Raw genomic sequence first — 57671 nt, 5'->3', positions numbered from 1 at the left:
TATGAGGACGCATATGCTGCTTGTGCTAATTCTTCTACATTTACACCTAAACTTGGTAAAAATTCGGAAGCCATTCTATTGCCGATTGTAATGGTTCCTGTTTTATCAAGAAGTAAAACATCAATATCTCCTGAAACTTCAACCGCTTTTCCTGACATGGCAATCACATTTCGTTGCAGTACTCTATCCATCCCGGCAATACCAATTGCAGCTAAAAGTCCACCAATTGTTGTTGGAATTAAGCAAACTAATAAAGCAATTAATCCAATAAGCGATATATTTGAAGTATGAAACAATGCAATCGGCTTTAAAGTAACAACTACGATTAGAAATATTATGGTTAGACCACATAATAAAATATTTAAAGCTACTTCATTTGGAGATTTTTTTCTTTCTGCTCCTTCTACTAAAGCAATCATTTTATCTAAAAATGTTTTTCCTGGTTCAGCAGTTACTTCAACAATTATTTCATCAGATAATACAGTAGTTCCTCCTGTAACAGCTGAACGATCTCCTCCAGATTCTCGGATAACAGGTGCTGATTCACCTGTTATAGCAGACTCATCGACTGTAGCCATCCCTTCAATTACAGTTCCGTCACATGGAATAAGCTCGCCTTCAGAAACCTTCACAAGTGAGCCTTTTGTCAATTGACTTGCATTAATTTTCTGGACAGTTTTTGATTTCACATCATAAACATTTGCTACAGTTTGTTTCCTTGTTTTTTTCAGACTTTCAGCTTGTGCTTTTCCTCTTCCTTCTGCTATTGCTTCTGAAAAATTCGCAAATAAAATAGTAAACCAAAGCCAAATTGTAATTTGTAACTGAAAAGAAATATTTTCAGAGCGAGAAAAAAAGAGCGAATTTAAAAATACTATAGTTACTATTATGGAAGTTACTTCGACTACAAACATGACAGGATTATGATACAATTTAATTGGATTAAGCTTCTTAAATGAATCTTTAATTGCTGGAATTATTATTGAATAATTTAGTAATGTTGAATTTTGCATATCACTTCACTCCATGTATTAAATTTGAATGTGAAATTATTTGCAAATGTTCTAATACTGGACCTAAGGCAAAAGCAGGTAAATAAGTAAGAGCTCCCACAATTAAAATAGTTGCTGAAAGCAATATAATAAATATTCCACCAACTATTGGAAAAGGATTTAAATTATTTTCTTTCTTTTTAGATTGAATTAGTATTCCGGCAATCGCTAAAACAGGAATTACACTTAAATAACGCCCAATAAGCATTAATATAGATGTTAAATAGTTCCAATAAGTAGTATTTGCATTTAATGAACCAAAAGAACTTCCATTATTCTGTATTGTGGATGTTATAGCATAAAATATTTCAGTAAAACCATGGACACCAGGATTCCCTATTGCAGATTTTGCTACTTCAGATGTCAATGAAATAGAAACAGAAATTAATAAAACTATACTAATACCTACTATTGGTATTGTGGCAATTCTAATGATTTTTGCGTCTATTTTTTTTCCTAAATATTCTGGTGTTCTTCCTATCATTAAACCTGACAGAAATATTGTAATCACTATTAAAAGTAACATTCCATAGAGACCAGAACCAACGCCACCAAAAATAATTTCACCTAATAGCATATTAAATAATGCTATTCCACCAGCTAAAGGTGACAAACTACTTAAGGCAGAATTAACAGCTCCACACGAAGTAATTGTTGTTACTATGCTAAACAAAGTACTACCAAATAATCCAAAACGAGTTTCTTTCCCTTCCCAATTTAAATTTGAAATTGAATTAAATAAAAGAGGATTTCCAGAACGTTCTAAGAAATTAAAAATAAATGTTAAAACTGCGAAAAAAATAAACATTGTAATCCAAATTGTCCAAGCATGTTTCATATTTTTACTCATTTTTCCAAAAGTAAATACAAGAGAGCTTGGTATTAAAATGATTGAAAGAATTTGAACAAAATTAGTTAATGCATTTGGATTTAAATATGGATGAGCCATATTTGCATTAAAAAAACCTCCACCATTAGTACCAAGTAAAGTAATGGCGACTTGAGAGGCTGCTGGACCTTGTGGTATTATTTGTTTAATACCTTCTAAAGTAATAAATTCTTGTGGTGGTAAAAAATTTTGAATAACTCCTTGTGAAATATAAAAAACAGCAAAGATAAAAGAAATTGGAAGTAGAATATAAAAAACCGTTTTAAATAAATCATACCAAAAATTACCAATACCTTTTAGTTGAAATTGAGTAAATCCCCTTAATATTGCAACACACGCGGCAATTCCTGTTGCTGCTGATAAAAAATTTAGTGGTGTTAAACCAAGCATTTGCGTTAAGTAACTAACTTCTGTCTCAGCTGAATAAGCTTGCCAATTTGTATTTGTTACAAAACTAATTGCAGTATTAACTGCAAGTTCTGTTGACATATTTTTTGCTTGTAAAAAATTTAAAGGTAGATTTTCTTGAGATTTTAAGATAATAAAGGTAATAAAAAAAAGAAAAACATTAAAAAAAACTAAAACTAACGAGTATTTCTTCCAAGACATGTTTTCTTTTGGATCAATTTTACAAAATCGAAAAATAGTATTTTCTAATTTACCAAATAAACTTTTTTTAAATAAAAAATCCGCTTGAAATACATAATAAATATATTTTCCTAAAAAATAAGATGATAAAATTAAAAGAAAAAGAAAAAAAAGAAAAAACTCAAAGTCAAAATATGACATATTCTATTCCTTAGAAAAAAACATCATATAAAATAAATAAAAAAAGATAAGTGCTGAAATAAATACTAGAAAATAATCCAAATAATGAAGAAGCATTTTTTCACCTTAAAATATTATTCAGGAGTAATATTATTTTAAAATAAAAAAGGCAAGTACAGTAAATACAATTTTTATAAGATCTTCGAACTTTATAAGTAATGAATTAACAAGAAAAGAAGCAAATGGGGAAAATAAAACTTAACTTTTCATATTAACAAATTGCATTGGGATTTTGAATTCTTGTTGTTTTTCTTTTAACATTGCAATTACAAGTTGTAAATCATCAATTTTTTTTCCAGAAACACGAATTTGTTTATCTTGAATTTGGGTATCAACTTTTAATTTTGCATCTTTAATTGCTTTAGTTATTTTTTTTGCAATATCTGTCTCAATTCCTTGTTTTATTTTAATACTTTGAGACAATTGCATTCCACCAACAGGTTTTATTTTATCGACATCTAAAGAAACTAAATCTATTCCACGTTTAAGTAACTTTGAATTTACAATATCTGCCATTGCAATTACATGTGATTCGGAGTCTGCTGTTAATTTCATTTCAGCTTTTTGCTTATCCAAAACCAATTCATACTTTTTGCCTTTAAAATCATAGCGAGATGCTAATTCTTTTTGTGCTTGATTCACTGCATTATCTACTTCTTGGATACTAACTTCTGAAACAATATCAAAGCTAGGCATAAGGATTCCCCTTTTATTAATAAATTAATCTAATTTTACAAAAACAACATGGATAGAATTTTCTTCTCTTATTTCTGTTTCGTAAACGGATAAAGGAACACAGGCTGGGGGAGCCTGAACTGCTCCCCCATCTTTGATTGAAAAAATTGCTTTATGAAATGGACAGGTTATTTCAGCTTTTTCAGCATTCCATCTTCCATTTTCTAATGGCTTATCAGCATGGTTACAATTATTATCAAAAGCCCAAACTTTACCAAATTGAGAAATAGATTTGACAAATAACATCTCAATGCCATCAATTTCAAATTTTTTTGGTTTAGAATCCGATAATTCACTAAGCAAACAAACTCTAAAAAAGGACATGATGCCTAAACCTTATCAATTGTATTTACAAGCACATGTTCTAAAGTTGCTTCTGCAATAGGTAGCAATACAGAAGCTTCTGATAAATTATTTAATGTTTCTCTAGCAAAACTATGGATGATAAGCTTTTTTGCTTCAGCAGGAGAAAAACCTCGGGTAGCCATATAATATAATTGTTTTTGATCAACTTCCCCAGTAGCACTACCATGCTTACAAACCACATCATTTGGTAAGATTTCTAATCTTGGTGAAGCATCAACTCTAGCTTGTTTACTAAGCAAAAGATTTTTATTTAATTGAACAGCCTTCGTTTTTCCAGCATTTTTATCAATCTTAACTAAACCTTGAAATACACTTCTTGCTCTGGAGGCTAAAATCATTTTTAAATTTAATGTTGATTGACATTGGGGTTTTTTATGGTGCTGAATGGGCTCATAATCAAATTTTCCTTTCAGTGAAACAACTGTTCCACCAGAATTTGCTTGAGCTTTTTCGCCTTTAAAAAGAATATTTGATGTTACTCTAGAATTTCCTTCAGGCAAAAATATTTGGGCATCATTTAATGTTGCATTTTCTGATAACTTTACTAACCGTTCATATAATGAAACCGACTTATTCATTTCTATACTGGAATATTGTAACCAAAACTGATTTACAATACCATGCTCATGAATAACTAAAGTATGTCTATGATAATTAAATTGCGCTCGCCCATCAATTAATAATAAATCTGCTTTGCTTCTTTTGTCTACTTCAATTTTTATTGCTGAATAAGACTGAGAAAAATCAGGAGAAGTATTATTTTTAACGATTAATAAAGGAACTTCATTACAGCTAGTATTATTTATTGAAATACAAAATTCATGGGGAGAAGAAGCTTTCAATCGACTTGCTAAAGCGAAACCAATATCACTATTAGGAGCTATAGACTCAATTTCTGCTGGTTTAGAAGAATATTCTATTATAGATTTCAAAGAATCTGCCGAATATATTTCAACTTTACCATTAAATATTTCAACAAAAACAATTCTAGAGAGTTCATTTTTGATGGTTTCTATACTGTTAGTACCTAAAAATAATGTCAAATCATTTATTTTATCTGTTAATAAACTAGCACTTCTAAAAGCTACTTTCCAAGGAAGAAAATGATTTTGCAAATTTTCTAAAGTATTATTGCCTTCAAAATTTAAGACTTCATCCTCTGGTAAAAAGAATATTTCAGGGTTAGTTTTTCGCCAACTTTCTTCAGGGTAAGTTGGACACAAAGATAATTTTTTTCCTTCAAAATAATCTAATGTCATGATTTTTAACCTACTCCTTCGAATTCAATTTCAATCAATCGATTTAATTCAACTGCATATTCCATAGGTAGTTCCTTAACAAAAGCTTCAATAAATCCATTTACAACCATTAAAGTAGCTTGACGTTCAGAAAAACCACGGCTTGTTAAATAATAAATTTGTTCATCACTGACACGACTTACACTTGCTTCGTGCCCCACTTCTGTACCAATTTGCTCTTCAATTTCCATAGTTGGATATGTTACAGAAGAAGATTTTTCATCCATTAGCAAAGCATCACATTGCACTTTACTTTTACAACCAACAATACCTTTCGGTATTTTTACAAGTCCTCGGTAAGTTGTACATCCACCATCTTTTGAAATAGATTTTGAAGTAATTACACTTGTAGTGTTAGGCGCTGCGTGAATAATTTTTGCTCCAGCATCCTGATGCATTCCTTTACCACCAAAAGCAACAGATAAAATTTCACCTCTTGCTCGAGGTCCCATTAAGTAAACTGCAGGATATTTCATTGTTAACTTAGAACCAATATTTCCATCAACCCATTCGACCAACGCATCTTCATAAGCATAAGCTCTTTTAGTCACCAAATTAAAAATATTTTTTGACCAATTTTGTATTGTTGTATAACGAATTTTTGCACCCTTCATTGCGATTAATTCTACTACCGCGGAATGCAATGAATCAGAACGATAAACAGGAGCAGTGCAACCTTCAATATAATGCACTGAGGAACCTTCATCAGCGATTATTAAAGTTCTTTCAAACTGTCCCATATTTTCAGTATTAATTCTAAAATATGCTTGTAATGGGATATCTACATGTACCCCTTTTGGTACATAAATAAAACTACCACCACTCCAAACTGCTGAGTTTAATGCCGCAAATTTATTATCATGTGATGGAATAACAGACCCAAAATATTTCTTAACTATATCTGGATAAAGTCTGAGACCTGTATCCATATCAAAGAAAAGTACGCCTTTTTCTTCCAGTTGTTTTTGCATGCTATGATAAACAACTTCTGATTCAAACTGTGCAGAAACTCCTGCCAAAAACTTTCGTTCTGCTTCTGGAATTCCTAGACGGTCAAATGTGTCTTTAATTTCAGTAGGTACTTCATCCCAACTGGTTCCAACTCTCTCAGTAGGCCTAACGAAGTAGTGAATATTTGTAAAATCAATTTCATTCAGAGCTTTGGTGTCACCCCAAGTAGGCATTGGTTTTTCATGGAAAATATTAAGGGCATTTAATCTAAATTCTAACATCCAATCAGGTTCATTTTTAAACTTAGAAATTTCAGTTACAATTTCTTTAGTTAAGCCTTTATCTGATTTAGCACCTTTAAATACATAATTTTCTTTAACATGAAATCCATATTTGTAATCATCAAGAATATTTAACTGAGATTTAGCTTCTAAATTTGGATCTTGTTCGCTCATTTTTTTCTTCTGCATAACTATTCCTCGCAAACTTTAAGTTTATAAAGTCACTGTAGGATGATTTTGACGAATATGATCATAGCCCTTACGTTCTAATTCATCTACCAAAGACATGTCACCAGAGCGATGGATAATTCCATCTAAAACAACATGTACTTTATCAGGTTTTATAAAACTTAGAAGACGTTGATAATGTGTAACGATCAAGAAACTTGTTTTAGTTTCTTTAGCAACATGATTGATACAATTAGCCACAATTTTTTGCGCATCAACATCTACTCCAGAGTCAATTTCATCAAGAATGGCTAATTTTGGTTCTAATAATAGAAGTTGCAGCATTTCAAAACGCTTCATTTCACCGCCTGAAAAGCCATCGTTTAAATATCTTTGTAAAGTGACTCTGTCGATTTCTAAAAGTTGAAGTTTGTCTTTTAGTACTTTTCTAAACTCAGAAACGCTTAATTGTTTTTCGTGACGAATATTATATAAATTTCTGAGATATTCTGATAATCGAAGTCCAGGTACCGCAACAGGATATTGAAATGCGAGAAATACACCTTTTTTAGCTCTCTCTGCAGTGTCCAGTTGACTAATATCTTCGGAATCCAAATAAATATATCCATTGGATAATTGATATGCTTTTGATCCCATCAAAACATGTGCCAAAGTAGATTTACCTACACCATTGGGGCCCATAATGACGTGTACTTCACCTTTAGGAATATCAAGGTTTATTCCTTTAAGAATTTCTTTTTCACCTACTGATGCTTTTAAGTCTTTAATGGATAACATTTGGAACGATCTCCTAAAATAACAAATTCTAAGCTTCTGTTGTTACAATTTTTAATTTACGTTTATTATTATTAGATTTTGCGCAATTCTCGTTTTTATCACAGACACTTTTTGGCATACCTTTTTCATCAAAGCTTTCGCTTAGAAGAAGATCCAAAGTTTTCCAAGGTAACGCAGCACATTTTATTCTGACAGGAAATTTACTTACACCATTTAGGGCCTCTATATCCTCATCCAAATCATTAGAATTAATAGTTACCTTACCAGTATATATTTGCTCAGCAAATTGTATAGCTTGTTGAGCTTGAATTAAGGTAACATTTTGGAGTTTTTCACACATAATACTTGCACTGGCCTGACTAATTGAGCATCCGGAACCATCAAAACCAATAGAAAGAAGTGGTAAGGAATTTTCTTTGGCTTGAATATTGCAAAAGACCGTTATCATATCACCACACAAAGGGTTTTTCCCCTCTTGGCAAAATTGGCAAGGAAATTGTTTAGATTTAAAACGCGGTCGTTTTGAATGGTCAACAATTACTTCCTGATACAATGAATTTAATTCTATAGCCTGTGATGCTTGCAGGTTTTCCGACATACTTCCAAAACTCCAAAATTCTTATCACTTTAGGTCAAAATGCAACCTATAATAAGGGATAGCACTTCATATACATAAGATCGACAATTGCGACGCTAGATCAACATATTATAAATATTTACAATAAATCACGCTCTATTTATAAGATTTTTTTATAGCTTCGAGGGCAATTTCCACATCATCACTATCCGAATAGACAGCAAAACTACTTCTGACAAGCGCGTCTACTCCTAAACTGCGAATAAGGGGCCAGGCACAGTGATGCCCCGCACGCATGGCAACATTGCTATAGTCTAAAATAGTAGCAAGATCATGAGCATGAACTTTTTTATGGCGAAAAGGAATAATTGTTTCCCGACCAGTTAAAGGGCTAAATATCTCAATGTCTGGGATTTTTTGCAGTCCTTCTGCAAACTGCATTGCCAATTTTTGGGCATGCTCCTGAATTCTTTGCCTTCCGCATTGCTCTAGCCATTCGATAGCGGCCTTTAATCCTATTGCTTCTGTGATTGGAGGGGTGCCTGCTTCAAATTTTGCAGGACCAGTTGTCCATAAACTTTCTTCTAAAGTAACTGAAGAAATCATCCCACCACCAAACAATAAAGGAGGAATTTCAGCTATTAGTTTTTTACTCATAGCAAGAACACCAATACCTGAAGGACCGTATATTTTGTGCGGGCTAAATACGATAGCATCAGCGCCAAGAGCAAATAAATCTTCAGAATGAGTGCTCATACTTTGCGCACAATCTAGAACAACTAAGGCTCCCACCTTTTTAGCTAGCCCTATGATCTCTTCAATGGGATTGATTTGACCTAAAACATTTCCCACATACGCTAAAGAAACGACTTTCGTATTAGCTGTTATTAATTTTTTTGCTTCAAGTAGATTTAATTTCAATTTCTCAGAATTTATTCCTTCCAAAGAAATATAGGCTAATTCGCAATCTTTTCTTAATGCGGCCTGCTGCCAAGGAATTAAATTTGCATGATGTTCAATTGCTGTTGTAACAATTCTACTTTTCTCATCGAGATAAACCTCGGCTATTCCATTTGCAATAATATTTAAGCTTTCAGTTGTACTCTTAGTAAAAATGATTTGCTCTGCCCGAACTGAAGAACCTAGAAAAGATGCTACAATACTTCGTGTTTCCTCAAATTGCTGAGAAGAGCGAATGGAAACACCATATGCTCCCCTGTGAACTGAGCCATAATCAGACTCCATATGCTGAACCATTGCTTGAATAACAGCCGTTGGTTTTTGACTAGAAACAGCGGAATCAAGATAAACAAAAGGTAAAATTTGTCCATTCACTTTTTTTTCGTTATTTTTGAAAATTGGGAATTCTTTCCGAATTTGAGCGCCTAGAACTTTTGCAAACATTTCATTCCTTCCTTTGGTTGGCAGTGAAATTTCAGCCTCCAAAATTTATCTGACACAGGGGTCGCAAAATGCTTAAATGATGTCAACAATTCTATTGAAGAGGTATGACTGACTAGCACAGCCATATCCCTAATAAAGGATTCAGATAAATGCAATTTGGAAAAAACAAAAAGAAAAAACAAAAAATTGAACACAAAAAAAATAATTATAAAGAAAGCTTAGAAAAAGTAGCATCTTTAGATTATCGTTGGGTCATTCCTTTAAGTCAAAAAATAAGAATAAAATCAGTAGTAATTTCAAAATTTCTTTCATTTGTATTTGCTGAAATTGCCATAACTCCAATATCTTCTGCAAAAACACAATATGGACGTTTTAGTTTGATAAAAGGAATTACGAAAGCTCTTTTTCCTCAGAGTGATTCATTACTTACTCAAATTGAAAAGTCAATAAAAGCTCTGCAAGAAAACATTGGTGAATTATCAACAGAAATATTGACAGATACTGATGTGACTCAAGAACTTTTAGCTCCTTTTATTGAAATGGTTTGCTTAACAATTGAAAAGAATCCTCAATTAATTGCATTATTTAATCAACCACAAATTTTAAAAGCTGCTTTTGGACCTTTAGGAGAAAGAATTGCGGGAATTATTGAAATTATACCGGCATTGTCTTCTCATGCTGCAGAAAGATTTCCCAACTTGAAAGAGACTTTTTTTAATGCTCTTTTTCAATTAAAAAAAGAAGAACGTAAAGAAATTTATATTTTAGCTGAAGAGATTTTAGATTCTGTTTATCAAGAAAAAGTGTTACCTCTATTGAACAAAACTTTGTCAACTGACACCAGAGGAAAAGTATTAGCTCCTATTTTAGCAGGAGCTATTGAGGCAATTCCTGGAGAAAGCTGTATTAATGCAATTTTATCTATTGCCTGTACACCACATAATGAGTTTTCAAACGGCAGAGTTATTGCAATTGCAATTCAAGAAATGGGTGGATTATATGTAAAAATATCCCAAGTTATTTCAGAACTTTGCCCGCCAAGTTTGGCAAGAGAACTGAGAACTACTCAAGATGAAGCTGGAGGAATATTTCCAAGTATTGAAAAATCATGGGAGTTTTTAATAGAAACATTAAATCAACCTCAATTTATTGAATGGAAAGCCTATCTTCAAATTCCACAAATTCCAATTAAACATTTTGCAAGCGCTAGCGTAGGAGCACTTTATTTATTCCAATTGACTCCACTTGGTAAAGAAAAATTTAATGTTGAAAATATTTTAATTAAAATTCAAAGACCGAATTTAAAAGAAATATTTGCAACTCAATGCGAACATATTTTAAAATTAACAGATGAAGCTAATAAACTAATTTTAACAGACAATTCTATTAATAAAGACACAGCTTCAGAATTACTAGGAATTGTTTCTACATTACGCAGATCTGTTCTTAATTACCATAAGCAAAGTCAAGAGGAACTTGATTTCACCAAAGAAGAACAAAATGCAGAAAAAGTTCGAAATGCTTTAGACAGCCTTGATTTCATAAAGGTACCAAGATATTTTTTATCATCTCAAAATATAGTTTTTATGGAAAAAATGCCAGGAATTAAAGTAACTAAAATTGTTCAAGCAAAATACCTTGAGCGGAGAGAAATTGCAGACTCTATTGCTTCATCATATATAGATCTTGTATTTACTAAAGGAGTTGTTTGGGCAGATCCACATCCAGGTAACATTTTATTTGATGATATTACAAATCAAACTTCAATGATTGATTTGAATCCATGTTTTTTATGGGATCTTAAGACAAGACAAGAATTTAAGCATTTAATATATAGATTATTATTAAGAGATGCCGAAGGAGTTTATAAAACTCTACATCATTTAGTTGAGTACCCTGAAACTTTACAATCAAATGCTATAGTTGAAGATTTGAGTAAATTTTTAAATTTATCTATGGGTAGCACAAGTTTAACAAGATTTGTTGGCGAATTTATTAAAACTTTAAGTGAAAACCAAATTGATTTAAAAGTCCAAGTTCAAGCTGCTTTACGGGGATTAAGTCAAATAGCATTAACAACTTCTTCGATTTCTGTAAGAAATAATTTTGGCTTAATTCTCCGAAATCAATTTACATTAAAAGAGCTTATAGGAACAGTTTGGGATGTCGGAATACTGCGAGTTTCAAAAGTTATTTTATCAACTCTTTTTGAATTTACACGCCAATTACCTGAATTTGACATAGGCCCAGTACTCGATGAAAGAGATTTAGAGACACTAAATTCTTATGTAAGAGATCTTGCTAAAGCAAATGTTTGTAATATTCATTTTCGGCGAGTATCTCCAGAAGATCATCCAAATTTAAAAATGAGTCAAGATGGACAAACTTTATTAATTACTAGCGATCTTTATATTGAAATTGTTGATAAAGTGAGGCCTGCTACTGTTCGATACGTCATTGAGACCCCAACTAAAAAATGGCTTAAAGAAAGACAAGAATTTGTAAAGCTTGCAAGTATTGCTAGAAGTTTTTGTACCATAGAATGTTTAGAACAACTTCGCAGAAATTCATTAGATGATTACTGGAAAATAGTTGAATCTTGGAGCAAGTATAGTTACCTTAGAACCATTGATGAAACTCAATTAATTGGAGAAGTACAAATTGCCGCTAGGAAATTGTATTCTCTACGCTTCGCTAATATTTGGGAAACCTCATTTTCTGGATTACCCTTAAGTTCAAAAATTATCTGGCGATTTTTAATGCGTGTTGAATCTTGGAAAGAGAGTTCAAAACAAAGTTATTTAGTTTCCCAAAAAAATAAATTTGGTGATGTATTGTTGGCTAATATGGCATATAGTAGTTTTTTTCGGATGAAAACTTTGTTACTAGAAGGTTTACTTTGGAGTTTAAGAGGATATATTAATAGACTCAAATTTTCTATGCATTTGCTACCAATGCCAACAGAAGATCTAGTTAATTTAATTCTTTTTGGCTTAAGTAGAAATAAAAAAATGAGCAAGTAATTAATTCTCTTGTTTGATACAATTTAAATAATCACTACTTTCTAAATTATCGCTCATTGCACAAGCATAGTATTTCCATTTACTACTAATTTGATTTGCAAATGGAGAATTCACAAAAAAATACTTCATAAATTTTTCATCAGGTTCAGATAAATTTTTAAGCCACTTTCCAACTAAACCTTGGATACCAATAAAAATATTTTTACACTCAAAAATTTCATTAAAACTATTTCCCTGAATCCACTTTTTTTCTTTTAAATCAAAGTAATTTGTTACTGAATTTTCTAAATTATTTGCATCATTCATACTAAATATTTTGAACGAAGGATTATTGAAATGAACGGGACTAACTGAAGGAACAGAAACGGTATATAATCCTAATTCTTGATTTAAAATTTGAAACCCGTCATGGTGAGTATGACCTACAAAAATTCCATTTATATTATTTGAATAATTACTTAATATTTTAAGATAATTATTTTCAATATTATAATTTTTAGAACTCCAAAATGAGACTTTATCTTTACTTTTCTCAATTCTTATAGCAGTAGTGTAAGCATCTACTCCACTTGGGATATGCGATATAATTAAAAAATTATCTTTTTTATTTTTCTTCAAAATATTCTCTAACCAATCCAATTGATTTATCGACATATTTTTTAGATTTAAATTATCTTGACTTTTTCCATTTATCGAAAAAATATTTGTATTTAAGGCGATGATTTTTAAATTATTTAAACCTGTATCAGCTATATAATAACCTCCTTCAAGAAAAGACGATGAATTCAATACACCTTTATTCAAATTTCCCCAAGTTATTTGCAAATTTTTATAAAAGTTACTCTTTTTCGGATTATCTACATTATAATTATCGACAGAAGAATCATTATTTCCTAAAACTGGAAATATTTCAATATTATTTCCAATAGAATTTCTTAATTCATATGCAATATATTGCATTGTTTTACTTACAAATAATTCCACACTATCATATTTATTTTTTGGCATATTTTTTGTATATGCATTATAATTTTGAATAAAATAATGCGCTAGAAAGTCTCCCAAAACTATCACAAATTCAAATTTTTTTTTCGAACTTTGCTTTTTAATTTCTTCTAAAAAGCTGTTTAGTAAAATATAATTAGTATTTTTCCCATATACAGTTATCTTATTTTTTTGATAATATTTCTTAAATATTATCCCCCAAGAATTTCCTTCAGATTTATGTAATTCCTCTATTAAAGAATTACAATTTGGGTTCGTATGGTCATCGCATATTTCTAATGGATTAAAATGGATATCACTTATAGATAAAAAATCTTTTGCTACAGCAAAGGAACAGCTTAAAAAAAACAATCCACAAAATATAAAACGTAAAAATTTATGCATACAACCTCCCTGCTTAAATTAAAAAGCATTTAGCAATAACATAAAATTAGTCATATTAATAGGTTGCTGTTAAAACTAATTTTTTAACAGAATTATACCTTGATTTGAAGAGAAATAGGACAATGATCAGAGCCATAAATTTTATCATGAATGATTGCATTCGATACTTTATCTTTTAAGCATTCACTAATAAAGTGTGCGTCTATTCGCCAACCTATATTCTTCTCTCGCACACCAGGTCGTTGACTCCACCAAGTATAATAACCTCCTCTTTTTTCAAAAATTCTAAATGCATCTAAATAACCCAGTTTCAAAAAATGTGATAGCCAGTTTCTTTCTTCAGGTAAAAAACCGGGATTTTTTATATTTTGTTTTGGATTCGCTAAATCTATTTCTGTATGTGCTATATTGATATCTCCACCTAAAACTATTGAAAAACCTTTTTTTCTTATTTCTTGCAACTTATTTTCAATACAACGGCAAAATTTAAGTTTGTAGTCTAGACGTTTGCCTTCAGGCTGACTATTTGGAAAATAAGCATGAGCAAAAAAAATATTATTGTAAAAAACACCTATAAAACGCCCTTCTCTATCAATGTCTGGGTCCCCAATACCATAAACTATGTCGCTTTCATTCAATGGTATCTTTGAATAAAAACCTACTCCACTGTACCCTTTTTTTTCTGCTGGGTGCCAGTAACTTTGATAATGATTAGGGGAAATTAAGTCCTCTTCAAGCTGTTGCGGTGTTGCTCTTACCTCCTGAAGAAACACAAAATCCGCTTCAGAATTTTGCAACCAAGATAAAAATCCTTGTTTTTTTGCCGCACGTATACCATTTAAATTCCAGGAATACACATTCAATAGCATGATTTGTTGACTCCAATTTTCCATTTCGTTAAACAGGATGACTGGCCATAATCTAGGACAGAATTACAAACAGTCATTCTGACAATATTTTCCACGTTTTGCTTAAGGTTATAATATGCTTATGCTTATCAAAAAATTACTGAACAGTATTATTTTTAAACTCATTATAACTCTATTATTTGGCTTCTTTTTTGGGACGTCCCTTCCAGAAATTGTTCAGCAAGCATTATATTCTATAAGCCTAACTTTAAAAAGCATTCTCGTATTTATTCTTCCATTTATCATATTTAGTTGTATTTTTTCATGTCTATTATCTTTTAAAACCAATGTTCTTAAATTTATTTCTATATTACTTATTTTTATTTGTATTTCTGGTTTTATTGCAACATTTATAGGTTATGGAGTTTCAAAATACGCTCTAACCAATTTCCATGATTTAAAAGAAACACAAAATATTAGTGGGAGTTTAACTCCTCTATGGGAAATCAATTTTCCCTCTCTAGTATCAAATAATACTTCATTATTTGCTGGATTTATAGCAGGAGTTATTTTTTCAATCATCAAAAGTGCAAAAGCTGAAAGAATTGCTATTAAATTGAGGTCATCTGTTACCATATTTTTAAATAAACTATTTGTGCCAGTACTCCCTTTATTTGCCTTAGGTTTTGTTATTAAATTAGAAAGCGATGGAATTTTAGGCGTTATCATTAAGTCTTATTTTCCATTAGTAATTGCTATTTTAATTGCTGAAGTTCTTTATATTTCTTTCTTATATTTTGCAGCTGCTGGTTTTAATCCTCAAAAATTTCTCTTTTTTATGCGTAATGCTTTGCCTGCAGGAATGATGGGTTTTAGTACTATGTCTAGTATGGCCGCCCTCCCTTTAAGTTTACAGGCAGCAGAAAAAAATACAGGGCAAGTTGACATTTCACGTACTATTGTTCCAGCCACAGTCAATGTTCATTTAGTGGGTGATAGTATTGCTGTACCTATGATAGCAATTGCAATCATGGCAACATTTGGTCTCCCTTTTCCTAGTTTGTACACTTTTTTTATTTTTTCTATCTTGTTTGTTTTTAATAAATTTGGTGTTGCTGGTATTCCGGGGGGTGGAATTATAGTAATGATACCAATTTTAGAAAAATATCTTGGATTTTCAAGTGAAATGTGTGGGTTAATTACAGCAATTTATATCCTTCTTGATCCTATAAATACAGCAGGTAATGTATTAGGCAATGGAGCATTCGCAATAATTAGCTCTAACTTTTTCAAGAAAAAAAGTGATAAAAATAAAAATGAAACTTCACTTCCTCCAAACGAAGTTAAAATAGCCAATTGATTTAAAAATTACTTGTTATCTTTTCCCAGTTTTAAATTGAATTTTATCCTATAAAATTTTATTTTATTAATACAATTTAGAATGGGAGTTTTATGTTTAAGAAAAAGAATACTTTGTTTCATGAGGGGCATCATCATTCACATGTTTCTAAAGAAAAACCTCTTTTCTTTGCTTTAGTATTGACTGGATTGTTTTTTTGTATTGAACTTTTTGCAGGAATACTTTCTGGCAGTCTAGCCCTAATCTCTGATGCTGCACACATGCTAACCGACGTAATAGGAATTGCAATTGCTTACATCTCAATAAAAATAGCAAAAAAGCCAGCAGATCTCAAAAGAACTTTTGGTTACTACCGGTTTGAAATACTTGCTTCTTCTTTTAATTCTTTTTTGCTTATTTTTGTTGGTATTTATATTTTATATGAATCATTTAATCGCTTTTTTAATCAAGATAATTTTGCAATAAAAACAGGTATTATGTTCTGGGTGGCCATTGCAGGTCTTCTTATTAATATTATTTGTATGAAAATTTTAAGTGATGGAAAAGAGCATAGCTTAAATTTAAAAGGTGCTTATTTAGAAGTTTTTAGTGATATGCTTAGTTCTGTAGGTGTAATCATAGCTGCCATTATTATTCATTTCACAAATATAAAATGGGTGGATTCAATAATTGCAATTTTAATTGCGCTTTGGATTTTTCCAAGAACTTGGAGCCTACTTACTGATAGTTTTAATATATTGTTAGAAGGTGTTCCAAAAGGAACAGATATTGAAGCAATCAAACAAGAAATTAAGAAAATTCCTGGAATTACTGACGTACATGACTTACATATCTGGGCTATCACTTCTGGAAAAATTAATTTTACCTGCCATATTGTAAATAACCAAATTAGTAATTCAGAAGAACTCCTTTTTGAAATAAAAAAAATATTAGCTGAAAAACATAAAATTACGCATGTTACTATTCAATTTGAAAGAGTCAATTGCGATCAAGAAGAAAAACATTAATTATAGATATTAAAGCTCTTATTTATATAAAAAAAACATATTTATTGACAAATAAATCAACTCCAAATAATTAAATTTTGATGCTTGTAGTTAATTTATTTTAAATGGATATGGTTATGGAAGAAAAAAAAATTGAAAAGTTTAATTTTACAGGAATTGGCTTAGATTATTTTAAGATTTGGATTACGAATACAATTTTAATTATTTTTACTTTAGGCATTTATTATGCTTGGGCAAAAGTCAGAAAAACCCAATATTTTATGCAAAATAGTTTCATCCAAGGTAGTCACTTTAATTATCATGCAAATCCAATTGGTATTTTAAAAGGAAACATTTTTGTTTTAATATTTTTTATATTATATTTTATAATATCAAATATATCCACAAATGTTGCTGCACTATTATTTATAATAGCATTTCTTTTCTTCCCGTTCTTAATTACTAAATCTATGCAATACCATTTAGCTAATACAAGCTACAAAGGAATTCATTTTAGTTATTCAAGCAATCTAAAAAAGTTTTATATCTTCTTTTTTTCCCATATCTTTCTTAATATAATCACAATTTTTATTTTTTTTCCATATACTCTGAAAAAATATAATGAAATAATATATAATAATATTAAAATTGGCGATACTTTTTTTAAAATTAAAGCAAGAACAAGAGACTTCTATTTTGTATATCTAAAAATTATTGGAATATCAGTATTAATTTTTTCTATTTTTGGTATTTTTTATCTTCTTTTCGGTTCTGAAAACTCAAGAAGTTCCATATTTAATTTTGCAACAGCAATTACATTTATAGTTAATTTTGTATATATAACTTTAGCTTTTTATAAATTAGTTATAAATAATCTCTCAATCAGCAATAATAGATTTTTTACAAATATAAGTTTTAAAAAATATTTTTTTATTAATATCATTAACACAATTTTAATAGTAATAACTTTTGGGTTATATTTACCATTTGCAGAAATAAATTTAAAAAAATTTCTTCTAAATAATCTAAATTTAGAAGTATATGAAGAAATTTCTTTCAACATTGAAGCTATAAATAATAGCAATGAAATTCTTTCTCAATCATCAGAAATAACAAGTAGTTTATTTGGAATTGATATAGGAGTATAATTTTATGGAAAGAGAATTTGATGGCAAGTATTATGATGGGCGGTCATCAAAAACTCATTTTGTAAAAATTAAAATTCAAAATAATGAACTTAATATCCAAAATGATACCTTATACATTGTCAATACTAGTTCAAATATTAAATATACAACACAAGTTGCTGATGGGAATAGATATTTTTTCTTTACAAATGGAAGTCAATGCCATTTTAAAAATGATATGATGATAGAACAATGGATTAGAAAAAATTCCATTAAAAAAATTGCAAATGCATTTAGCTTTGAAAAAAGTTTCTCTAAAATTTTTTTATTAACTTTACTTTTAATAAGCTTTTTAATTGTTTCTTACAATTTTTTTATCCCCGGGCTTTCATATATTTTATCCCAGAATGTTCCTTCTGTTTACTTACAAAAAATTGATAATAATGTTCTTGAATATTTTCAAAATTCAAATTTTTTAGTTGAAAGTAAAATTTCAAAAGAAAAAAAAGAATCTATTTTAGAAAGAATAAATAACATTAAAGAAAAAAATAACTTACCCAATTTTAAACTTCATTTTTTTTCAAGTAAAGAACTTGGTCCTAATGCCTTTGCATTAACCTCAGAAAATGTAATTATAACTGACGAATTAATAAATCTTTGTGACCATGATGAAATAACTGCTGTTTTACTCCACGAAATTGGACATCTTAAATATAAACATTCAATTGCACAAGCGATAAGATCTACTTTTATTGGCTTTTTTATTTCGGCAATACTAGGAGATTTTTCATCAACATTAACTTCATTTTATGGAGCTATTTTAGAAAACAAATATTCAAAAAAATTTGAACATCAAGCAGATATTTTTGCTGCAAAAAATTTACAATCCGCTAAATTATCCCCTGAATTACTCATTTATGCATTAAAAAATATTGAAAATAATGCTCCCCAAACTCAAAGTGAAAAAATAATATTTTACCTATTAGAAATATTTTCAACTCATCCTACAATAGAGGAAAGAAAGGAAAAAATACTTGCTGCTTTGAAAGAATAATTTTGTTGTATTATTTTTTTTAATTTAACATAGTTAATTTATTATTTATGGTTTGTGCCAGATATTTTTCCACATCATGATAATCCAATAAAGGGATTTTTCTATTATTTGTGGGTAGATCTTTAATAGCTTGTTGCAGATTTATTACTCCTCTGCCATGTAATCCACAAGGAATAATATTTGAAAAAGTTTCAAGAGAATTTACAACATTGAAAGCAATTCCATGTTTTGTCACTTTATCTTTAATTCGAATCCCTATTGCACCTATTTTATTTTTTCCTACCCATACCCCTGGATTTATTTCATCTCTTTGTACTTTTACCCCATATAAAGCAGCTGTTTCTATCATTGCTTCTTCTAATAAATTTACATAAGAACGCACAGTTTGTTGATATTCATGAATTTGAAAAATTGGATAAATTACAATTTGCCCAGGTTCATGAACAGTAACACTACCACCCCGATCTATTTTATGAAAAGCTACGCCTTTATACTTTAATTGTTCAGGTGGTACGAGCATATCTGTGTATAACTCACGTTTTCCCATAGTAACTGTTGGCGGATGTTGCACAACAAGAATAATTCCTTCTTGTGAAGGATTATTAACAATTTCTGAATGGATGGACTCCATTATTCCTAAAGTATCTGAGTATGGTAAAAGTCCTAAATATTTTATTTGCACTTATTGTATTGCCTCGCGAATCCTTGCAGATAAGAAATCCATGCACCAGACAACTAAGAAGATAAGAAAAGCAAGACTTCCCACCTGTGTCCAACGTGCTAGCATTTGTTCCTGGATCAAAATACTACCAATTCCACCACCGCCTACAAGTCCTATCACGGTAGCCATTCTTACATTGATATCCCATCTATAAATTGTAAATGCAAGAAATGGAAGAATAACTTGCGGTACAACGGAAAACCAAACAACTGCAATACGACTTGCACCTGTCACTTGCAAGGCTTCTATTGGGCCTTCATCAACAGTTTCAATTGCTTCTGAATATTGTTTCACAAGACTGGAAACACTATGAACCATCAAAGCTAATGCACCCGCAAAAGGACCAATCCCAATCCATACTGAAAATAAAATAGCCCAAATTAAAGGTTCAATCGACCTTGTGATATTCATATAAGAGCGAATCAAGAAATAAAGAGAACGCATAGCATAACTATGGCGTGTTAAATTTCTAGAAGCAAAAAAAGATAAGACAAACGCTATAGGAATACTAAAAAATGTTGCTAAAAATGCTAAATAAATAGATTCTGCTAATTTACTTAATGCTTTGCCAAAGTAAGTTAAATCATTCGGTACACATGGAATATTAAAATACTCCACATGATTGGCAAAAATAGAATTATGCAAACGTAACAGTAAATTAAAAAAAGATTGTAATAAATCGTAAAAAGAACCAAATAAAAAATGCTCACCTACTCCAGGAATGCCGCAAGTAAGTTGCAAAGTGAGTCTGCCAGCACCTAATAAACCATCTATTTGAACTATTTTCAAAAAACTTACATTTACAATTACAATTCCTGTTATTAATGTAATGAATACTAAAAAATACGCCTCAAATTTCGCAAATTTCCAATGTTTCTGAATTTTTAAATAATCGTTTGGATCTGTTACTTGCAATTTTGATAAGCTTGCTACCCATGATCCAAAACCCTTACATTTTAAAGAAACTAAAACACCGATACCAAAACCTATAAAAGATAAACCTAAAAACCAACTCCAAGGAAATTCAAAGTATCTGCTGTCAAAATTTAATTTTTGGATAATATTTAAAGCAAATTGATTTGATTTTTCTGCATAAGCAAAATTTTCTAAGATAGGAAGTATGATTGAAAATACTAATATTTTAAAAATAAAAATTAAGAAATAAGCCCAAACTAACATTTCAATTAGTAAGCCTGCTAATTCTCTTTTTTTCCGTTTTGATTCAATCATTGGTATAAACGAAGGGAATTTCATTAATGTATCTCCACTTCTTTCGCATCAGCACCATAAATATCTTTAAACCATTTTTCAGAAATATCTGATGGCTTTCCTTCAAATACTTTTTCTCCATTTTTTAATGCAATTACATGGGTTGAGTAATCCCTAACTAAACTTAAAAAATGTAAGTTACAAACAACAGTTATATTTCTTTTAGTATTCAAATCTTTTAAATAATTCATAACAGAATAACTGGTCGTAGGGTCTAAAGAAGCTACTGGCTCATCTGCTAATAAAAGATGCGGATTTTGAATTAATGTTCTAGCAATGGCGACCCTTTGTTTTTGCCCACCAGATAACCCGTCCGCTCGAACTAACGCTTTGTCAGCTATACCAACTATTTTTAAAGCAGAATAAGCTTCATCGACCCATTCAGATGGCCACTTTTTAAAAATTCCTCCTAAAAAGTGGTTGTTCAAATCTCCTAATTTACCCATAAGGACATTGTTTAAAACATTTCTTCTATTTATTAAGTTAAAATGTTGAAAAACCATTCCTATTTTTTTTCTTATTTCTCTGAGCTCACGTTCTTTAACATGAGTAATATCTTGGCCTTCAAAATAAACTGTTCCTGCAGTGGGTTCATGTATACGATTTATACATCTAAGAAGGGTAGATTTGCCTGAACCTGAAAGACCTATGACTGAAAGGAAAGCTCCTTTTGGTACCTGAAAAGATATTCCTTTTAATGCTTTTGTTCCATTTGGATAAGTTTTTACAATATTATCTACTTGCAAAATAAAATCATTATTTTGCATTTGCTGCAAAGTCACAAGGGAACCCCTTTATAAAGCGGCTAAAAAATATTTAGTTTTGTAAAAGGATCTGGGAGAGAATCCCCAAAATCCAAATTATAACCATCACTATTTCCTAGTTGCACTCTATAATAAATGTCAAGATATCCCAACACTTTTGCCACGTATTTTTTTGTTTCTTGAAATGGAATATTTTCATAAAATTCATCAATTGTTAAAGAATTGTTTTGTCCTATCCATCGATTTACTGCTTCAGGACCTCCATTATATGCTGCAGTAGCCAATAAATAATTACCTTTATAGATTTTTAATAACATTCGTAAATACCATGCAGCATAAGCAATTGATTGTGAAGGTTCCTTTAACAAGCTTATATTAAAATTTTCTTTACCAATATGTTTAGAAATGTTCATGCCGGTATAAGGCATGATTTGCATTAATCCTATTGCTCCAACTGAACTCTCAGCAGTTGGATAGTAAAGAGATTCGGCACGCATAATTGAAAGTAACCATAACGGATCAATATCAGCTAATTTTGCTGCATTTTGGATATCTTTCCAATATGCTAAAGGGTAATTTAACTTCCAGAAGTTAGTTTTTTCAGTCCATAATTCGTCAACTCCATATTCTTCTAAAGTATTGACAAAATTATTTCTTGCTAAATCCGAAGACATTTTAAAGTCTTTTGCAGCATAAGCTAAATTTGCTAATAGCACTACCTGATTTTTCTTCATCTTTTTTGTGTTAATTTTTTTAATATATATAATTGCTACATCTTCTAAATCACTTAATATAAGTTTTCTAATTTCTTCTAAGTTTTTGTCTTTTATTTTTCTTTTCAAAAATGGATTTGATTTTCTTGAGTAATAATCTTTAATTCCTAAATTTTCACTGATATTTTGGTTTTTATAATTGTAATTATTTAATTTCCATCTTGAAAATATGGAATAAGGATATTCTGTTGTTCTCTTTGCAATAGATTGATATGTTTTTTTTGCTTCTTCTCTCATACCTTTTTCATACTGAATTACTGAAAGCCAATACTGGAATTTAATATTTACAGATTCTTTTTTACTTTGATTTAAAAAATTTATTGCAACACTTTCAGCTTCATCATATTTTTTTGCTAAGATATATTCCCATAAAATAAACCAATTTTGTTCTTCAATAGTTGAGAATATATAATTTTTCTTAGCAAATTCAGCTGCCTCAATATGATTTCTTGCGTAATGAAGAGATACTGCGTACTTCATTTTAGCAATCTCAGCAAACTTCGAATTTGGAATTTCTGTGAATAATTTAAAGTAAACTTGAGATGCTTTAATTGGTTGATTTAAAGCATTAAATACTCTTCCTCGCATATCTAAAATACGATCTTTGATATTTAAATCTGAATAATTCCCATTTTCAGAAAGATAATTTAAGACATGATCAGCTAAACTATATTCCCTTGCGGAAAGTAACAATTCAGTATTTCCTAATATTTTATCTTTTTCTTGACTAGAAAGTTGCTCAAAAGGTCTTGATGGCACTGGATTGAAGGGATTTATTCCTACTAATGCTAAAATATAGTTCCGAGAATCAGGTTGTTTCCCTATACGTTTATACACTTCTTTTGAAAGATATTGAAGATTTTCTTCACGAAAATAAAGACTTCCTAAACTTCCTCCTGAACATTCAATTTTTGAAACAATATCCATAGCATCTCTACCAGATTTTTCTAACGGATAGAAAAGAAGTGGTTTTTTTAAAAAAGCGAGCGCTTGGTTAAATTGACTAAAAAACAATGAAGCTTGCGATAACTTAACTAACACTTCATTCATTTTTTCCCAATTTGTATATTGCTCAATAATATTTCCATAAGATTTATAATAATCAATTGCCTCTGCTTTAAGTCCTGCATCTAATAATGCATCTAAATATAATGGGGCTATCATTTGAAAAACAACCAGTTTATTTTGTTTTGCTATTGGTTTTAATAATAAAATTGCTCCTGCATAATCTTTCTTCAAATATAAATAATTTGCATAATAGATACGATAAAGATGATTTTGTATATCAGTCATTTTTATTTTAGATTGTTGAATACTTTTTCTAGCAAATTCAACATAATCATCTTGTAAAATATCTCCTGCATTATTGAGTAGCCCCAAAAAAAGAAATATTTTTTCTTGCCCATTTTTTTCCTTGCCAATTTGTTTTTTTATTTCATCTAAATGTTTAATTTCCTCTTGTTTTTTATTTCGCAAAAAATCTTGATAAAAGGTAATATATTTTTTACCTATTACTTCTGAATTCGAGCTTTCTAAACCGTATATTTCAGGTATACTGCTTAGGCAACCTGCTATTGCAATTGCTAAAGGGTAAAATATGTTGAAAAAACTAAAATGGCTTTTACATCCCATCTCAATCCTCATCGGCGCCCAAATTTGTTGGGGCTTACTTATGTTTGTCTGGATCAGATGGTACATCTTAAGAAGCCAAGAAATAAATACCTTCATAGAAAAATTTCCTGTTGCAGCTACGAATTCGGGTCAGTGGGTTATTTTATCTCAAGGTTGCATATTAATGGGTTTTATCCTTATTGCATTATACATGATTTTTGTCAGTCAAAGGCGACTTTCAAGAATTACAAAAATGCAAGATGCCATTTTAAGCAATGTCACCCACGAATTAAAAACCCCTCTCGCCAGTATAAGGCTTTATGCTGAAACAATGCTACTGCGCAACGTGACAGAGGATGAAAGAAAAAAATTTCTAACAAGAACCCTAAAAGAAACTGAAAGGTTACAAAAATTGATTGATACCGTATTAATCTCCGCCCGCTTAGAGTCGGATAAAAGCGCATTAATACATAGTAAGGTTAATTTAAGTGAATTACTTAACACTTGTTTCAATAGAGTTAAAGATAGGTTTAGTGAATTACGTACTTTTGAATTTCAAAATTTATCTGCTGATATGGAAAATGCTTTTTTTATTTGGGGAAATCCCTATCATTTAACTATGCTATTTGATAATCTCCTTGATAATGCAGTTAAATACACAGAAAAAGGTGGTATGATTCAAGCAGGGGTTCTTTTGAAAAAAGATTTTATTCAAGTATTTATAAAAGACAACGGTGTTGGTATTGAGAAAAATCATTTAAAAAAAATATTCAAGAAATTTTATAGAATTGAACGAAATTTGAAAGTAAAAATTCAAGGATCAGGTCTTGGACTTTTTGTTTGTTTATCAATCGTAAAAGAACATCACGGAAAAATATTTGCAGTCAGTGATGGTTTAAACAAAGGATGTACATTTTATGTCGAACTCCAAAGACTTTCTTCTCATAGTTGAGGATGAAGAAGCAATTGGTGAAGGATTATTATATAATTTTGAAGCAGAAGGTTTTGAAGTTATTTTACTTTCTAATGGATATGAAGCATTAGAGTTTATAAAAATAAATTTTGAAAAAATCTCCACTATTATTTTGGATTTAATGTTACCTCAATTAGATGGTTATGAAATTTTAAAAAAAACAAGAATACTTGCTGAAAGAATTCCTATATTAGTTTTAAGCGCAAAAAGCCTTGAAAATGACAGAATAAAAGCGTTTGAACTAGGAGCTGATGATTATGTAACAAAACCCTTTAACTTATCAGAAATAATCTTACGGGTAAAAAGATTAGTTCAAAGAAAAAAATGGTATAAAACTGAAATTGCACTAACTCCAAGAGCTTTTGGTAATACAATTTTTGATATGGAACGCCTTACTATTACTAGAAATGATGGAATAGTTCATAGAATTTCCCCAACTGAGGGTTTATTGGTGCAAGTATTTTTAGAAAATGCAAATAAGATTCTAACAAGAAATGATTTACTACATAAAGTTTGGCAGTACGATGCAATAATAGAAACAAGAACTGTCGATGTATTTGTAGGAAAATTAAGAAAATATATTGAAAAAAATCCTGCTAAACCAGAATTCATTCATTCTGTAAGAGGTGTTGGTTACACCTACATTCCACTTAAAGAAGTATAACTATACTTGCTCCTAGAAAAATTTCATGTCATAATTTTTATCACAATGTTCTACATTGCACAAAAATTTTCATTTTTGTTTACCTAAACTCTTTTGTTCTCTCGCCATTTGGCTGTGTTGTGTGGTTTCCACTGTGAGACAAAATTTTCTGGAGTGGGTCAAAATATGCCTAATTCTTTTTCTGCTAATTCTAAGCAAAAATGTTTGCGTTCTTTTCGTTCCTGTTTAAAAAAAGGAGAGTGTATTTTATTGGGAGGTTCCACTGGAACTCTTCTCTATGAAAAAGGAATATTTATAAATAAATCCTTTGAAGAAGTAAATCTCTCACAACCAGAACTCGTTTTTCAAATTCATTCAGAATTTATTAATGCGGGCGCTCAAATTATTAGTACAAATACATGGGGAGCTAATTATTATAAATTAAAATCCTTTGGTCTAGAAAAAAAAGCTGAGGAAATAAACTTTAAAGGGGCAGAAATAGCCCGCAAAGCAGCATCAACAAACTGCTGGGTTGCTGGAAGCATAGGACCTCTAGGAGTCAGAATCGAGCCATGGGGACCAACTTCTTTAGATGAAGCAAAAAATACTTTTAAAGAGCAAGCAAATGCATTGATAAATGGTGCTGTTGATTTATTTATTCTTGAAGGATTTCCAGATTTATCCGAAATTCATCAAGCTATTTTAGCAATTAAAGAATTAGGTGATTATCCAATCATTGCTATGATGAGTGTAAATGAAGATGGTAATAGTTTATTTGGTACAGAACCAGCTTGGTTTACACAAAAACTGGATGAATGGGGTGCAGATGTCGTTGGCATAGATGGCGGAAATGGTCCTGCTCCCATGTTAGAAATATTAAAAAAACTCAAACAATCAACACAAAAACCAATTATACTTTATCCAAACGCAGGCCAACCACGGATGGTTGATGGACGCCTCATTTATATGGCAAGCCCTGAATATATGGGAGAATTTGCTCGCCAAGCTTTACTCAGAGGAGCGAGACTTCTTGGTGGTAGTAGTGGAACTTCTCCAGCACACACTAAAATAATGTCTGGAGCCATTCGTCAAGCAAAGGCGTTTGATTTAACCGAGCAAATAAAAAATGTTGAAACAAAAGAAGAAAATAAAATTCATGTTCACATCACAAATGTACCAAGAGTTTTACAAAGTAATTGGGCACAAAAAATAATTGATGGAAAATTTGTTACCAGTGTTGAATTACTTCCTCCAAAGGGATTAGAAATTGAAAAAATTCTTGAACGTGCAAAAATTTGTAAAGAAAATAAAATAGATGCCATAAATATACCAGATGGTCCGAGAGCATCTGCTAGAATGAGTTCATTAGCAACTGCGTGTATTATTGAGCGAGAAATTGGTATTGAAACTGTATTACATTATGCCTGCAGAGATAGAAATCTTCTAGGCATTCAAAGCGATCTTTTAGGTGCTGCAGGGTTAGGTATAAAAAATATTTTATGCATCACTGGCGATCCTCCCAAAATGGGACCTTATCCAAATGCTACAGCTGTTTTTGACATCGATGCTATTGGATTAGTAAATATGGTAACAAGATTAAATTCTGGACTTGACCTAGGTGGTTCCAGTATTGGCAGACCGACTTGCATGAGTGTCGGAGTAGGAGCGAATCCTGTAGCCTCGGACTTGGAGAAAGAAAAATCACGATTTAAATATAAAGTAGAAGCTGGTGCTGAATGGGCAATTACTCAACCTGTTTTTGATTCTGTTTCTTTATTCAAATTTTTAGAATTTTCTTCAAAATTTAAAATACCAATTATAGCAGGAATATGGCCATTAAAAAGTCTACGTAATGCCGAATTTATGGCTAATGAAGTTCCTGGAGTGTATGTCCCAAATGCAATTTTAGATCGCATGCGGAGATGTAAAACTTCAGAAGAACAAATGGATGAAGGAATAGCAATTGCTAAGGAGCTTATTGATGAAATTAAATCATCTGTACAAGGTTTACAAATAAGTGCTCCTTTAGGAAATGTAGAATTTGCACTTCGTTTACTTTAAATTATTTATCATAAAATAGGAAATAGCATGACAAAACCAATCATTTATTTTGTATTGGAAGATATGGAAGTAGAAGCCCCTATTGGAACTACTTTTCAAGAAATTGTTGATTCTTGTGGTGCCGATGTTACTTTTGGATGCAGAACAGGTACTTGTGGAACTTGTCGAATAAAAATTGAAGAAGGAATAGAAAATATCTCAACGATGGAAAGAGAAGAAAAAGATTTCCTTGAATCTATTTCTGCAAATAAAGATGAACGCTTAGGTTGTCAGATAAAAATAAATGGTAATTGCTCAATCAATTATATAGGTTTATGAAATGAAAAAAAAAATTTCTGATTTAATTAAAGAAAAAGTATTAGTACTTGATGGAGCTATGGGTACACAAATTTTTAATTTTAACCCAACTATTGAAGATTATGGTGGGTTAGAATATGATGGTTGTGTAGAATTATTAAACGAAAGAAGAACAAAATGGATTCAAGAAATCCATCATAATTACTTTATAAATGGATCTGATGCAGTCGAAACTAACACATTTGGCTGTAATGAAATTGTGTTAAGTGAATTTAATTTATCACATAGAACTGAAGAATTAAATATTATTGCAGCAAAATTAGCTAGAGAAGTTGCAACTAGCTTTCATGATAATAAATACGTTATTGGCAGTGTAGGACCAGGAACAAAACTGATTTCTCTTTTGCAAATTGATTATCAAACCTTATTTCAAAGTTACAAAAAACAAATGCTAGGCTTAATTAAAGGTGGAGTAGATGCAATATTAATTGAAACTTCACAAGATATTAATCAGGTTAAAGTTGCTATTAGAGCAGCAAAATCTGCTATGAAAGAACTAAACAAAAAAATTCCTATATGGTCTCAAGTTACAATAGAAACTTCTGGCACCATGCTTGTTGGCAGTGATATTCAAACTGCATTAACATCAATCGAAACACTTGAAATCGACGTTTTAGGAATGAATTGTGCAACAGGACCCGATGAAATGCGTCAGCATATTGCTTATTTAGCAGAAGCCTCGCCTTTTGCATTAAGTGTTCTTCCTAATGCTGGTCTTCCACAAAATGTGGGAGGAAAAACTGTTTATCCCCTTGGACCGAAAGATTTTGCTAATAAAGTAAACTTAATGGCTAAAGATTTTTCCTTAAATATTATTGGTGGTTGTTGCGGTACAACTCCAGAACACATTAAAGAACTTGCAAATCTTGCAAGCAGTCTTAATCCTGGTTTTAGAAAAGGAAAATATGAAAAGAGTGTAAGTAGTTTATATAATAGTGTTCCATTAAATTTAGAACCAAAACCTTTGTATGTTGGCGAAAGAACGAATGCAAATGGTTCTAAAAAATTTAAAGAACTATTGGCAATAAATGATTATGATGGCCTTGTGCAAATTGCAAAAAGTCAATTAAAAGAGGGCGCACATATCTTAGATGTTTGCGTGGCTTATGTTTCACGTAACGAAACAGAAGATATGGAAAATTTACTTAAGAAAATTGTAACACAAGTAAATATTCCGATAATGATTGATTCAACAGAATTGCCCGTAATTGAAAAAGCCTTACAAATTGCTCCTGGAAAATGTATAATCAATTCCATTAATTTTGAAGACGGCGAAGAAAAAGCAAGAGAAATTTTAAAATATTGCAAAGAATATGGTGCTGCTGTTGTAGCTCTTACAATAGATGAAGAAGGAATGGCAAAAACCACAGAAAAAAAGCTTGCAATAGCTAAAAGAATTTATAATTTAGTTGTTGATGAATTTCACATTCACCCTGGGGATCTTATATTTGATCCTTTGACTTTTACCCTTGGTAGTGGTGATGAAGAGTTCAGAAAATCTGCAATTGCTACACTGGATGGAATTAAATTAATTAAGGAAAGTTTACCGGGTGTAAAAACTATTCTTGGTCTATCAAATGTAAGTTTTGGCTTAACTCCTTACACAAGACAAATTTTAAATTCATTAATGCTTTATCATGCTGTAAAAAATGGACTAGATTTAGCTATATTAAACGCTTCAAAAATTATTCCTGTTGCAAAAATTGAGCCTGATGTTAGAAATATTTTTGAAGATCTTCTTTTTGATCGCAGAAAAGAAAATTATGATCCATTAAAAGTAATATTGCAAAAATTTTCTGACTTGAAAAAAGATTCATCCTCTGAAAATATAAAACGAAACACTCTTTCTATCGAAGAAAAATTAAAACTAGATATTATAGATGGAGAAAAACAGCTTATTGTTGAAGACTGTAAAGAAGCTTTAAAATCTTATCCTCCCCTCACAATAATTAATGAAATTTTACTTTCCGGAATGAAAATAGTTGGAGAACGTTTTGGTGCAGGAGAAATGCAATTACCTTTCGTCTTAGAAAGTGCTGAGGCGATGAAAGCTGCTGTGAGTGTAATTGAGCCATATATGGAGAAAAAAACAGGCTATAGTAAAGGCAAAATGATCATCGCAACAGTGAAAGGAGATGTCCATGATATTGGTAAAAATTTGGTGGATGTTATTCTGTCGAATAATGGGTTTGAAATTCTAAATTTAGGAATAAAACAACCAATTGAATCTATTCTTGAAAAATATAAAAATTCTGGGGCAAATGCAATTGGTATGAGTGGATTATTAGTTAAATCAACCGCAATTATGAAAGAAAATCTTGAATACATGTCAATGCATGGCTACACTATACCAGTAATCCTTGGAGGTGCGGCATTAACAAGAGAATTCGTCGAAAAAGACTGCCAAGCTGTTTATAAAGGGCAAGTATTTTATGCTTTTGATGCTTTTGAAAGCTTAAAAATAATGGAAAAATTGTCTGAAATTTCTGGTGAACTTACTTTAGAACAGGCAAATGCAATAAGAAAATATGCTCGAGCGCAGGATAATTCCACTCCTTCAGAGCCACAAGAACAGAAAATTAAAATAATAAGAAAAGGATCTCCTTCTATTCAACTAGATGAAAATGGTCAAAGCCCTTGGATTAGAAAAAATGAAAAAATACCAAATCCCCCTTTTTGGGGAACAAAAGTAATAGAAGAAAGTATTAAAAATTTATTTAATTTTATTGATGAATTTGCATTAATTCGTAGCCGCTGGGGATTTACACAAGGTACCAAAAGTGATTTAGATTTCAATCAACTCCTTCAAGAAAAAGCATATCCTTTATTTCATAAATGGAAGACTAAAGTAATTGTTGAAAAAGTTTTTCAACCTAAAGCTATTTACGGATATTTTCCAGTATGTTCTTATCAAAATAAATTATTTGTTTATGAACCTAATGATAAAAATAAATTTAATCCTTCTGACAAAAATAAAATTATTGCTGAATTTGAATTTCCTCGCCAAAGCTCAGGGAAACTTTTATGTATATCAGACTTGTTTAGAAACATAAGAAGTGGTGAATTTGATACTTTAGGAATCCAAATTGTTACTTTAGGTGAAGAGTTTTCTAATCAAACAAAAAAATTATATGATTCTGGTAACGTAACAGATTACTACTATATGCATGGAATTGGAACAGAATTGACCGAGGCTTTCGCTGAATTATTGCATAAAAGAATAAGAACTGAATTGGGAATAGTAAGTAAAGATGCAACAAATATGCGCCAACTTTTTAGCCAAGGATATCAAGGATCACGTTATTCATTTGGTTATCCTGCTTGCCCAAGTATGGAAGGAAATGCAACTTTACTAAATCTTTTAGACTCAAGTAGAATAGGTGTATTTATTTCAGAAGCTTTTCAAATGCATCCTGAGCTAACTACTAGCGCATTAGTAAGTTGGCATCCTCAAGCAAGATATTTTTCAACATAGAAAAATTTTTACATCATAATTAATAATTCATTAAATTTAAATTAATTTTATAATATTTAAATTTTTTTTTAAATTTTAGTTTTTTTTACAAAGATCATGTCGAGTATTATTTAGGAAAAGCTTTTCAGCAATTAAATTTTAGATTTACATTTAAATTATAGAAATACCAAGAGAAGAAGGAAAGTAAACTTTATCTCATTAAAATGAAAAGAAATAAATTAAACTATTTATCTTAATTAAGAACAAATTAAAAATGATTTAATATTAGAGATAACAAGGAATTTCAAACTTATTTTATATTTTTAATTGACACAAGAATAAAATTCGGCTAAATAGTCAATAGATAAAAAATATTTTCATCTCTACTTTTTCCTTGCTGGAGATCCTATGCTTTTGAAAAAAACACCAAATTTTTCTGCCATTCTTTTTTCCTCATTATTTGCATGGACATCATTTGTTCCCAATGCCTTTGCTGCAGAAGTACCTGCTGGTGTTAAACTTTCTTCTAAACAAGTTCTTAATGTAGGAATAGGTGCTGAAGTTCCTTCATTAGATCCACAAAAAGCTCAGGATACTGTCAGTGCACGTGTTTTATACGATCTGTTTGAAGGTCTACTGGTAGAAAATGAAAAAGGAGAAATTAATCCTGGAGTGGCTAACAAGTGGGAAATAAGCAAAGATGGATTAACATATACATTTCATATACGACCTGAAGCTAAATTCTCAGACGGTTCACCAATTACCGCTGATGACGCTGTTTTTTCTGTCCGGCGTTTAGTAGACCCTAAATTAGCCTCCGCTTATGCTGAATTAATTCTGATGATAAAAAATGCACCAGAAATAACTACAGGAAAAAAGAAACCAGAAGAATTAGGGGTTAAAGCCCTAGATAAAAGTACTGTTCAATTCTCTTTAAATAAACCATGTCCCTATTTTTTAAAAATTGTAGCTTTCCAAAATTTATCAATCGTTCAAAAAGCTAATGTAGAAAAATTTGGAGATCAATTTAGTCAACCAGGTAATTTGGTTTCTTCTGGGGCATATAAACTAAAGTATTGGAAAATTGGCGATAAAATAACAACTGAACGCAATAAAATGTATTGGAATAATGCAAAAACTGTTATAGAAAGTGCTAATTATTTTCCAATTTCAGATGTAAATACTGAATTGCAAATGTATCAAACTGGTCAATTAGATATTACATATGATATTCCTTCTGACAAATTTAAAGATCTTAAAAAATCTCTTGGAAAACAACTAAAAGCGAATCCCTTTTTATCAACATATTATGTTTCCTTAAATACAAATGTAGAACCTTTTAAAAATAATGTTAAGTTAAGACAAGCTTTATCTATGGCAGTAGATAGAAAAGTCCTCACTGAAAAAGTAACAGGAAGAGGTGAACTTCCATCATACGACATAGTTCCATTTGGTATGGCCTCTTATAAACAACAGTCCTATAGTTGGGAGAAATTTCCTGCTTCCCAAAGAATAGCTGAGGCACAACGTCTTTATAAAGAAGCTGGTTATTCTAAAGAAAAACCATTAGTGTTAACTTATACGTACAATACAAATGCTCTTCATAAAAAAGTTGCAATTGCATTAGCAGCAATGTGGGAACAAAATCTCGGTTTAAAAATGAATTTAGTAAATCAAGAATGGAAAGTATTTCTCACTGAAAGAAACGAAGGCCGTTTTATAACAGCAAGAGATGGATGGTCAGCTGATTATAATGATCCTAGCACATATTTGGATCTCTTTATTTCACATAATCCGCAAAATAATCCAAAATATAAAAATCCAAAATACGATGAACTCATTCAAAAAGCTTCATTAGAAACAAATCCAACAAAAAGATCTGAAATATTGCAACAAGCTTCATCTGTGATGCTAAATGATTACCCAATTATCTCCTTATACACTTATGTAACAACGCACCTTGTCAAAAATCATGTTGGAGGTTATAGTGGAGAAAATCCTTTGGATCACATGTATACTAAGAACTTCTATATTGTTGATAGTTCCAATTCTGCTATACGATAAAAAAATATAGTTATTCTTTTGTAATTTCATTTTAATTGAAAGATTTTAAGGTAATAAAAATTTAATTTACTTATTTTGAGGCATAGTTAATATGATTTCATATACTATAAAAAGATTTTTAGGCGCATGGCCTACACTAATCATACTTATTACCTTATCTTTTTTTCTTATGCGAATTGCACCAGGCGGCCCTTTTTCGGGAGAAAAAGTATTAAGTCCCGCGGTACAAGCTAATTTAAATGCTAAGTACCATTTAAATGATCCCATATTTATTCAATATCTAGACTATTTATGGTCACTTGCTAAAGGCGACTTTGGACCTTCTTTTAAATATCCGGACTGGACCGTTAATCAACTTATTTATCAAGGATTTCCCGTTTCATTATGGCTAGGTGCCTGGGCAATGTTTATTGCAGTAGTTGTAGGAATACTTGTAGGTTCTTTTGCTGCATTTAAACAAAATACTTTTGTTGATTATCTAGCAACAGGTATGTCTATGACAGGCATTTCTATACCAAGTTTTGTAACAGCTCCAATGTTTACTTTACTATTCGCTGTATTTCTTGGCTGGCTTCCAGCTGGTGGTTGGAATGATGGCTCTTTCCAAAATATGATTCTCCCTGTTACCTCACTTGCTTTACCGCAAATTGCAATTATCAGTAGAATTATGCGAGGGAGTATGATTGAAGTTTTAAAAAGTAATTATATTCGTACTGCAAAAGCTAAAGGAATTCCTACAAGAATAATTTTATTTCGCCATGCTTTAAGACCAGCATTATTACCTGTTATTTCTTATTTAGGACCAGCAACAGCAGGAATAATAACGGGTTCAGTTGTTGTTGAGCAGATATTTAGTTTGCCTGGATTAGGAAGTTATCTTGTTAAAGGAGCACTGAACCGTGATTATACTTTAGTTTTAGGCTCTGTAATTTTAGTAGGAGCTCTCATAATTGCATTTAATTTTATAGTTGATGTTTTATATGCTGTGATAGATCCAAAAATAAAATACTAAAGAGGCTTAGATTTATGACTTCAATACAGAATGTAACAAATGTGAATAAAAAGGCTATCATTCTTGAAAAAATAGTGCAGAAAAAAGAGATCAAAGGAAGAAGCCTTTGGAAAGATGCTTTTCGCCGGTTAACTTTAAATAAAGCAGCAGTTGTTAGTCTTGGTATTCTTTTTATCATTACTTTATTAGTCATCTTTGCTCCTTATTTTTCGCATTATGAGATGCAAGATACTGATTGGAATTCAATTGGATTAGCTCCTGATTTTAGTACCAAACATTTTTTTGGGACAGATGATTTAGGGAGAGATGTTTTTTCAAGAACTCTTTACGGTGGAAGAATGTCTCTGTTAATCGGTATTATTTCCAGTATTGTCAGTGTAGTTATTGGTATTGCTTATGGAGCAACAGCTGGTTTTTTAGGTGGAAAAATTGATGGCTTTATGATGCGTGTTGTAGATATCATATATTCACTTCCATTTATGTTTTTTGTAATCTTATTAATGACTTTTTTTGGCAGAAATATCTTTCTTATTTTTATTGCAATAGGTGCTGTAAATTGGCTTGATATGGCTCGTATAGTTAGAGGACAAACACTTTCCTTAAAAGGAAAAGAATTTATTGAAGCGGCTCATGCAAGCGGAGTTAGTTCACCTATTATAATTTTACGACATATTGTTCCTAATGTTTTAGGAATTGTAATTGTTTATGTTACTTTAACAATTCCTCAAGTAATTCTTACAGAATCATTTTTAAGCTTTCTAGGACTTGGAGTGCAAGAACCTGCTACGAGCTGGGGAGTTTTAATTAATGATGGTGCTCAAAATGTGACAGTTGCTTGGTGGAGATTAGTTTTTCCAGCTGCCTTTCTAGTTGTTACTTTATTTTGCTTCAATTTTATTGGTGATGGACTCAGAGATGCTCTCGATCCTAAAGACCGTTAAAAAAGGAATTATCCGATGACTTTATTAAGCGTTAACGATCTCAATATCTCTTTTTCCACGCATGACGGCAATGTAAAAGCCGTAAATGGAATTAGTTTTTCTTTAAATTCAAGTGAAGCATTAGGAATTGTAGGTGAATCTGGTTCAGGAAAAAGCCAACTTGTTTTAGGAATTATGGGATTACTTGCTCAAAATGGTAAAACTACTGGAAGTGTAAAATTTAATGATAATGAATTAATTGGCTTAAATCAACAGCAACTTAACAAGATCAGAGGCGATAAAATATCCATGATCTTCCAAGATCCCATGACATCTTTAAATCCTTATTTAAAAATATCTACACAAATGACAGAAGTTTTAATGTTTCATAAGAACATGTCACAACAGGAAGCTAAACAAGAATCTATAAAAATGCTTGATTTAGTTAAAATTCCAGATGCGAAAAACCGTATCGACATGTATCCGCACGAATTTTCGGGAGGTATGCGCCAACGGGTTATGATTGCAATGAGCCTACTTTGCAAGCCAGATTTGTTGATTGCTGATGAACCTACAACCGCTTTAGATGTTACAGTTCAAGCGCAAATTGTTGCTCTTTTAAGAGATCTAAAAAAAGATTTAGGTACTGCTATTATTATTATTACTCACGACTTGGGTGTTGTAGCAGGTATTTGCGATAATGTGATGGTTATGTATGCAGGAAGAACGATGGAATATGGCTCTGTTGAGCATATTTTTTATCAACCTCAACATCCCTATACTCAAGGCCTTTTAAAATCAATTCCAAAATTAAATGATGAATCTTATGGAGATTTACCTACAATTCCAGGAAATCCTCCTAGTTTATTAAACTTACCATCTGGATGCGCTTTTCATGAACGTTGCCAATATGCAACTGAAAAATGTGGAAAAACGCCTCCTCCTTTAGTTGCTATTAATCAGAAAACGAAAAAGGCTTGCTATAAGGAATTCTTAGCATGAATCAAAAAATTCTTTCGGTTGAAAACTTAAAAGTTTATTTTCCAGTCCAAAAAAAAGGTTCATGGTTTAAAAAAGTAACATTAAAAGCTGTAGATGGTGTCAGTTTCGATCTCCACGCCGGTGAAACATTGGGTGTTGTTGGTGAATCTGGTTGTGGAAAATCAACATTAGCTAGAGCCATTATGCGTTTATTACCTGCAACAGAAGGTAAAGTTACTTTATTAGAAAAAAATTTATTAGAACTTGATAAAAATGAAATGCGTGAAGCTCGTAAAGATATTCAAATGATATTTCAAGATCCTTTAGCCTCTTTAAATCCAAGAATGACTGCTGGACAAATTATTGCTGAACCTTTAAAAACTTTTTTCCCAAAAATGTCTAATATAGAAATAAAAGAAAAAGTAACAAGTTTAATGGATCTTGTAGGACTTATTCCAGAACATATCAATCGCTATCCACATGAATTTTCAGGTGGACAATGCCAAAGAATTGGAATTGCAAGAGCATTAATACTAAATCCAAAAATAATAGTTTGCGATGAACCTGTTAGTGCACTAGATGTATCTATTCAAGCGCAAATTGTTAATTTATTAAAAAAATTACAACGTGAATTAGGATTAACTTTAGTATTTATTGCACATGATCTCAGTGTTGTTAAACACATCAGTGATAGAATTATGGTTATGTATTTAGGTAAACCTGTTGAAATTGGAACAAGGGAACAAATTTATAAATCTCCTCAACATCCTTATACAAAAGCTTTATTATCTTCAGTGCCTATACCCGATCCTGAACTAGAAAAGAATAAAGTAATACAAATTTTACAGGGCGATTTGCCTTCCCCAATATATCCACCAAGTGGATGTCGCTTTCGAACACGCTGCCCTTTAGCACAAAGTAAATGTGCAAGTATTATTCCAGAATTAAAAGAAGTTAATACTGGAGCAAAAGCAAGCTGCTTGTTATTAAATTAATATTTATCAAATTTTATTATTTTGAAACATAAAAAATTTATTCGATTATTTTTTTATTATTTATTTTTAATTGCTTTTAAAGAAACAGGCGCTTGAACTGTAGGAAAAACAAGGACTTCATCTATATTTACGTGGAAAGGTTCTTTTGCTGTTTTAACTATTATTCTTGCTATATCTTTTGCTTCTAAACAATCAACATGTGCATATACATTCTCAGCGGTAGATTTGTCACCTTTAAATCGTACCAGACTAAAATCGGTGCGCACCATACCTGGAGATATTAAAGAAACTCTGACATTTTTTTCATGCAATTCTTGGCGTAATGCTTCTGAAAAAGCTTTTACAGCAGATTTTGTAGCACAATAAACTGCACCACCTGGATAGCTATAATGTCCGGCAACGCTTCCTAAATTTATAATGTGTCCACCCCCAAGTTTAACCATATTCTTTGCTGCTACAGAGCATAATTTAAATAAAGCTGTGATATTTGTATTCACCATAATTTCAATATCTTCTTCATTACTATTTTCTACTAAATCTCTAGTTAGTGCTAAACCTGCATTATTAATAAAAAGATCGCAATTAAAAACATTTTCATTTGTTAACTTTTCTAGAAGATTTTTTTCTTGGAGATCTATTTGCAAGTTTTTAATAGATACTTTAGGAAACAATTCATTTAATTCTTTTTTTAATAAATCCAATTTATCTATTCTTCTGGCGATTAAAATTAAATTCATTCCTTCTCTTGCAAGCCAACAAGCTGTTGCCAAACCAATTCCTGAACTCGCACCGGTTATTACAGCTGTTTTTCCAATTAAATTTATTTCGTCACTATTGTTAAATATTTCTTTTGTTAATTGCATATAACTTTAACCTTCCTTTGGATATTGAACGACTATTTTTGAACCATCAATTGGACTAACAAATTGCCAGCAATTATTTTCCAATTCTAATACCGAAGAACTATTCAATGATATTTTTCCTTTTCCGCCAGGAATATCAAGAATAAATTCAGGTATGCAAATACCTGAAATAAATCCTCTCAAACTATTGTATAAATTTATAGCTTTTTTTAATGGGACTCGAAAATGATCTGTTCCTTTAGCTAAATCTAAATAATGTAAATAGTAAGGCTTGATTCCATTTTCTGTAGCAATTTTTAAAAGTTTAACTAATTTTTCTTGATTATCATTAATATCTTTTAATAAAACTGACTGCATTAATAAAGAAAATCCCTCTTCACGTAATTTCTTTACAGCATAAATAGATTCATAATTAAATTCAAGATGTGAATTAATATGGATAACAAAAACAATTTGTTTCTTTATACTTTTTAAAATTTTTATTAAACTATCATTAATTCTTGCTGGTAATACAGAAGGTATTCTTGTATGAAATCTAATTATTTTAACATGACTTATTTTGTCTAAATCTTCCAAAACATTTTTTAATTTTTGATCCGTTAAAGTGAGAGGATCTCCACCAGTTAATATAACTTCCCAAATGTCTTTATTACTCTCAATATATTTAATTGCTTTACAATATTCATCTGTTGTTAAGTTAAAGTCTGAATCAGATACCTTATAACGTCTAAAACAAAAACGACAATAAGATGCACACATATATGTTAACTTTAAAAGCACTCTATCTGGATATCTATGAGTAATTCCAGTGACAGGAGTCCAACGTTCATCTCCTATTGGATCTTCAAGTTCTTCAGGAAGAAAATTGAGTTCATTTCCAGAAGGGACAAATTGTTTTTTTATTTCAATAATATTTTTCTCAATATCTTCTAAAAATATATTTGGCACTCTAATATCAAAATTATCTTTGGCCAATTCAATTTCTTTAACTTCATTTGTTGCGATAAATTGTCTTTGCAAAAGCTGCTCTGAAGTTATAAGACCTTTTGCTAAATCTTTTGCCCAATTTTTTTCAATAGATTTCATATTTTTAAAGAACCAACTATTTTACCTAATTTTTGATTACTTACTGTACTGCTTTGTTTCGTTCTAACAAAACTTAATGTAACATTTCCAGTTGAAATTAAGGATACATCTTGTGACATATCATGCGGTTCATAGCGAGATAGTCCGCCAATTAAATAAACCCCTATATTTTTTTTGGATTGTACGGATAACTCTTCGATATGTGGTACATACAAAGACTCTCCACCACATTCAGCTATACAAATTTGCACAGCTTTCTGTGGAACATTAATATTTAGCACTTCTAATCTAGGCCAATCTAGAGTTTTGGCATTTTCAAGAACTTGCCCTACTATTTTTGCTGCTTGCAGGAATAAGCCTTCTTGCTGCTCTCCCTTTAATCCCTCAATATCAGCCGAAACCGCTATAGCTTTGTAACCCATCAATGCTGCTTCAGTGGCAGCTCCTACAGTACCGCTGTAATTCACGTCAATTCCAACATTCAAACCATGATTAATACCAGAAATAACAAAATCTGGAGGATTTTCCTTTAACAACTTGCTTAAACCCAAAGCAACACAATCAGCTGGTGTCCCATCGACTGCGTATTCATTTGATGAAATTTCTGTTATTTTAACAGGTTGGTAGAATGTCATAGCATGGGACTGCGCACTACGTTCGCCATTCGGAGCAACTACTGTTATTTTGTGGCCTAAAGAATTTAAATATTTTGCTAAAATTTGAATTCCTTTTGCTTTATAGCCATCATCATTACAAAGGAGTAAATGCATAGTGAAACGTCCTTCTTATCCATGGTTTAAAATACTGATCTGGCTTTTTGCTTGCTTTCAAGCAATGAGCGCTCACTCTATTTCATTTCAAAATTCTGAGCATTTATCAATAGAAAATCTGAAGAAATTCATGGATTGGTTTACTTATTCACCTCATCCTATGGGTAGTAAAGAGCAAGTTAAAATTGCGAATGATTTGCATGCAACCTTAAAGAAAATGAACTTAAAAGTTAGTGAAATGAAATTTGATGTTGATGTTCCAAATCTTGATTCCTCAAAATTTGGGGGAAAAGTTGCGATGGCAACTCTGACTAAAAAAGTAACTGGAATAAATATCATTGCTACGAAAAAAGGAACTGATAATTGCAGTATCATTTTAGGTGGACACTATGACACAAAATATTTTTCCCAATTTAAATTTGTTGGAGCAAATGATGGCGGGTCTTCTACGGTACTTCTTTTAGAATTAGCAAGAATATTACAAAAAACAAAAGCAAAAAAAGAATCTTATTTACAAAAATGTGATATTCATTTTATTTTTTTTGATGGAGAAGAAGCTTTTTTAAACGACTGGAATGATGGATTAAATTACTTGGGAATTCAAGATAATACTTACGGATCAAAAGAATTCGTAAAAAAACAAGTAAAAAACAAAAACGGAATAAAATTTTATGCCAATAAAAAGATTAATCTTGTAATTATTTTAGATATGGTTGGACATAAAAACCAAAAATTATTCTTTACGAAAGGTTCAGATACAAAATATGCTGATACATTTATTCAGCATGCAAAAGATTTAGACATTTCAAATTTTCCTTATCAAATAGAGGATGATCATATCTCTTTTGCACAAGAAGGAATACCATTTCTTCACATAATAGATTGGAAAAATCTTGATGAATGGCACACTAGTAATGATACAATAGATATTATTTCTTTTGAGAAAATAAAAAATTTAGGTAATTCAATAAAATATTTTTTAATGTCAGAAAGGAAGTAGCAAAATGGAAACAAACCATTTTTCAGAAAAAATAGCTCTTTTTTTAGGTGGTGGCCAATCTGGAAAAAGTTTTTTTGCCGAAAAATGCGCGAAAAAATGGGATAAAGTTTTGTTTTATGCTACTGGTGGACAAATTGAAAATTCCCCTGAATGGAATTTAAGAATAAAAAAACATAAAGATAGAAGACCAGAACATTGGTCAACAGTTGAATATCCAATTGGATTAGAAGAAGTTATAAAAATTTGTGAGCAAGAAAATTTTGATGTGTTATTAATTGATTGCTTAACTTTATGGATGGGATGGCAAATATCTCAAAATATTCAAAACTATTCACAGCTGCAATTACTGAAACATTTAGAAACAGAATCTCTATATTTTATAAAGCAGTTATCAACTCTCAATTGTCCCATACTTGTTGTTTCTAATGAAGTAGGAGAAGGTGTTATTCCTGGGAACGAAAGTGGGCGTATTTTTCGTGAAGCCCTAGGAGCAATGAACCTTGCTTTAGCAGAAAAAGCACAATGTGTAACATTTAGTGTTGCTGGTCAAACTTTGTTGCTAAAATCTCCCAATTTAGTATTAAATAATGGCTTTGCTTCTATAGGACTGGTAAATGAAGATTATATTTACTCCGAGTTAAAAAAGAAGTAAATTCAGGAGATAATATGAATTTAAATAAACAAGAAAATAATCAATTAGTACTGAGCGAAAAATCTGTTAAAATACAAAAAATGTTTGATAAAATATCAAATAAATATGATTTTCTCAATAGACTTTTATCAGCAGGACAAGATACAAAATGGCGAAATAAAATGATATGTTCTTTTCCAAAATGTCATTCAGGTATTTTATATGATGTGGCCTGTGGCACCGGAGATGTTGTTTTTCAAGCAATTGACAAAAGAATAGACTTTAAAACATTTTATGGTTTTGATATTTCTGCAGGTATGTTGGAACAAGCAAAAATAAGATCTAGAAAAAATAATATTAATAGCCATATAAATTTTATTCAAGCTTCTGCTGAGTCCTTACCCGTAGAAAATAATTCTGCTGACTGTCTAACAATTTCCTTTGGTTTTCGTAACGTAGATAATAGAGAAATAGCATTAAATGAATTTAACAGAGTTCTAAAAACTTCTGGTACTTTATTTATTTTAGAATTTTTCCCTGCAGATAATACTTTATTTGCTAAATTGTTTGATTTTTATTTTAAGAAAATTTTACCAAAAATTGGTGGAATTTTTTCAGACAGATCAGCATATGAGTATTTACCTAATAGTGTTTCAACAATGCCTTCAGCTGAAAATTTTAGAAAAATGCTGACCGATGCTGGCTTTGAGTCCATTGAACAAACAAAATGGTTAGGTGGTGCGACAAGACTTTTCAAAGCGACTAAAAAAAGTTAAAAGAACTCTGTCTTCTTGTTTTATAATACAAAAACAAGCATGATCCTTTTACATGTTATTCTGTTATTAAGTTATTGTTGTTTCTTTATTAGGGGAGTTTTAATATGCTAAAAAGACCTAAGATTACTGTTGTTGGTTCGGGTGGAAATGTTGGAGCTGCGGTTGTTCAATGGTGTGCACAGAAAGAACTTGGAGACCTTGTTTTAATTGATTTAAAACCCAATGTGGCACAAGGTAGAGCTTTAGATTTAGCACAAGGCGGTGCATTTGCAGGTTTTAATGCGTCCTTTACTGCAACAGATGATTCTTCTTTTATGCAAGATTCTGACATTGTAGTTGTTACGGCAGGAGTTCCACGCAAACCAGGACAAACAAGAGAAGAACTCGTTGGTATCAACGCTGGAATTGTAAAATCAGTTTGTGAAAATGTAAAAAAATATGCTCCAAATTGTGTGTTAATTTTAGTTTCAAATCCTCTTGATGCTATGCTGACTGTGGCACAAAAAGTAACAAACTTCCCTCGCGAAAGAGTTATTGGAATGTCTGGTGTATTAGATTCATCTCGTTTTAGAAGTAATATTTCTCGTGCACTTAATGTTCATATTAAAGATGTTTCTGCTATCGTAATTGGCGCGCATACAGATAAGGATATGGTACCTGTAACTAGCACTGCAACAGTTGGTGGTGTACCTTTAAATAAATTATTAACTGCAGATCAAATTTCTGATATTGTAAGTCGCACAAAACGTGGTGGTGCTGAGTTAACAGAACTTATTGGTACTTCAGCATGGGTCGCTCCAGGTTTTGGTGTAACAGCTATGATCGAAAGTATAGTATTAAATCAAGGAAGAATTCTCCCATGTTCTGTCGAACTAAAAGGTGAATATGGAATTTCTGAAGGTGCTTGTTTATGTGTACCTGTTAAGTTAACAAATAAAGGTGCTGAAAAAGTATTTGAAATTGATCTTTCTCCAGAAGAAAATGCTGCATTAAAAGCAGCCCACACAGCTTACCTAGAAGTTAGAAAAATAGCTTTAAATAGTATTAATTAATACTTTATTGGGGTAGTAAAATAATTTGTTACCCCAAATGTAAATATTTAAATATATAACGAGTTATTTATAAATAGCTAAAAATAAAAACAAGTTATTTTTTCTCTAATGAATTCCGTAAAATTTTCTATTAAAAGATTGACAATAAAAAAAAGAAACCCATATTATGATGCGATGTTAGGAAACTTGAATGAGTTAAAAGAGAGATTAATTTTTCCTTTTTTTCGTTCAAATATACCAAATCATTGTGAAACTTTTTATTTTCAAATAGATTTGGTTTAAAATGAAAAGGAAATTCCATGAAACAAGTTATTCCATTAATAGCATTTTCTTCTTTTATAGTTACTAGTTGTATAGATCATTCCACACCACCAGATAAAAATGTACTCTCTGCAGCTTCATGTCCAACTGCAGCTGTTAGTGTTTTTAAGGTTTCATACAATGAAAATCAGGGTAAATATACAATTTTTCATGGTGCAGGAAATGATAACAAAAATCTACCAAATCCATTGAATGTAAAAAATATTCAAATGGCACAAGTTGCTAATGCACAAGGAAGCTCAGGAGAATCTGCTAAACTCAATTTTAATAAAGCAGATGGAAATTGCACCCCTGTTTTAGAAATGACTCAGGGATATAAAATAGATTTAGTTGCATCCACTAATCAAAATTCAGGAGGCGGCGAATCTTCTTCTGGAAGCAGTGCCAGTGGTGGAAGTTCTTGGGCGCCTTTTTTAATGGGAGCCTTAGTTGGAAACGCGGTTTCAAATGCTATGCAGCCTAGATATGCTCCTCCTGCATACTATTTGCCTCCTCCAGCTTCAAACAGCTCAGGTGGATTAGTCACTGGCGGAGTTTCCGGAAAAACTCCAGATGAACTAAATAAAAAATATGAAAGCCAATACAAACAATCTCCAACAAAAAAAGGATTTTTTTCCTCACGTTCTACTGCTCAAACCGATGACTCTAAACCAAAGAAAAAAGGTTTTTTCTCTGGCGGAAGTGACTCATCCTCAACAAGTAAAAAATCAGGTGGATTTTTTAAAAAGAAAAAATAATTAAAAGGAGTTTTTATTATGTCTAGTTTTTTCACTGGCGTTGTTAGAAAAAAATTTACTCTTTTGTGCGAATCTCCAGAAGGTGCGCAAATTGAAATTATTTCTTGTTATGATGAAAATGCTGCAAAAATAAGTAAAGAAGCAACTCAAAAAATCCTCGATTTAATGGCAGAAAGTTTTGAAATGGAAGATGGATTTAAAATGAAAGTTGTTGAATCCATGGAGTCAGCTGAAGATATTCCTTTAGTTGAAATGAAGAATAAAAAAGAAGCCGCATTATAAACCTTTCCTTATCCTTGGCAAAAAGCTTTATAATTTTCTATACTATTTAGAGTAAGTCACTTTCTTATTATCTAAATTCAATTAGAAGAACAAGAATGACGATAAAGGAAATTTTATGCCAAATTATAAATCTTCTTTTAAAATATTTAAATTATTTAAATTATTTAAATTATTCTTTTTTATTCTCATTTTTCTTTATCAAACAACAATTTTCTCTTGGGAAGGGCCTACTACTGGACCTAAAGCGCAAACAAACAAAAAAATAATTTTCATTTCACATGATTTTAAAAATTCAAGTATAGCAGAAGTTTTTAAAGATTTTCAAAAAGCAGGAAAACATCTGAAATGGGAGATTGATTTTATTGATGGGAAAGGATTTGAAAATATAGAAAAAGAATTCCTCCAAGCAATTATTCAAAATCCCGATGCGATTATTTTAGGAGGATTTCATCCTGAACCATATAAAGAAATTATTGATAGATTTAAAAATAGAATAGTCTTTGCTGGATGGCATTCTGGACCAGAATTAAGGGACAAAAATTTATTTGTAAATATAACGACCAATCCTTCAGACGTTGCCACAATTGCTGCTGATTTTGTAGTTAAAAAAAGCAATCAAAAAGCTGGAGTTGTTATCTTATATGATAAGCTTTCTACTATCTCAGTTTCTAAAGCTGAAAAAATGCGGGAAGTTTTATCAAAATGTTCAACTTGCTCATTATTGGCTTATGAAAATCTTCCCCTTAGTGATGCTGATCTTAGAATTTCTGAAGTCGCTTATCAACTACAAAAAAAATACGGAAAAAAATGGAATTATACTCTAGCAATTAATGACCTTTATTTTGATCATATTATTATTCCTTTAAAAGAATTAAATCGGAAAGATATAATAAATATTTCGGCAGGTGATGGCTCTACAAAAGCATTTAGTCGAATTCGTTCAGGGCATTCTTGTCAAGTAGCTACTGTAGCAGAGCCTATTGGATTACAAGCGTGGCAATTGGCTGATGAATTGAACAGAGCATTTGCCGGAAAAAATCCAAGTGGTTTTATTACAAAACCAATTTTAGTTACCAAAGAATTGTTAGATAAATATGCGGAAGAAGAAATTGATAAAAATTTAGGATATGAACGTGCTTACTTAAAAATTTGGTTTGGAAAGTAACAATTTAAAATCCCATACTTTTTAAAGTTCTCCTAACTTCATTTCCTTTATTACTCTCCATAAATATTATACCTGTATCTCCTGAAAAAGCCTTTTGAGAATTAACAGAACATTCCATTAAAAGCCGATTAATTTCTGTTAATTTATTTATTATTTCATTTCCATTTTCAATAGTATTCTTATTATTTGCAGTGTCATTTTTGATTTTTAGCATTGTATCTTCCATATTTTTAATATGTCCTCTTTGCATTTCTGTCCCTTCAGAAATAATATTTATTTGTTCTTTTAGTAAATTCACACCTTCTGTAATTCTTTTAAAAGCATCAAGTGCACGTTTACTAACAATTTCACCTTCTTTAATTCTTTCATTCATAGCCCGAATCATTAGTGTCACTTTAATTGAACTTTCATTTAACAGATCTTTAATTTGTTTAGCTGATTTACCACTCGTTCTGGCTAAAGATTCTACTTCTTCAGAAACAACAGAAAAACCCTTTCCATGATCACCAGCTCGTGCTGCTTCTATAGAAGCATTCATAGCTAGTAATTCAGTTTTTGCTACAATATCTGTAATTACAATAGATTTTAGAATTATTTGATTAATAATTTCTAACATTTTATCCATATCAGCTGTTACACTTTTAATAATTTCGATGGAATCTCCTAATTTTTCCATTATGGAAGCACCATTTTGTAATCTATTTTCTGTTACCTGTGTAATAGCTTTACAATCATTAATTTGTTCAATTGTTTTACTAATCATTTGAATAATTTGAGCTAAAGCTGCAGCATTTTGATTTGTCATGTCATACTGCTTATTAAAAGAATTCAAGATATTTTTTTTTGGATAAATAAATTCATCAATTGTTTCTTGACTTTTTTCTATATATTTTTGAAAAAGCAATCCCACCATAAAAGATTTTTTTTCAATCATTCTTAAATACATAGAAATTGTTGTTTGAAAAAACACTAATACAATACACATAAAAATAGCATACTTAATTAAATTTAATTTCCCTGTCCCAAAAAAATATACAATTGCTAAAGTTCCTAAAAATAGAAAAAAAATAGAAAAAAAATGAAGATATAATAGCTTACTTTTCAAACCTGAATAATCATAATTTTTTTCTTCTTCACTAGTTTTCATTTACTTTTTCTCCGGTCCAATATTCACTCAAAACTTTTGCTACTTCTTTTATATTTTGAAAGTTTTTATAATTAACATCATGAATTCTTATTAAATTAACTGTATCTGTTATATTTTTCTTTAATATATTTCTAATTTCCACATTAGATTCAGTCATATGATCAAGTCCTACCTTTTGTTCCCAAGTAGCTGCCCGTATATTTTCTGAACGACTCGAAATACCAAACATTTCCTTTTTAATTTCAGAAAATAAAGTCAAAGCATTATTACTAGATACTTTACCTACCTCAACTCGTGATTGATTTGCTTGAATAATTTCTTGAATTTGTTTTTGACTTTTTACTACAATATTTTCTATTTCATTAGCTTCGACTCCGCTATGCTTTGCTAAATTACCTACCTCTTCAGCTACAACAGAGAATCCTTTTCCTGTTTGTCCTGCTTTAGCAGCTTCAATCGATGCATTTAATGACAATAGTTCTGTAGTAGAAACAATGGTATGGATGGTAGAAGTATCATTACTGATCTGTTGAATTAAATTAGATATTTCACTTAAACCGTCTTTCGCTTTTTCAATAGTTAAAATGGATTCAACCATTTTTTCCATAATTTCATTTCCTTCATTTACATCTCTAGTAACCTTATCTGACATTTCTTTACAAACTTCTGAATTTCTTGTTGTTTCAACAAACATTAGAGCAATATCTTGCATAAGTTTTGCATTTGTAGTTAATTCATCCAATTCACTTCCAGTAACAGAAATAAATTGTGATAAATTATTTTTTAAATCATTTAATTGTTGATCACCTTGAACACAATGGGTTGATGTATAAGTTAATCCATTTTTTATTGATTTAACAAATTTATAAAGCAAATATTTACTTAATATTATAAATATTAATGTAATAAAGCAAACTATAGAAATAGCTATATATAGATTGTTACCTGTAAATTTATCAAAGTATATTATTCCTATGGATAAACTAGCACAAACTAAAATGTGAATAATTGTTGCTATCCATAGTTTATTTTTTGCAGAAATTCTTTGCAAAAAGAATAACATTTTATTATCTTTCTTACCCATAGCAAGACATTTTGCTTTGGCTTAAGATTCATCGGAAATCTAAGATTATAAAGAAATTTAAGATAGGCAAAAGTATCCTATGAAATATTTTCTTGACAGGAATAAGGAGTAAGCTTTGAAACGTTTAATTGAACCTAAGGTAAATGGCTTAAAATTAATTCAAAATGAGTTTAATGCTTATCAAAATCATGCTTTTTGTGAAAGACCACCTAATTTTTTTAGTCTTGAACTTTGTGGTGAAGCAGGAGAACTTGCAAATTTAGAAAAAAAAATTTGGAGAGATCCTTCTAATTTGACTCCGCATGAAACAATTCCTGATGAGGCCGCTGATGTCTTTATAGCTCTAATGAATTACTGTAATGCTAGAAATTTAGACTTAGAAGAAGCTGTGCAAATAAAACTAAAAAAAATTGAAGATAAAAGATTAAAAGGTTTAATGGGTAAAATAAAAGAATAATATTTTCTATACTACAAATATATTTAATAAAAATTTAAAAATTAAGTAATATTTGCAATAATTGAAATTCTATTTGGCATAATTGAAAATGTTGCTGGTAAATATCCTGGTAACTCACCATCGCACTCAGTAGGAATTAAATCATTATTTTGCGGTTTAATTGTAACAGAAGAAACTTCTTTTTCAGTAATTGCATATTCTAAACCAGAATAATTGCCTTTGTACAGTCGATTCATCATAAAAATAGATTTTAAATAGTTCATTTTATTAACTTGAACTATTTTGAATTTCCCATTTTGCAAAGAAGCTTCAGGAGATACTTTCATTCCTCCTCCACAAAACTTACCATTACAAACAAATAATACTGTTAAATCTGTTGAAATTACTTCATTATTATCATAACAAATTTCAACAGGAAAAGATTTATTTCTTAATAATGTTCTTATAGCAGCTATTAAAAAAGAACCTTTTCGACCTAGTATTTTATTTTTTCTATCTTTAATTATTTCGATCGTTTGTCCATTTGCACCACAACCACCAATATTAACAAAATATCTTTTTTTTGGAATACTTTCTTGGTTAAATTCAATTAATCCAACATCACAACTTATACTATTTTGTCTTAATATTATTTCTAATGATTTTTTAATATTTTTGGGTATGCCAATAGTTTTAACAAAATCACAGCCCGTGCCTAAAGGCATACAGGCTAATAAAGGTGTTGAATTATTTTTTTTAAATGATAGCTCTAATTGTTTTCCAAATATTTTTATATTTTCTGTTGCCAATATTTCTGGATTTAAAATATTTCCCAAAAGTCCATTTACAATTTCATTGATAGTTCCATCACCACCAACAGCGACAACAATTTCGTACCCAATATTTTTAGCATAGTTAGCATAAATAGAAGCTGCTAAAGGAGAATTAGTAAAACTCCAATTAGCGTTTGGAAAAACAGATAAAACTTCTGGCAATATTTTTTTATCCCAAATTTTTTCTGTATTTCCCGATCTAGATTTAGGATTCACTATAAAAAAAATACTCGGTAACATTTTTAGTCAATTTCCTGCACCGTAAATAAATTTGAATTTCTTTCAGACACACTTGATGCCGTTAAAGAAACAAAAACAAATTTATCGCCTTTTTTAAAACTATATTTATTCACTAAAATTTCTTTTATCTCGTTTAATATTCTTTCAACTTTACTTCTTGATTCTAAAACAACTGCAGAAACAGATCGTAATAAATTCATTTGTCGCATAATTTTTTTATTGCATGTAATAGCAATAATTTCAGTAGGAGTACGCATTGATGAAAGTTTCATTGCAGTATAACCACCTTCTGTGAAACAAACTATGGCTCTAACATTTGCTTGTTGAGCTATTCGAATGGCACCATATGTTACTGCATCATCATCAGATGGAATTTCGTCCATTTCAAAAGGATGCCATTTCTTTTCAAACCAAGCTTCGCTATTCACTAAAGTTTCTTGAGAAACTTCTGCAACAAGTGAAGAATTAGGTCCTTCCGTAACTTCGTGCGATAGTACCAAAGCATCGGCACCATCTGCAGCTGCATTTGCCATATCTGAAACTTCAGCGCGCGTTGGATTTGCATTGACAAACATTGAGTGCATAAGTTCAGAAGCAACAATAACAGTTTTTGACAGCTTATTACAACGTGTTATGAGCTCTTTTTGAATAATAGGTAGATTATGTGGATGCTCATCAATTCCAAGTTCAGATCTGCTTAAAAACACACCATCAACAAGTTTTAAAAGCTTTGGCAATAATTCTAGTGAACGTTTAGAGTCTACTTTCAATAAAAAACGTGGAGGCAATACAGCTTCTAGCTCATGCACATTTTTTGAAATTGGAATACTTGGATGTCTTTCAGATACTTTGACATTTTCTCCAAGAATCCCTGTCTTAATAGCTAATAATTCTTCTTCTGATTTTAATCCATCAATAATAACGTAGTCTGCAAGTCCTGAAAAACCAGAATTTAATGTTTTTTCATCTTCAGGTAATAAAGGAAATAAATCCCTTGACATATCAGTTGAATGGACATCCACTCCTGATATCAACAGACCTCCATTTTCAACAATACAACGAATTGTACAACCAGAAGTTAAAGAAGAGGGTATGGAAACCACCTTCAATTCAACGGCACCATAAGAAATGCTAAATTTGCTGCCAACTTTAATATTAACTAATTGATCTTCACTTGAGACAATAACTTCAACATTTTTTGTAGCTGTTGTTGATGGTCTCAGGGAAGCGCAGTAATTAAAATCAACTAAAAAAGTAATATCTATAGAAGTTCCATCTCCAACTTCTAATTGTCCATTTGGGACAGATAATAATGCTCTGCGGCCTATAAAACTTAATAAAAATGGTACATAGCCATCACTTTGCGCTACATCTTCACTAGCTAATTGACGAGAAATTTCTTCCCTTAATTTTAATATATTAGGCAAAGCACTTGAGGAATAAGACATGCGGACAGCATCAAGACGATATTGAGTTATGGTTGCTGCAATATTTTGTATCCCAAGCTTTTCGCAACCTTTATTTGTTACAGTCCATATCAACTTTGCCTTCGATTTTTTATTCATAATGCTGTTCTTTCCTAATTAACATTTTTATAAGATAAGTTTTCAAGACCAATACTTATCCTAATCAATTTCAATGGGAAAATAGAACTTGCATGAATAAAGATCAATTCATTACTTTATATTTTTCCGTTTACAGGACTCAACACTAAGACAATCTGCAAAAAGCTCCATTTTATGAGTTTTTAATTGAAATCCAAGATTTTTAGCAACAATATCCTGATATCGCTCAAGTTCTTCATCATAGAACTCAACTATTTCACCACATTGATTGCAGATTAAATGATCGTGGTGTTCATTATCTTGATCAGCAAACTCAAAGCTGGCTCTATCACCGCTAAAGTGACGTTCCACAAGAATTTTAGAATCAGTCATCATTTTAAGAGTACGATAAACAGTAGCAAGCCCAATCGAGCTATCAATTTTTTTTACTTCATTAGAAATTGTTTCAGCATCAACATGTCTACCAGAAGAAAGTACCGCATCTAAAATTATTTTGCGTTGTCGAGTTTGGCGTAGGCCCAATTTATTAAGATAATCATCAAAAACTTTATGTAAGTGTGATCTTTTAGGTAAATTATCAATAGATCTTCTGGATGTCGTCATAAAATCTCACAAATAACAAATTGACTATACAATAAAAAGTTGAAAGGATAATAAAGCTTTAAGATGAATAGAGGATAAACATGATGCGACCAAAAGCAAAGTCTTTGCTGGTATTTATAATCAGTTTCATCTTTGGAGGTTCATTCTCCCTATGCCTAGCTTACGAAGAGAACTTAAATATTGCAAGAACAAATCTATCCATATTAAACTGTGAAGAAGTAAAAAACCGAATTAACACTATGTTGGAATTACATTATCAATATGATCATTTTACTGATGAACTATTTTCTAGGACAATGAATAAATTTAGCGAGTCATTAGATCAAAATAGAATTTATTTACTTAAATCAGATATAGAATATTTTTCAAATAAATCAAAATATTATTTATCTAGTTTTAGCAACAATAATTGTAATTTTATAACTGATTTTTATAAATTATTTTTAAAAAAAGTGCAAGAAAGAAATAACATCATAAATAAAGTTTTAACTAATATTGATAAAAAAAATGAAGTAGAATACTTCAGTATAAAAAAAAATAGCTGGGCTAAAAACTATACAGAGCTTTATAGTAATTTAAAAAGAAGATTAAAATATCAATATTTGAAAGAATTAAATACTAATAAAAATATTGATGCTAAAAATATAATAGCAAAAAAATATTTAAAACTTGAAAAAGAAAAATTAACAATTGATAATGATAAACTTTTCGGTTCATTTTTAAATAGTTTTGCACTTTCTTTAGACCCACATTCCGCACATTTACTTCCAAATGAACATGATTCTTTCGTAATACATATAAGCAATAAATTAGAAGGGATTGGTGCACAATTAATTGAAAAAGATGGTGAAATTTATATTAAATCATTAATCAATGGAGGTGTTGCTCAAAAAGATGGAAGAATTAAACCTAATGATAAAATATTAGCTGTAGATCCGGGCAATGGAATTGGTTTACAAGAACTATCAGATGCTGATGTAGAAAAAGCCGTTAGTCTCATTCGAGGAAAAAAAGGTTCTTCTTTAAAAATTTATTTGCAAAGATCTACAACAAAAGGATCTGAAAAATTTACAGTTTCATTACAGAGAGATGAAATTGAATTAAAAGATGATAAAGTAAAAAGTGCCTTGATAGATTTACAAAGTACAAAAATTGGTGTGATAAAAATATCAACCTTTTATACAGATATTAAATGCAAAATTAGATTATTGGAAACCTGTAAAGGCGTTGCCTATGATACAGAAAAAGAATTAACAAAATTAATTGATAATGGCGCAAAAGGTGTAGTGATAGATTTAAGAAATAATGGGGGAGGAGATTTTCCTGAAAGCATAAAGTTAACAGGATTATTTATTCCTAAAGGAACAATTGTTCAAACTTTAGATAAATATCACAACTTAAAAAAATACAATGTAGAACAAAACCCATGGATATATAAAGGTCCATTGATTGTTTTAGTAAATCATTTTAGTGCTTCTGCTTCAGAAATATTTTCCGCTGCAATTCAAGACTATGGCAGAGGAATTATAGTTGGGGATAAAAAAACGTATGGTAAAGGAACTATTCAAATAGTCCAAGAAATACCTGGTACTTTTGGAAGAAAAACCGATGGTGCTTTGAAGGTAACACAAAGTAAATTTTATAGAGTCACAGGAAAAAGTAATCAAATGCTTGGAGTTGAGACAAATATAAATTTACCAAGTATTCAAGAAACATTTGATACTGGAGAGGAAAACCAAGACTATGCTTTACCATTTGATAGCATTCAACCGGTTCCAGATTTCAAACCCATAAAAAACAACTCTTCTTTAATAGATAAATTAAAAATATTAAGTAGTAAAAGAATATCTATAAATGAAAAATATAATTTAATTTTAAATAAAATTAAACATTTTAATTTAGGAAAAAGCACTTTAATCCCTATATTAAGCACCAATTTAAAAACAATTGAAGATTACATTAATACAAAAGACATTGGTGATGACTCAGATGAAGAAAGTAATAAAATTCTTGCAGATAAAGATCTCCAACTTTTTGAAAGTTTATTAATAATGAAAGACATAGTAAATTTGCCAAATGAAAATTGGGTTAGTTATACCCCTAAAAAATAGTAAATGTAAATTTTAAGAGGCTAAATCATATTTTTGTAAATATATAGGTGGATTCATAAGACCAATAAAACTATGTTCATTTATAAAATATAATTTCCCAATATTTTTGGTTTTAATAAATTTACTAATTTCTTCAATTGTATATTTTTTTCCTTTGCTATTTTTAGATAATAAAATAAATGTTAAATTTTTGCATATCGATGGAATCCATGAAGTGTACAAAATAACTTCTTTGAATATAGATTTTAATATTTTAATTTTTTTTCTTAAAACTTCGTCTTTATCAATATGCAATTCACTGATATAAAATGATAAATTTCCATCTTTCTTTAATAAAGAATAACAATTTGAAAAGAAATCTTTATCAAGTAATGAATTATCCTCGATATTTAAAAATGAGCAATTTATATCAAGAATAATCAAATCATATTTATTCTTAAATTTTTTCAAATATTCTTCTAAATTTAGAAAGATAATATCTACTTTTTTGTTCATATAAGTATTTTGATGGATATCTGCAAGATACTCTGCATTTGTTAAATAAAATTCTTTATCTTCCTCCAGTACAGTAATTTTTTCAATATCTTTCCATTTTAAACATTCTCTTATACTTGCTCCACAACCAAAACCAATTATTAAAACATTTTTTACTTGCTGAGATTGGATAAATGGAACGTGTATTAAAGGTTCATAAAACATAAATTCATCAGATGCTGTAAACTTTAATTTGTTATCAAGGATATAACCTACACCTCTATTTTCAAATTCTGTTAAATATAAAGTATGCTTCTTAGTTTCCTTTTGAACCCGTGTTTTAGTAATTAAATACTTATATATTTCACCATCAGACAAGTTTTCTGAAAACCACAAGTCAAGGAGTTTTGTTTTCTGCGGCATTCCCCCTCCTTAAGCTAATATCGTATTTTTTTATCGGTTTTTTATATTTTTTTTCAATTCATTAAAAATAAGCAGCTAGATTTTTTAACTATTGAAATTTCAGCAATGTTAAGTTTTAAACAGAAATGCCTATGTCATTTTCTAATTAGGAGATTATTATGTCCTCAGCTCCCTACTTATCTATCCACAACATTTCAACAAGTTATGGAGCTACCAAACTGTTTGAAAACTTATCTTTTACAATTCATCCTGGGGAAAGATGGGGAATTGTGGGCCCAAATGGGGCAGGAAAATCGACTTTGTTCAGACTCTTAGAAGGAAAACAAGCTCCAGATACAGGAACTATTTCCTTTCGCAATAATTTAAAAGTATCTATTTTAACTCAAAAATATGAATTTGACCCCGAAAAGACAGTGTTTGAAATTCTAAAAGAATCCTTACCCATAGAATATGATATCGATTCCCAGCAAGAAATTATTTTGCAAAAAATACAAGCACATACTGAATTACTATCTACAAACTCTAACCTAGCAAATGATACAAAATGGAATGGAGACCTTACTAAACTGCAAGATGAATTATCGCAGTTCACAGGAGCTGGAACAGAAAACATCTTAATGAGCGCATTAAAAGCTGGTAAATTAACTGAGATTTCCAATTCTAAATTTAAAAATTTATCTGGTGGGCAGCAAAAAAGAGTTCAAATATTAACCGCTTTATTAAAAAATCCACAGCTTATTTTATTGGATGAACCTACAAATCATTTAGATGTTCAAACAGTTGATTGGCTTGAAGAACTGCTTTTAGAAGTCGTAGAACAAGGTTCAAATTTGTTTGGATTAAAAAATAACCAAGAAAATATGGAACGAATTGCCTTTGCAATTATTTCGCACGATAGAGCCCTGCTAGACACATTGGTAAATAAAATTCTTGAAATAGAAGGAGGTTCTGCTACTCAATATGAAGGAAATTATGAAGACTATAGTCAAGTAAAAATAGAAAATACTCTTACAGCTGAAAAAACGAAAGCAAAAATGGCTAACTTAATGCGTAGAGAACTTGCTTGGTTAAGAACTGGTGCAAAAGCCAGAACCACAAAACAAAAATCACGCATAGATAGAGCTCATGCACTTGACAAAGAACTAAATCAAAAAGAACAAAAATCTATTCTAAGTAAAAAAACCACAGATATAAATTTTGCTGCAAGTATGAATGATGAACAAAGAAACTCAGAAGATAATATTGTTGCTGTTGTAAGAAATTTGGGTGATCAAGAACTTGTAAACTTAAAAAACATTTCAATATTACATCCAAACGGTAAACAAAATCATTTTATTTTTAAAAATTTAAACTTAATTATAAAGCCAAAAATGCGAATTGCAATTCTAGGTCCTAATGGCTGTGGAAAATCTACATTAATGAATCTTATTGCAAATCATCTCCCCGCCCAGCAAGGTGAAATTAAATATCATGAATTAGTCAATATTACATATTTTGATCAACAAAGACAAAAATTAGACCCAACCCAAACAGTAAAAACAACACTTTCTCCTGAAGGAGAATATGTTCATTTTGGTGGCAAATTCATTCATATTATGGGCTATTTGGATAAATTTTTATTTTATAAATTTGATGCAAATAGAAAAGTAACAGAATTATCTGGCGGTGAACAAGCCCGTTTATTGCTTGCTAAATTAATGTTAGAACAGGGTAATTTACTTATTTTAGATGAGCCTACAAATGACTTAGATATTCCAACCCTGCAAATTTTAGAAAGAAATTTAATGGACTATCAAGGAGGCGTTTTATTTACAAGTCATGATCGTTACTTTGTTCAAAAAGTAGCAACAAATATTTTAACATTTTTAGGAAATAATGAAACAGCTGATAACATTACAGGACAATGGCTTTTGTTACCAGATTTAGATCAAGCCTTATCTGAGATGGAAAAGTTTTCTGAACCAGTTGCAAAGAAAGAGTTTAATAAAACTGAGGATAATTCAGAAAAAAAACAAGAAGTATCTAAAAAAAGAAAGCTTTCATTTAAAGAACAAAAAGAATTAGAAAACATGGAAAAAAGAATATTTGAACTAGAAGAAAAAATTTCCGAATGTAATAAAAAATTAGAAGAACTTTATAGTAAAGCTACTAATCACAAAGAAAGCGAAATTTTAGCAAAAGAAATTCTTGCTATGCAAAATGAATTAGATAATTGTTACGCTAAATGGGAATTACTAAGCGTTTGATGTAATATAAATTTAAAAAAAATTATAGATATTTTAGAAAATCTTTATCACAATACATAGTGCTATGAAGACTTTGAAATAGCTATAAATAGAT

General features: G+C 30.5%; 49 protein-coding genes (1 of these 49 running past the window's edge). 25 read left to right on the top strand and 24 right to left on the bottom strand.

All coding sequences use genetic code 11. The features are described from left to right. From kdpB to GOY08_RS03545, 9 genes are all read right to left on the bottom strand, one after another. Positions 1–1013, bottom strand: the start of a protein-coding gene (gene kdpB, locus GOY08_RS03585; RefSeq protein WP_158997225.1) for a potassium-transporting ATPase subunit KdpB. Its footprint begins 1015 nt before the window's first position; the window shows 1013 of its 2028 coding nt (coding positions 1–1013); it begins with the start codon at positions 1011–1013; its stop codon lies beyond the left edge, outside the window. 1 nt (position 1014) lies between these two features. Beyond that, positions 1015–2730 (bottom strand): potassium-transporting ATPase subunit KdpA, encoded by a 1716-nt coding sequence (gene kdpA / locus GOY08_RS03580; protein ID WP_158997223.1) that lies wholly within the window; start codon positions 2728–2730, stop codon positions 1015–1017. Positions 2731–2967: 237 nt separating this feature from the next. Continuing rightward, complete coding sequence (locus GOY08_RS03575; protein ID WP_158997221.1) at positions 2968–3465, bottom strand: YajQ family cyclic di-GMP-binding protein; 498 nt, start codon at positions 3463–3465, stop codon at positions 2968–2970. A gap of 24 nt (positions 3466–3489) precedes the next feature. Beyond that, complete coding sequence (locus tag GOY08_RS03570) at positions 3490–3828, bottom strand: Rieske (2Fe-2S) protein (RefSeq protein ID WP_158997219.1); 339 nt, start codon at positions 3826–3828, stop codon at positions 3490–3492. Positions 3829–3833: 5 nt separating this feature from the next. Then, positions 3834–5129, bottom strand: coding sequence for a SufB/SufD family protein (locus GOY08_RS03565; RefSeq protein WP_158997217.1), 1296 nt, complete (start codon positions 5127–5129; stop codon positions 3834–3836). 5 nt (positions 5130–5134) lie between these two features. Continuing rightward, positions 5135–6574: a Fe-S cluster assembly protein SufB gene (gene sufB / locus GOY08_RS03560; protein ID WP_158998062.1), complete on the bottom strand. Its 1440-nt coding sequence runs from the start codon at positions 6572–6574 to the stop codon at positions 5135–5137. A 39-nt stretch (positions 6575–6613) separates the two neighbouring features. Further along, positions 6614–7366, bottom strand: coding sequence for a Fe-S cluster assembly ATPase SufC (gene sufC, locus GOY08_RS03555; protein WP_158997215.1), 753 nt, complete (start codon positions 7364–7366; stop codon positions 6614–6616). A gap of 28 nt (positions 7367–7394) precedes the next feature. Then, positions 7395–7964 carry a Fe-S cluster assembly sulfur transfer protein SufU gene (sufU, locus tag GOY08_RS03550; RefSeq protein WP_158997213.1) on the bottom strand — a complete coding sequence of 190 codons (570 nt, stop codon included), beginning with the start codon at positions 7962–7964 and terminating at the stop codon, positions 7395–7397. A gap of 135 nt (positions 7965–8099) precedes the next feature. Further along, the gene (locus tag GOY08_RS03545; RefSeq protein ID WP_158997211.1) at positions 8100–9347 is read right to left on the bottom strand and encodes an aminotransferase class V-fold PLP-dependent enzyme; all 1248 of its coding nucleotides are present in this window, start codon (positions 9345–9347) and stop codon (positions 8100–8102) included. A 149-nt stretch (positions 9348–9496) separates the two neighbouring features. Between GOY08_RS03545 and GOY08_RS03540 the strand changes: the two genes are divergently transcribed. Continuing rightward, positions 9497–12370, top strand: a complete 2874-nt coding sequence (locus tag GOY08_RS03540) for an AarF/UbiB family protein (protein WP_158997209.1) — start codon at positions 9497–9499, stop codon at positions 12368–12370. On the opposite strand, the gene GOY08_RS03535 is transcribed toward GOY08_RS03540, so the two are convergent. Then, the gene (locus tag GOY08_RS03535) at positions 12371–13759 is read right to left on the bottom strand and encodes a metallophosphoesterase (protein ID WP_158997207.1); all 1389 of its coding nucleotides are present in this window, start codon (positions 13757–13759) and stop codon (positions 12371–12373) included. Between the two features lie 92 nt (positions 13760–13851). Next, entirely contained in the window at positions 13852–14628 is a 777-nt protein-coding gene (locus GOY08_RS03530) for an exodeoxyribonuclease III (RefSeq protein ID WP_158997205.1), read from the bottom strand. A gap of 121 nt (positions 14629–14749) precedes the next feature. On the opposite strand from GOY08_RS03530, the gene GOY08_RS03525 reads away from it, so the two are divergent. From GOY08_RS03525 to GOY08_RS03510, 4 genes are all read left to right on the top strand, one after another. Beyond that, the gene (locus tag GOY08_RS03525; protein ID WP_158997203.1) at positions 14750–15967 is read left to right on the top strand and encodes a cation:dicarboxylate symporter family transporter; all 1218 of its coding nucleotides are present in this window, start codon (positions 14750–14752) and stop codon (positions 15965–15967) included. 92 nt (positions 15968–16059) lie between these two features. Beyond that, entirely contained in the window at positions 16060–16974 is a 915-nt protein-coding gene (locus tag GOY08_RS03520) for a cation diffusion facilitator family transporter (RefSeq protein ID WP_158997201.1), read from the top strand. A gap of 116 nt (positions 16975–17090) precedes the next feature. Then, entirely contained in the window at positions 17091–18101 is a 1011-nt protein-coding gene (locus GOY08_RS03515) for a YjgN family protein (RefSeq protein ID WP_158997200.1), read from the top strand. A 4-nt stretch (positions 18102–18105) separates the two neighbouring features. Next, entirely contained in the window at positions 18106–19134 is a 1029-nt protein-coding gene (locus tag GOY08_RS03510) for a M48 family metallopeptidase (protein ID WP_158997199.1), read from the top strand. Positions 19135–19153: 19 nt separating this feature from the next. Here GOY08_RS03510 and lipB read toward each other — a convergent pair whose 3' ends face one another. The 4 genes from lipB to GOY08_RS03490 are packed head-to-tail and all read right to left on the bottom strand — an operon-like array spanning position 19154 to position 24293. Further along, positions 19154–19816 carry a lipoyl(octanoyl) transferase LipB gene (gene lipB / locus GOY08_RS03505; protein ID WP_158997197.1) on the bottom strand — a complete coding sequence of 221 codons (663 nt, stop codon included), beginning with the start codon at positions 19814–19816 and terminating at the stop codon, positions 19154–19156. Beyond that, positions 19817–21109 (bottom strand): phosphonate ABC transporter, permease protein PhnE, encoded by a 1293-nt coding sequence (gene phnE, locus GOY08_RS03500; protein ID WP_202914015.1) that lies wholly within the window; start codon positions 21107–21109, stop codon positions 19817–19819. Continuing rightward, a complete protein-coding gene (phnC, locus tag GOY08_RS03495) occupies positions 21109–21906 on the bottom strand; it encodes a phosphonate ABC transporter ATP-binding protein (protein WP_202914014.1) in 798 nt (265 codons plus the stop codon). Before phnC ends, phnE begins: the two co-directional genes overlap by 1 nt. A 23-nt stretch (positions 21907–21929) precedes the next feature. Beyond that, positions 21930–24293, bottom strand: a complete 2364-nt coding sequence (locus GOY08_RS03490; RefSeq protein ID WP_158997195.1) for a lytic transglycosylase domain-containing protein — start codon at positions 24291–24293, stop codon at positions 21930–21932. Here GOY08_RS03490 and GOY08_RS03485 point away from each other — a divergent pair. The 10 genes from GOY08_RS03485 to oppF all read left to right on the top strand — a co-directional run bounded on the left by GOY08_RS03485 (position 24259) and on the right by oppF (position 37732). After that, positions 24259–25224, top strand: a complete 966-nt coding sequence (locus GOY08_RS03485) for a sensor histidine kinase (RefSeq protein WP_158997193.1) — start codon at positions 24259–24261, stop codon at positions 25222–25224. The two genes, GOY08_RS03490 and GOY08_RS03485, sit on opposite strands and share 35 nt — an antisense overlap. Then, complete coding sequence (locus GOY08_RS03480; RefSeq protein WP_158997191.1) at positions 25190–25909, top strand: response regulator transcription factor; 720 nt, start codon at positions 25190–25192, stop codon at positions 25907–25909. The genes GOY08_RS03485 and GOY08_RS03480 overlap by 35 nt, the downstream gene beginning before the upstream one ends. A 165-nt stretch (positions 25910–26074) precedes the next feature. Continuing rightward, complete coding sequence (locus tag GOY08_RS03475; RefSeq protein WP_158997189.1) at positions 26075–27949, top strand: bifunctional homocysteine S-methyltransferase/methylenetetrahydrofolate reductase; 1875 nt, start codon at positions 26075–26077, stop codon at positions 27947–27949. Between the two features lie 27 nt (positions 27950–27976). Next, complete coding sequence (locus tag GOY08_RS03470) at positions 27977–28267, top strand: 2Fe-2S iron-sulfur cluster-binding protein (RefSeq protein ID WP_158997187.1); 291 nt, start codon at positions 27977–27979, stop codon at positions 28265–28267. 1 nt (position 28268) lies between these two features. Next, complete coding sequence (gene metH / locus GOY08_RS03465; protein ID WP_158997185.1) at positions 28269–31781, top strand: methionine synthase; 3513 nt, start codon at positions 28269–28271, stop codon at positions 31779–31781. A gap of 387 nt (positions 31782–32168) precedes the next feature. Continuing rightward, on the top strand, positions 32169–33824 hold the full coding sequence (locus GOY08_RS03460) for a peptide ABC transporter substrate-binding protein (protein ID WP_158997183.1): 1656 nt from the start codon (positions 32169–32171) through the stop codon (positions 33822–33824). A gap of 91 nt (positions 33825–33915) precedes the next feature. Then, a complete protein-coding gene (oppB, locus tag GOY08_RS03455) occupies positions 33916–34836 on the top strand; it encodes an oligopeptide ABC transporter permease OppB (protein WP_158997181.1) in 921 nt (306 codons plus the stop codon). 14 nt (positions 34837–34850) lie between these two features. Continuing rightward, on the top strand, positions 34851–35777 hold the full coding sequence (gene oppC, locus GOY08_RS03450; RefSeq protein ID WP_158997179.1) for an oligopeptide ABC transporter permease OppC: 927 nt from the start codon (positions 34851–34853) through the stop codon (positions 35775–35777). Between the two features lie 15 nt (positions 35778–35792). Then, positions 35793–36758, top strand: a complete 966-nt coding sequence (locus tag GOY08_RS03445) for an oligopeptide/dipeptide ABC transporter ATP-binding protein (RefSeq protein ID WP_158997177.1) — start codon at positions 35793–35795, stop codon at positions 36756–36758. Next, complete coding sequence (oppF, locus tag GOY08_RS03440) at positions 36755–37732, top strand: murein tripeptide/oligopeptide ABC transporter ATP binding protein OppF (protein ID WP_158997175.1); 978 nt, start codon at positions 36755–36757, stop codon at positions 37730–37732. The genes GOY08_RS03445 and oppF overlap by 4 nt, the downstream gene beginning before the upstream one ends. Positions 37733–37788: 56 nt before the next feature. Here oppF and GOY08_RS03435 read toward each other — a convergent pair whose 3' ends face one another. The 3 genes from GOY08_RS03435 to surE are packed head-to-tail and all read right to left on the bottom strand — an operon-like array spanning position 37789 to position 40451. After that, a complete protein-coding gene (locus GOY08_RS03435; protein ID WP_158997173.1) occupies positions 37789–38595 on the bottom strand; it encodes an SDR family NAD(P)-dependent oxidoreductase in 807 nt (268 codons plus the stop codon). 6 nt (positions 38596–38601) lie between these two features. After that, complete coding sequence (locus tag GOY08_RS03430; protein WP_158997171.1) at positions 38602–39681, bottom strand: KamA family radical SAM protein; 1080 nt, start codon at positions 39679–39681, stop codon at positions 38602–38604. Next, on the bottom strand, positions 39678–40451 hold the full coding sequence (surE, locus tag GOY08_RS03425) for a 5'/3'-nucleotidase SurE (protein WP_158997170.1): 774 nt from the start codon (positions 40449–40451) through the stop codon (positions 39678–39680). The genes GOY08_RS03430 and surE overlap by 4 nt, the downstream gene beginning before the upstream one ends. Before the next feature lies 1 nt (position 40452). On the opposite strand from surE, the gene GOY08_RS03420 reads away from it, so the two are divergent. The 7 genes from GOY08_RS03420 (at position 40453) to GOY08_RS03390 (ending at position 46415) form a co-directional block, all read left to right on the top strand. After that, positions 40453–41451, top strand: coding sequence for a M28 family metallopeptidase (locus tag GOY08_RS03420; protein WP_158997169.1), 999 nt, complete (start codon positions 40453–40455; stop codon positions 41449–41451). Positions 41452–41455: 4 nt separating this feature from the next. Then, on the top strand, positions 41456–42103 hold the full coding sequence (locus tag GOY08_RS03415; RefSeq protein ID WP_158997167.1) for a bifunctional adenosylcobinamide kinase/adenosylcobinamide-phosphate guanylyltransferase: 648 nt from the start codon (positions 41456–41458) through the stop codon (positions 42101–42103). A 14-nt stretch (positions 42104–42117) separates the two neighbouring features. Continuing rightward, entirely contained in the window at positions 42118–42858 is a 741-nt protein-coding gene (gene ubiE, locus GOY08_RS03410; protein ID WP_158997165.1) for a bifunctional demethylmenaquinone methyltransferase/2-methoxy-6-polyprenyl-1,4-benzoquinol methylase UbiE, read from the top strand. 104 nt (positions 42859–42962) lie between these two features. Next, positions 42963–43910: a malate dehydrogenase gene (locus tag GOY08_RS03405; RefSeq protein WP_158997163.1), complete on the top strand. Its 948-nt coding sequence runs from the start codon at positions 42963–42965 to the stop codon at positions 43908–43910. A 299-nt stretch (positions 43911–44209) separates the two neighbouring features. Beyond that, positions 44210–44968 carry a hypothetical protein gene (locus GOY08_RS03400; protein WP_158997161.1) on the top strand — a complete coding sequence of 253 codons (759 nt, stop codon included), beginning with the start codon at positions 44210–44212 and terminating at the stop codon, positions 44966–44968. A gap of 18 nt (positions 44969–44986) precedes the next feature. Beyond that, complete coding sequence (locus GOY08_RS03395) at positions 44987–45250, top strand: hypothetical protein (RefSeq protein ID WP_158997159.1); 264 nt, start codon at positions 44987–44989, stop codon at positions 45248–45250. Between the two features lie 115 nt (positions 45251–45365). Further along, the gene (locus GOY08_RS03390; RefSeq protein ID WP_158997157.1) at positions 45366–46415 is read left to right on the top strand and encodes a substrate-binding domain-containing protein; all 1050 of its coding nucleotides are present in this window, start codon (positions 45366–45368) and stop codon (positions 46413–46415) included. 4 nt (positions 46416–46419) lie between these two features. Here GOY08_RS03390 and GOY08_RS03385 read toward each other — a convergent pair whose 3' ends face one another. Next, positions 46420–47562: a methyl-accepting chemotaxis protein gene (locus GOY08_RS03385; RefSeq protein ID WP_158997156.1), complete on the bottom strand. Its 1143-nt coding sequence runs from the start codon at positions 47560–47562 to the stop codon at positions 46420–46422. Next, positions 47552–48625 carry a methyl-accepting chemotaxis protein gene (locus GOY08_RS03380; RefSeq protein ID WP_158997155.1) on the bottom strand — a complete coding sequence of 358 codons (1074 nt, stop codon included), beginning with the start codon at positions 48623–48625 and terminating at the stop codon, positions 47552–47554. The genes GOY08_RS03385 and GOY08_RS03380 overlap by 11 nt, the downstream gene beginning before the upstream one ends. 136 nt (positions 48626–48761) lie before the next feature. Here GOY08_RS03380 and GOY08_RS03375 point away from each other — a divergent pair, with 136 nt between their 5' ends. After that, on the top strand, positions 48762–49103 hold the full coding sequence (locus tag GOY08_RS03375; RefSeq protein ID WP_158997154.1) for a MazG nucleotide pyrophosphohydrolase domain-containing protein: 342 nt from the start codon (positions 48762–48764) through the stop codon (positions 49101–49103). A 41-nt stretch (positions 49104–49144) separates the two neighbouring features. Here the strand turns inward: GOY08_RS03375 and GOY08_RS03370 are convergent, their stop codons facing one another. The 3 genes from GOY08_RS03370 to GOY08_RS03360 form a co-directional block, all read right to left on the bottom strand. Continuing rightward, a complete protein-coding gene (locus GOY08_RS03370) occupies positions 49145–50155 on the bottom strand; it encodes a diacylglycerol/lipid kinase family protein (protein ID WP_158997153.1) in 1011 nt (336 codons plus the stop codon). A gap of 2 nt (positions 50156–50157) precedes the next feature. Next, positions 50158–51720 (bottom strand): pyruvate kinase, encoded by a 1563-nt coding sequence (locus tag GOY08_RS03365; RefSeq protein ID WP_158997152.1) that lies wholly within the window; start codon positions 51718–51720, stop codon positions 50158–50160. 111 nt (positions 51721–51831) lie between these two features. Next, complete coding sequence (locus GOY08_RS03360; RefSeq protein WP_158997151.1) at positions 51832–52323, bottom strand: Fur family transcriptional regulator; 492 nt, start codon at positions 52321–52323, stop codon at positions 51832–51834. An 80-nt stretch (positions 52324–52403) separates the two neighbouring features. On the opposite strand from GOY08_RS03360, the gene GOY08_RS03355 reads away from it, so the two are divergent. Then, positions 52404–54434, top strand: a complete 2031-nt coding sequence (locus tag GOY08_RS03355) for a carboxy terminal-processing peptidase (protein WP_158997150.1) — start codon at positions 52404–52406, stop codon at positions 54432–54434. 12 nt (positions 54435–54446) lie between these two features. Here the strand turns inward: GOY08_RS03355 and GOY08_RS03350 are convergent, their stop codons facing one another. Continuing rightward, positions 54447–55331 (bottom strand): spermine/spermidine synthase domain-containing protein, encoded by an 885-nt coding sequence (locus tag GOY08_RS03350; RefSeq protein ID WP_158997149.1) that lies wholly within the window; start codon positions 55329–55331, stop codon positions 54447–54449. A 158-nt stretch (positions 55332–55489) separates the two neighbouring features. On the opposite strand from GOY08_RS03350, the gene GOY08_RS03345 reads away from it, so the two are divergent. Then, a complete protein-coding gene (locus tag GOY08_RS03345; RefSeq protein WP_158997148.1) occupies positions 55490–57577 on the top strand; it encodes an ABC-F family ATP-binding cassette domain-containing protein in 2088 nt (695 codons plus the stop codon). The last annotated feature ends 94 nt before the right edge of the window (positions 57578–57671 follow it).

The sequence above is a fragment of the Pigmentibacter ruber genome (genome assembly GCF_009792895.1).
Lineage (GTDB): Bacteria > Bdellovibrionota_B > Oligoflexia > Silvanigrellales > Silvanigrellaceae > Silvanigrella > Silvanigrella rubra.
Note: the sequence above shows the minus strand (reverse complement) of the source record. Positions and strands in the feature narration are given on the sequence as shown.

What these genes read in the sequence shown, in the direction of transcription:
- kdpA (WP_158997223.1), bottom strand. Translation starts at nt 2,730, where the DNA reads ATGTCATATTTTGACTTTGAGTTTTTTCTTTTTTTTCTTTTTCTTTTA.
- GOY08_RS03575 (WP_158997221.1), bottom strand. Translation starts at nt 3,465, where the DNA reads ATGCCTAGCTTTGATATTGTTTCAGAAGTTAGTATCCAAGAAGTAGAT.
- GOY08_RS03570 (WP_158997219.1), bottom strand. Translation starts at nt 3,828, where the DNA reads ATGTCCTTTTTTAGAGTTTGTTTGCTTAGTGAATTATCGGATTCTAAA.
- GOY08_RS03565 (WP_158997217.1), bottom strand. Translation starts at nt 5,129, where the DNA reads ATGACATTAGATTATTTTGAAGGAAAAAAATTATCTTTGTGTCCAACT.
- sufB (WP_158998062.1), bottom strand. Translation starts at nt 6,574, where the DNA reads ATGAGCGAACAAGATCCAAATTTAGAAGCTAAATCTCAGTTAAATATT.
- sufC (WP_158997215.1), bottom strand. Translation starts at nt 7,366, where the DNA reads ATGTTATCCATTAAAGACTTAAAAGCATCAGTAGGTGAAAAAGAAATT.
- sufU (WP_158997213.1), bottom strand. Translation starts at nt 7,964, where the DNA reads ATGTCGGAAAACCTGCAAGCATCACAGGCTATAGAATTAAATTCATTG.
- GOY08_RS03545 (WP_158997211.1), bottom strand. Translation starts at nt 9,347, where the DNA reads ATGTTTGCAAAAGTTCTAGGCGCTCAAATTCGGAAAGAATTCCCAATT.
- GOY08_RS03540 (WP_158997209.1), top strand. Translation starts at nt 9,497, where the DNA reads ATGCAATTTGGAAAAAACAAAAAGAAAAAACAAAAAATTGAACACAAA.
- GOY08_RS03535 (WP_158997207.1), bottom strand. Translation starts at nt 13,759, where the DNA reads ATGCATAAATTTTTACGTTTTATATTTTGTGGATTGTTTTTTTTAAGC.
- GOY08_RS03530 (WP_158997205.1), bottom strand. Translation starts at nt 14,628, where the DNA reads ATGCTATTGAATGTGTATTCCTGGAATTTAAATGGTATACGTGCGGCA.
- GOY08_RS03525 (WP_158997203.1), top strand. Translation starts at nt 14,750, where the DNA reads ATGCTTATCAAAAAATTACTGAACAGTATTATTTTTAAACTCATTATA.
- GOY08_RS03520 (WP_158997201.1), top strand. Translation starts at nt 16,060, where the DNA reads ATGTTTAAGAAAAAGAATACTTTGTTTCATGAGGGGCATCATCATTCA.
- GOY08_RS03515 (WP_158997200.1), top strand. Translation starts at nt 17,091, where the DNA reads ATGGAAGAAAAAAAAATTGAAAAGTTTAATTTTACAGGAATTGGCTTA.
- GOY08_RS03510 (WP_158997199.1), top strand. Translation starts at nt 18,106, where the DNA reads ATGGAAAGAGAATTTGATGGCAAGTATTATGATGGGCGGTCATCAAAA.
- phnE (WP_202914015.1), bottom strand. Translation starts at nt 21,109, where the DNA reads ATGAAATTCCCTTCGTTTATACCAATGATTGAATCAAAACGGAAAAAA.
- GOY08_RS03485 (WP_158997193.1), top strand. Translation starts at nt 24,259, where the DNA reads ATGTTGAAAAAACTAAAATGGCTTTTACATCCCATCTCAATCCTCATC.
- GOY08_RS03490 (WP_158997195.1), bottom strand. Translation starts at nt 24,293, where the DNA reads ATGGGATGTAAAAGCCATTTTAGTTTTTTCAACATATTTTACCCTTTA.
- GOY08_RS03480 (WP_158997191.1), top strand. Translation starts at nt 25,190, where the DNA reads ATGTCGAACTCCAAAGACTTTCTTCTCATAGTTGAGGATGAAGAAGCA.
- GOY08_RS03475 (WP_158997189.1), top strand. Translation starts at nt 26,075, where the DNA reads ATGCCTAATTCTTTTTCTGCTAATTCTAAGCAAAAATGTTTGCGTTCT.
- GOY08_RS03470 (WP_158997187.1), top strand. Translation starts at nt 27,977, where the DNA reads ATGACAAAACCAATCATTTATTTTGTATTGGAAGATATGGAAGTAGAA.
- metH (WP_158997185.1), top strand. Translation starts at nt 28,269, where the DNA reads ATGAAAAAAAAAATTTCTGATTTAATTAAAGAAAAAGTATTAGTACTT.
- GOY08_RS03460 (WP_158997183.1), top strand. Translation starts at nt 32,169, where the DNA reads ATGCTTTTGAAAAAAACACCAAATTTTTCTGCCATTCTTTTTTCCTCA.
- oppB (WP_158997181.1), top strand. Translation starts at nt 33,916, where the DNA reads ATGATTTCATATACTATAAAAAGATTTTTAGGCGCATGGCCTACACTA.
- oppC (WP_158997179.1), top strand. Translation starts at nt 34,851, where the DNA reads ATGACTTCAATACAGAATGTAACAAATGTGAATAAAAAGGCTATCATT.
- GOY08_RS03445 (WP_158997177.1), top strand. Translation starts at nt 35,793, where the DNA reads ATGACTTTATTAAGCGTTAACGATCTCAATATCTCTTTTTCCACGCAT.
- oppF (WP_158997175.1), top strand. Translation starts at nt 36,755, where the DNA reads ATGAATCAAAAAATTCTTTCGGTTGAAAACTTAAAAGTTTATTTTCCA.
- GOY08_RS03435 (WP_158997173.1), bottom strand. Translation starts at nt 38,595, where the DNA reads ATGCAATTAACAAAAGAAATATTTAACAATAGTGACGAAATAAATTTA.
- GOY08_RS03430 (WP_158997171.1), bottom strand. Translation starts at nt 39,681, where the DNA reads ATGAAATCTATTGAAAAAAATTGGGCAAAAGATTTAGCAAAAGGTCTT.
- surE (WP_158997170.1), bottom strand. Translation starts at nt 40,451, where the DNA reads ATGCATTTACTCCTTTGTAATGATGATGGCTATAAAGCAAAAGGAATT.
- GOY08_RS03415 (WP_158997167.1), top strand. Translation starts at nt 41,456, where the DNA reads ATGGAAACAAACCATTTTTCAGAAAAAATAGCTCTTTTTTTAGGTGGT.
- ubiE (WP_158997165.1), top strand. Translation starts at nt 42,118, where the DNA reads ATGAATTTAAATAAACAAGAAAATAATCAATTAGTACTGAGCGAAAAA.
- GOY08_RS03405 (WP_158997163.1), top strand. Translation starts at nt 42,963, where the DNA reads ATGCTAAAAAGACCTAAGATTACTGTTGTTGGTTCGGGTGGAAATGTT.
- GOY08_RS03400 (WP_158997161.1), top strand. Translation starts at nt 44,210, where the DNA reads ATGAAACAAGTTATTCCATTAATAGCATTTTCTTCTTTTATAGTTACT.
- GOY08_RS03395 (WP_158997159.1), top strand. Translation starts at nt 44,987, where the DNA reads ATGTCTAGTTTTTTCACTGGCGTTGTTAGAAAAAAATTTACTCTTTTG.
- GOY08_RS03390 (WP_158997157.1), top strand. Translation starts at nt 45,366, where the DNA reads ATGCCAAATTATAAATCTTCTTTTAAAATATTTAAATTATTTAAATTA.
- GOY08_RS03385 (WP_158997156.1), bottom strand. Translation starts at nt 47,562, where the DNA reads ATGAAAACTAGTGAAGAAGAAAAAAATTATGATTATTCAGGTTTGAAA.
- GOY08_RS03380 (WP_158997155.1), bottom strand. Translation starts at nt 48,625, where the DNA reads ATGTTATTCTTTTTGCAAAGAATTTCTGCAAAAAATAAACTATGGATA.
- GOY08_RS03370 (WP_158997153.1), bottom strand. Translation starts at nt 50,155, where the DNA reads ATGTTACCGAGTATTTTTTTTATAGTGAATCCTAAATCTAGATCGGGA.
- GOY08_RS03365 (WP_158997152.1), bottom strand. Translation starts at nt 51,720, where the DNA reads ATGAATAAAAAATCGAAGGCAAAGTTGATATGGACTGTAACAAATAAA.
- GOY08_RS03360 (WP_158997151.1), bottom strand. Translation starts at nt 52,323, where the DNA reads ATGACGACATCCAGAAGATCTATTGATAATTTACCTAAAAGATCACAC.
- GOY08_RS03355 (WP_158997150.1), top strand. Translation starts at nt 52,404, where the DNA reads ATGATGCGACCAAAAGCAAAGTCTTTGCTGGTATTTATAATCAGTTTC.
- GOY08_RS03350 (WP_158997149.1), bottom strand. Translation starts at nt 55,331, where the DNA reads ATGCCGCAGAAAACAAAACTCCTTGACTTGTGGTTTTCAGAAAACTTG.
- GOY08_RS03345 (WP_158997148.1), top strand. Translation starts at nt 55,490, where the DNA reads ATGTCCTCAGCTCCCTACTTATCTATCCACAACATTTCAACAAGTTAT.